The organism is Lentzea sp. NPDC037011 (genome assembly GCF_055607425.1).
The window spans coordinates 1-56,824 of sequence record NZ_JBVJRT010000022.1; the positions used below are offsets into that span (position 1 = coordinate 1).

General features: G+C 71.9%; 53 protein-coding genes (1 of these 53 cut by a window edge). 36 read left to right on the top strand and 17 right to left on the bottom strand.

Annotation, left to right across the window (positions count from 1 at the left end; translation table 11 throughout):
• Positions 1-96 precede the first annotated feature (96 nt).
• Positions 97-558 carry a MarR family winged helix-turn-helix transcriptional regulator gene (locus ACZ7CH_RS38855; RefSeq protein WP_470376229.1) on the bottom strand — a complete coding sequence of 154 codons (462 nt, stop codon included), beginning with the start codon at positions 556-558 and terminating at the stop codon, positions 97-99.
• 57 nt (positions 559-615) lie between these two features.
• Between ACZ7CH_RS38855 and ACZ7CH_RS38860 the strand changes: the two genes are divergently transcribed.
• From ACZ7CH_RS38860 to ACZ7CH_RS38900, 9 genes are all read left to right on the top strand, one after another.
• The gene (locus ACZ7CH_RS38860; protein WP_458433119.1) at positions 616-2,598 is read left to right on the top strand and encodes an MMPL family transporter; all 1,983 of its coding nucleotides are present in this window, start codon (positions 616-618) and stop codon (positions 2,596-2,598) included.
• A complete protein-coding gene (locus ACZ7CH_RS38865; RefSeq protein WP_470376230.1) occupies positions 2,599-3,717 on the top strand; it encodes a winged helix DNA-binding domain-containing protein in 1,119 nt (372 codons plus the stop codon).
• A 431-nt stretch (positions 3,718-4,148) separates the two neighbouring features.
• Positions 4,149-4,247: a K(+)-transporting ATPase subunit F gene (gene kdpF / locus ACZ7CH_RS38870; protein ID WP_065920105.1), complete on the top strand. Its 99-nt coding sequence runs from the start codon at positions 4,149-4,151 to the stop codon at positions 4,245-4,247.
• A complete protein-coding gene (gene kdpA, locus ACZ7CH_RS38875; protein WP_470368434.1) occupies positions 4,247-5,869 on the top strand; it encodes a potassium-transporting ATPase subunit KdpA in 1,623 nt (540 codons plus the stop codon). The genes kdpF and kdpA overlap by 1 nt, the downstream gene beginning before the upstream one ends.
• The gene (kdpB, locus tag ACZ7CH_RS38880; protein ID WP_470376231.1) at positions 5,866-7,815 is read left to right on the top strand and encodes a potassium-transporting ATPase subunit KdpB; all 1,950 of its coding nucleotides are present in this window, start codon (positions 5,866-5,868) and stop codon (positions 7,813-7,815) included. Before kdpA ends, kdpB begins: the two co-directional genes overlap by 4 nt.
• A gap of 2 nt (positions 7,816-7,817) precedes the next feature.
• Positions 7,818-8,348: a potassium-transporting ATPase subunit C gene (locus ACZ7CH_RS38885; protein ID WP_470376232.1), complete on the top strand. Its 531-nt coding sequence runs from the start codon at positions 7,818-7,820 to the stop codon at positions 8,346-8,348.
• Positions 8,323-10,821 carry a DUF4118 domain-containing protein gene (locus ACZ7CH_RS38890; protein ID WP_470376233.1) on the top strand — a complete coding sequence of 833 codons (2,499 nt, stop codon included), beginning with the start codon at positions 8,323-8,325 and terminating at the stop codon, positions 10,819-10,821. The genes ACZ7CH_RS38885 and ACZ7CH_RS38890 overlap by 26 nt, the downstream gene beginning before the upstream one ends.
• Positions 10,818-11,495, top strand: a complete 678-nt coding sequence (locus tag ACZ7CH_RS38895; protein WP_360387972.1) for a response regulator — start codon at positions 10,818-10,820, stop codon at positions 11,493-11,495. The genes ACZ7CH_RS38890 and ACZ7CH_RS38895 overlap by 4 nt, the downstream gene beginning before the upstream one ends.
• Positions 11,496-11,655: 160 nt before the next feature.
• Positions 11,656-11,979 carry a hypothetical protein gene (locus ACZ7CH_RS38900; RefSeq protein ID WP_470376234.1) on the top strand — a complete coding sequence of 108 codons (324 nt, stop codon included), beginning with the start codon at positions 11,656-11,658 and terminating at the stop codon, positions 11,977-11,979.
• A 9-nt stretch (positions 11,980-11,988) separates the two neighbouring features.
• Here the strand turns inward: ACZ7CH_RS38900 and ACZ7CH_RS38905 are convergent, their stop codons facing one another.
• A complete protein-coding gene (locus tag ACZ7CH_RS38905) occupies positions 11,989-12,525 on the bottom strand; it encodes a TetR/AcrR family transcriptional regulator (RefSeq protein WP_470376235.1) in 537 nt (178 codons plus the stop codon).
• A gap of 107 nt (positions 12,526-12,632) precedes the next feature.
• Here ACZ7CH_RS38905 and ACZ7CH_RS38910 point away from each other — a divergent pair, with 107 nt between their 5' ends.
• Genes ACZ7CH_RS38910 through ACZ7CH_RS38930 form a run of 5 tightly spaced genes read left to right on the top strand, consistent with a single transcriptional unit; the run spans position 12,633 to position 16,955 of the window.
• Positions 12,633-13,427 carry an ABC transporter permease gene (locus ACZ7CH_RS38910; protein WP_458433111.1) on the top strand — a complete coding sequence of 265 codons (795 nt, stop codon included), beginning with the start codon at positions 12,633-12,635 and terminating at the stop codon, positions 13,425-13,427.
• 15 nt (positions 13,428-13,442) lie between these two features.
• On the top strand, positions 13,443-14,462 hold the full coding sequence (locus tag ACZ7CH_RS38915; protein ID WP_470376236.1) for a taurine ABC transporter substrate-binding protein: 1,020 nt from the start codon (positions 13,443-13,445) through the stop codon (positions 14,460-14,462).
• The gene (locus ACZ7CH_RS38920; protein WP_470376237.1) at positions 14,455-15,249 is read left to right on the top strand and encodes an ABC transporter ATP-binding protein; all 795 of its coding nucleotides are present in this window, start codon (positions 14,455-14,457) and stop codon (positions 15,247-15,249) included. The genes ACZ7CH_RS38915 and ACZ7CH_RS38920 overlap by 8 nt, the downstream gene beginning before the upstream one ends.
• Positions 15,246-16,100 carry a TauD/TfdA dioxygenase family protein gene (locus ACZ7CH_RS38925; protein ID WP_360387988.1) on the top strand — a complete coding sequence of 285 codons (855 nt, stop codon included), beginning with the start codon at positions 15,246-15,248 and terminating at the stop codon, positions 16,098-16,100. The genes ACZ7CH_RS38920 and ACZ7CH_RS38925 overlap by 4 nt, the downstream gene beginning before the upstream one ends.
• Before the next feature lie 54 nt (positions 16,101-16,154).
• Positions 16,155-16,955, top strand: a complete 801-nt coding sequence (locus ACZ7CH_RS38930) for an NAD(P)H-dependent oxidoreductase (protein ID WP_470368427.1) — start codon at positions 16,155-16,157, stop codon at positions 16,953-16,955.
• Here the strand turns inward: ACZ7CH_RS38930 and ACZ7CH_RS38935 are convergent.
• Complete coding sequence (locus ACZ7CH_RS38935) at positions 16,934-17,458, bottom strand: mycothiol transferase (protein ID WP_458434429.1); 525 nt, start codon at positions 17,456-17,458, stop codon at positions 16,934-16,936. The two genes, ACZ7CH_RS38930 and ACZ7CH_RS38935, sit on opposite strands and share 22 nt — an antisense overlap.
• A gap of 145 nt (positions 17,459-17,603) precedes the next feature.
• On the opposite strand from ACZ7CH_RS38935, the gene ACZ7CH_RS38940 reads away from it, so the two are divergent.
• Together ACZ7CH_RS38940 and ACZ7CH_RS38945 are read left to right on the top strand one after the other, a co-directional pair.
• Entirely contained in the window at positions 17,604-19,691 is a 2,088-nt protein-coding gene (locus ACZ7CH_RS38940; protein ID WP_470376238.1) for a putative bifunctional diguanylate cyclase/phosphodiesterase, read from the top strand.
• A gap of 91 nt (positions 19,692-19,782) precedes the next feature.
• A complete protein-coding gene (locus ACZ7CH_RS38945) occupies positions 19,783-21,510 on the top strand; it encodes an alpha/beta fold hydrolase (protein WP_470376239.1) in 1,728 nt (575 codons plus the stop codon).
• A 47-nt stretch (positions 21,511-21,557) separates the two neighbouring features.
• On the opposite strand, the gene ACZ7CH_RS38950 is transcribed toward ACZ7CH_RS38945, so the two are convergent.
• Positions 21,558-22,247, bottom strand: coding sequence for a TetR/AcrR family transcriptional regulator (locus tag ACZ7CH_RS38950; RefSeq protein WP_360387999.1), 690 nt, complete (start codon positions 22,245-22,247; stop codon positions 21,558-21,560).
• A 148-nt stretch (positions 22,248-22,395) separates the two neighbouring features.
• Between ACZ7CH_RS38950 and ACZ7CH_RS38955 the strand changes: the two genes are divergently transcribed.
• Positions 22,396-23,760 (top strand): MFS transporter, encoded by a 1,365-nt coding sequence (locus tag ACZ7CH_RS38955; RefSeq protein WP_470376240.1) that lies wholly within the window; start codon positions 22,396-22,398, stop codon positions 23,758-23,760.
• 23 nt (positions 23,761-23,783) lie between these two features.
• Positions 23,784-24,422 carry an NAD(P)-dependent oxidoreductase gene (locus ACZ7CH_RS38960; RefSeq protein ID WP_470376241.1) on the top strand — a complete coding sequence of 213 codons (639 nt, stop codon included), beginning with the start codon at positions 23,784-23,786 and terminating at the stop codon, positions 24,420-24,422.
• Positions 24,423-24,433: 11 nt separating this feature from the next.
• On the opposite strand, the gene ACZ7CH_RS38965 is transcribed toward ACZ7CH_RS38960, so the two are convergent.
• Complete coding sequence (locus tag ACZ7CH_RS38965) at positions 24,434-25,078, bottom strand: WD40 repeat domain-containing protein (RefSeq protein ID WP_470376242.1); 645 nt, start codon at positions 25,076-25,078, stop codon at positions 24,434-24,436.
• A gap of 86 nt (positions 25,079-25,164) precedes the next feature.
• Here ACZ7CH_RS38965 and ACZ7CH_RS38970 point away from each other — a divergent pair, with 86 nt between their 5' ends.
• Positions 25,165-27,036 carry a DUF1996 domain-containing protein gene (locus ACZ7CH_RS38970; protein WP_470376243.1) on the top strand — a complete coding sequence of 624 codons (1,872 nt, stop codon included), beginning with the start codon at positions 25,165-25,167 and terminating at the stop codon, positions 27,034-27,036.
• An 81-nt stretch (positions 27,037-27,117) separates the two neighbouring features.
• Here ACZ7CH_RS38970 and ACZ7CH_RS38975 read toward each other — a convergent pair whose 3' ends face one another.
• Both ACZ7CH_RS38975 and ACZ7CH_RS38980 read right to left on the bottom strand, forming a co-directional pair.
• A complete protein-coding gene (locus tag ACZ7CH_RS38975; RefSeq protein WP_470376244.1) occupies positions 27,118-28,077 on the bottom strand; it encodes a hypothetical protein in 960 nt (319 codons plus the stop codon).
• Between the two features lies 1 nt (position 28,078).
• Positions 28,079-29,029 (bottom strand): threonine ammonia-lyase, encoded by a 951-nt coding sequence (locus ACZ7CH_RS38980; RefSeq protein ID WP_360388013.1) that lies wholly within the window; start codon positions 29,027-29,029, stop codon positions 28,079-28,081.
• A 159-nt stretch (positions 29,030-29,188) separates the two neighbouring features.
• Here ACZ7CH_RS38980 and ACZ7CH_RS38985 point away from each other — a divergent pair, with 159 nt between their 5' ends.
• Positions 29,189-30,769, top strand: coding sequence for a GTP-binding protein (locus ACZ7CH_RS38985; protein ID WP_470376245.1), 1,581 nt, complete (start codon positions 29,189-29,191; stop codon positions 30,767-30,769).
• Here ACZ7CH_RS38985 and ACZ7CH_RS38990 read toward each other — a convergent pair.
• Positions 30,760-31,344: a hypothetical protein gene (locus ACZ7CH_RS38990; RefSeq protein WP_458433090.1), complete on the bottom strand. Its 585-nt coding sequence runs from the start codon at positions 31,342-31,344 to the stop codon at positions 30,760-30,762. The two genes, ACZ7CH_RS38985 and ACZ7CH_RS38990, sit on opposite strands and share 10 nt — an antisense overlap.
• Before the next feature lie 22 nt (positions 31,345-31,366).
• Positions 31,367-32,065: a hypothetical protein gene (locus ACZ7CH_RS38995; protein WP_470376246.1), complete on the bottom strand. Its 699-nt coding sequence runs from the start codon at positions 32,063-32,065 to the stop codon at positions 31,367-31,369.
• A gap of 79 nt (positions 32,066-32,144) precedes the next feature.
• On the opposite strand from ACZ7CH_RS38995, the gene ACZ7CH_RS39000 reads away from it, so the two are divergent.
• A complete protein-coding gene (locus ACZ7CH_RS39000) occupies positions 32,145-33,563 on the top strand; it encodes an amidase (RefSeq protein WP_470376247.1) in 1,419 nt (472 codons plus the stop codon).
• A gap of 111 nt (positions 33,564-33,674) precedes the next feature.
• Here the strand turns inward: ACZ7CH_RS39000 and ACZ7CH_RS39005 are convergent, their stop codons facing one another.
• The 5 genes from ACZ7CH_RS39005 to ACZ7CH_RS39025 form a co-directional block, all read right to left on the bottom strand.
• The gene (locus tag ACZ7CH_RS39005; RefSeq protein ID WP_470376248.1) at positions 33,675-35,360 is read right to left on the bottom strand and encodes an RICIN domain-containing protein; all 1,686 of its coding nucleotides are present in this window, start codon (positions 35,358-35,360) and stop codon (positions 33,675-33,677) included.
• Between the two features lie 286 nt (positions 35,361-35,646).
• Positions 35,647-36,741: an alpha/beta hydrolase fold domain-containing protein gene (locus tag ACZ7CH_RS39010; protein WP_470376249.1), complete on the bottom strand. Its 1,095-nt coding sequence runs from the start codon at positions 36,739-36,741 to the stop codon at positions 35,647-35,649.
• Between the two features lie 82 nt (positions 36,742-36,823).
• A complete protein-coding gene (locus ACZ7CH_RS39015; RefSeq protein WP_360388041.1) occupies positions 36,824-36,994 on the bottom strand; it encodes a CsbD family protein in 171 nt (56 codons plus the stop codon).
• Between the two features lie 295 nt (positions 36,995-37,289).
• Positions 37,290-37,874 (bottom strand): DUF4232 domain-containing protein, encoded by a 585-nt coding sequence (locus ACZ7CH_RS39020; RefSeq protein WP_470376250.1) that lies wholly within the window; start codon positions 37,872-37,874, stop codon positions 37,290-37,292.
• A 134-nt stretch (positions 37,875-38,008) separates the two neighbouring features.
• Positions 38,009-38,866, bottom strand: a complete 858-nt coding sequence (locus tag ACZ7CH_RS39025) for a LysR family transcriptional regulator (RefSeq protein ID WP_360388048.1) — start codon at positions 38,864-38,866, stop codon at positions 38,009-38,011.
• 70 nt (positions 38,867-38,936) lie between these two features.
• Between ACZ7CH_RS39025 and ACZ7CH_RS39030 the strand changes: the two genes are divergently transcribed.
• Positions 38,937-39,833, top strand: a complete 897-nt coding sequence (locus ACZ7CH_RS39030) for a DMT family transporter (protein WP_470376251.1) — start codon at positions 38,937-38,939, stop codon at positions 39,831-39,833.
• A 15-nt stretch (positions 39,834-39,848) separates the two neighbouring features.
• Here the strand turns inward: ACZ7CH_RS39030 and ACZ7CH_RS39035 are convergent, their stop codons facing one another.
• Positions 39,849-40,577 (bottom strand): hypothetical protein, encoded by a 729-nt coding sequence (locus ACZ7CH_RS39035; RefSeq protein WP_470376252.1) that lies wholly within the window; start codon positions 40,575-40,577, stop codon positions 39,849-39,851.
• A gap of 163 nt (positions 40,578-40,740) precedes the next feature.
• Here ACZ7CH_RS39035 and tatA point away from each other — a divergent pair, with 163 nt between their 5' ends.
• From tatA to ACZ7CH_RS39075, 8 genes are all read left to right on the top strand, one after another.
• Positions 40,741-41,040: a Sec-independent protein translocase subunit TatA gene (gene tatA / locus ACZ7CH_RS39040; protein ID WP_470368410.1), complete on the top strand. Its 300-nt coding sequence runs from the start codon at positions 40,741-40,743 to the stop codon at positions 41,038-41,040.
• Positions 41,041-41,147: 107 nt separating this feature from the next.
• On the top strand, positions 41,148-41,750 hold the full coding sequence (locus ACZ7CH_RS39045; protein WP_360388059.1) for a flavodoxin family protein: 603 nt from the start codon (positions 41,148-41,150) through the stop codon (positions 41,748-41,750).
• A 20-nt stretch (positions 41,751-41,770) separates the two neighbouring features.
• Complete coding sequence (locus tag ACZ7CH_RS39050; RefSeq protein WP_360388061.1) at positions 41,771-42,553, top strand: isocitrate lyase/PEP mutase family protein; 783 nt, start codon at positions 41,771-41,773, stop codon at positions 42,551-42,553.
• Between the two features lie 498 nt (positions 42,554-43,051).
• Complete coding sequence (locus ACZ7CH_RS39055) at positions 43,052-44,035, top strand: aminotransferase class I/II-fold pyridoxal phosphate-dependent enzyme (protein ID WP_470376253.1); 984 nt, start codon at positions 43,052-43,054, stop codon at positions 44,033-44,035.
• On the top strand, positions 44,032-45,033 hold the full coding sequence (locus ACZ7CH_RS39060; RefSeq protein WP_470368408.1) for a polyprenyl synthetase family protein: 1,002 nt from the start codon (positions 44,032-44,034) through the stop codon (positions 45,031-45,033). Before ACZ7CH_RS39055 ends, ACZ7CH_RS39060 begins: the two co-directional genes overlap by 4 nt.
• Positions 45,023-46,027, top strand: a complete 1,005-nt coding sequence (locus tag ACZ7CH_RS39065; RefSeq protein WP_458433077.1) for a UbiA family prenyltransferase — start codon at positions 45,023-45,025, stop codon at positions 46,025-46,027. The genes ACZ7CH_RS39060 and ACZ7CH_RS39065 overlap by 11 nt, the downstream gene beginning before the upstream one ends.
• Positions 46,024-47,691, top strand: coding sequence for a prenyltransferase/squalene oxidase repeat-containing protein (locus ACZ7CH_RS39070; protein ID WP_470376254.1), 1,668 nt, complete (start codon positions 46,024-46,026; stop codon positions 47,689-47,691). Before ACZ7CH_RS39065 ends, ACZ7CH_RS39070 begins: the two co-directional genes overlap by 4 nt.
• Positions 47,688-48,953 (top strand): FAD-dependent oxidoreductase, encoded by a 1,266-nt coding sequence (locus ACZ7CH_RS39075; RefSeq protein ID WP_360388072.1) that lies wholly within the window; start codon positions 47,688-47,690, stop codon positions 48,951-48,953. Before ACZ7CH_RS39070 ends, ACZ7CH_RS39075 begins: the two co-directional genes overlap by 4 nt.
• Before the next feature lie 2 nt (positions 48,954-48,955).
• Here ACZ7CH_RS39075 and ACZ7CH_RS39080 read toward each other — a convergent pair whose 3' ends face one another.
• Positions 48,956-49,960, bottom strand: a complete 1,005-nt coding sequence (locus tag ACZ7CH_RS39080; protein WP_470376255.1) for a methyltransferase — start codon at positions 49,958-49,960, stop codon at positions 48,956-48,958.
• Between the two features lie 139 nt (positions 49,961-50,099).
• Between ACZ7CH_RS39080 and ACZ7CH_RS39085 the strand changes: the two genes are divergently transcribed.
• Together ACZ7CH_RS39085 and ACZ7CH_RS39090 are read left to right on the top strand one after the other, a co-directional pair.
• Positions 50,100-50,930, top strand: a complete 831-nt coding sequence (locus ACZ7CH_RS39085) for a TauD/TfdA dioxygenase family protein (RefSeq protein ID WP_360388078.1) — start codon at positions 50,100-50,102, stop codon at positions 50,928-50,930.
• A 5-nt stretch (positions 50,931-50,935) separates the two neighbouring features.
• A complete protein-coding gene (locus ACZ7CH_RS39090; RefSeq protein WP_360388081.1) occupies positions 50,936-52,129 on the top strand; it encodes a cytochrome P450 family protein in 1,194 nt (397 codons plus the stop codon).
• Between the two features lie 103 nt (positions 52,130-52,232).
• Here the strand turns inward: ACZ7CH_RS39090 and ACZ7CH_RS39095 are convergent, their stop codons facing one another.
• Complete coding sequence (locus tag ACZ7CH_RS39095) at positions 52,233-52,622, bottom strand: hypothetical protein (protein ID WP_360388084.1); 390 nt, start codon at positions 52,620-52,622, stop codon at positions 52,233-52,235.
• Positions 52,623-52,937: 315 nt separating this feature from the next.
• Here ACZ7CH_RS39095 and ACZ7CH_RS39100 point away from each other — a divergent pair, with 315 nt between their 5' ends.
• The 4 genes from ACZ7CH_RS39100 to ACZ7CH_RS39115 all read left to right on the top strand — a co-directional run.
• Complete coding sequence (locus tag ACZ7CH_RS39100) at positions 52,938-53,906, top strand: thiamine pyrophosphate-dependent dehydrogenase E1 component subunit alpha (protein ID WP_360388087.1); 969 nt, start codon at positions 52,938-52,940, stop codon at positions 53,904-53,906.
• Positions 53,903-54,916: an alpha-ketoacid dehydrogenase subunit beta gene (locus tag ACZ7CH_RS39105; RefSeq protein WP_470376256.1), complete on the top strand. Its 1,014-nt coding sequence runs from the start codon at positions 53,903-53,905 to the stop codon at positions 54,914-54,916. Before ACZ7CH_RS39100 ends, ACZ7CH_RS39105 begins: the two co-directional genes overlap by 4 nt.
• On the top strand, positions 54,913-56,049 hold the full coding sequence (locus ACZ7CH_RS39110; protein WP_470376257.1) for a 2-oxo acid dehydrogenase subunit E2: 1,137 nt from the start codon (positions 54,913-54,915) through the stop codon (positions 56,047-56,049). Before ACZ7CH_RS39105 ends, ACZ7CH_RS39110 begins: the two co-directional genes overlap by 4 nt.
• A gap of 85 nt (positions 56,050-56,134) precedes the next feature.
• Positions 56,135-56,824, top strand: the 5' portion of a protein-coding gene (locus tag ACZ7CH_RS39115; RefSeq protein ID WP_470376258.1) for a GRAS family protein. The gene runs 399 nt beyond the window's last position; only the first 690 of its 1,089 coding nucleotides appear in the window; it begins with the start codon at positions 56,135-56,137; its stop codon lies off the right edge, out of view.

Genomic DNA, 56,824 nt, shown 5'->3' on the forward strand with positions numbered 1-56,824 from the left:
GTGTGCCGATGGGATGCGTCAGACACATCCACTCCGCCCGGAGGTCCTCCCATGTTCAACCCGACACGCCGTCAACAACCTGATTAGTCACTACATCTAGGCGGGCGGGGTGAGGACCTCCGCGCGCACCCGTGCCGTCGCCGCCGTCGTGGACGCGAGGAAGTCGGCCACCACCCGCCGGTCCTCGGGGGTCATGGCGCCCCACGTCGCCGCGAACTCGCGGGCGAGCGGCTGGAAGAACGTCGAGGCCAGTGCCTCCGCCGGCGCGTGCACGCGCAGTTCCACGCGGCGGCGGTCACCGGGGCTGCGGTCGCGGCTCACGTGGCCGGCGCGTTCCAGGCGGTCCAGCACCGACGTCGTGGCGGAGGCGCTGAGGTTCAGGGCGCGGGCGAGTGTGCCCGGTGTCATGGGGGAGTGGGCGGTCATGAGCAGGTTCAGCGCTGTCATGTCGGTGGAGTGCAGCTCGTGGGCCGCGCTGAAGATCTCCAGGAACCGGTTCGACTCCATCACCAGCGCCCGCACCAGCATGCTGAGTTCGTAGTCGCTTGCGTCGCTCACCCCGCCAGCATACTGTTTCGGTCATCGAAACTTTCGACGATCGAAGGACATAGGCTCATGAGGGTGCTCGCCGGGTTGCTTCTCGTCGTGTGGCTGGCGGTGGGAGGGTTCACCGGGCCGTACGCGGGCAAACTGTCCGAGGTCGCCGAGAACGACAGCAGCGCGTTCCTGCCGAACTCGGCGGAGTCCACACAGGTCGCGGAGCTGCAGAAGAAGTTCCAGCAGACCAACGCCATCCCCGCGATCGTGGTGGCCGAACGCCAGGGCGGGCTCACCGCGGAGGACACGCGGTTCCTCGCCGATCGGGGCAAGGGGTTCCAGGCCTCGCCGGTCATCCCGTCCCAGGAGGACGGGGACGCGGCGCAGATCGTCGTCCTGCTCGACCCGGCCAAGGACGTCAAGGACGGTGTCGCGGAGCTGCGGGACGGCTCGCGCAGCGCGCCGCAGGGGCTGACGGTGCTGGTCACCGGGCCGGCCGCGCAGGTCGCCGACCTGGTCGAGGCGTTCGGCGGGATCGACGGGTTGCTGCTGCTGGTCGCCGGCGCGGTGGTCGCGCTCATCCTGCTCGTCGTCTACCGCAGCCCGCTGCTGCCGCTCGTGGTGCTCGTCTCCGCCGTGTTCGCGCTCGGGCTGGCCAGCTTCGTCGTCTACCTGCTCGCGAAGTACGACGTGCTCGCGTTGAACGGCCAGAGCCAGGGCATCCTCTCCATCCTGGTCTTCGGCGCCGCCACGGACTACGCACTGCTGCTGGTGTCCCGCTTCCGCGAGGAGCTGCGGGACGAGGAGAACAGGTTCACCGCCATCCGCTCCGCCTGGCGCGGCACGGTCGAACCCATCGCCGCTTCCGCGGGCACGGTCATCCTCGGCGTGCTGTGCCTGCTGTTCAGCGACCTCGACTCCAACAAGGGCCTCGGCCCGGTCGCCGCGATCGGCATCGGTGCCGCGCTGCTCACGGCCATGACGTTCCTGCCGGCGGTGCTCGCCCTGCTGGGACGGGCCGCGTTCTGGCCGTTCGCGCCGAAGCTGGGCTCCCCGCACCCGGAGACCAGCGGGCTGTGGGGGCGCGTGGCCGCCCTGGTGCGCCGCAAGCCGCGGGCCATCTGGATCGTCACCGCGCTGGTGCTGCTGGCGGGAGCGGCGTTCCTGCCGCAGCTCAAGGCCTCCGGCACGGCGCAGTCCGACGTGTTCCTCACCGAGGTCGAGTCCGTGGCCGGCCAGGAGGTGCTGTCACGGCACTTCCCCGGCGGCACCGGCTCGCCGACCGTCATCATCGCCAACGAGGGCAAGACCGCCGACGTCGTCGCGAAGGCCGCTGTGGACGGTGTGGCGAACGTCCGGCCCAGCGGGACCGCCGACGGCCTGGTGCGGATCGAGGCCACGCTCGCCGACGCGCCGGACTCCGACGCGGCGGTCGCCACGGTCGAACGCATCCGTGCGGCGGTGCACGGCGTCGAGGGCGCGGACGCGAAGGTCGGCGGGCAGACGGCGACGTTGCTCGACACCAGGACGACCTCAGAACGCGACCGGCTGCTGATCATCCCGATCGTGCTCGTCGTGATCTTCCTGGTGCTGGCGCTGCTGCTGCGGTCGGTGCTGGCGCCGTTGCTGCTGATCGGGACGGTCGTGCTGTCGTTCGCGGCCACCATGGGCGTGTCGGCGCTGGTGTTCAACCACCTGTTCGACTTCCCCGGCGCGGACCCGGTGGTGCCGCTGTTCGGGTTCGTGTTCCTGGTGGCGCTGGGCATCGACTACAACATCTTCCTCATGACCCGCGTCCGCGAGGAGACGCAGCAGCTCGGCACGGTCGAGGGCACCATCAGGGGCCTCAGCCTGACCGGTGGCGTGATCACGTCTGCGGGGGTGGTGCTGGCGGCCACGTTCGCGGCGCTCGCGGTGCTGCCGATCCTGTTCCTCACCCAGATCGCGTTCATCGTGGCGTTCGGCGTCCTGCTCGACACGCTGCTGGTGCGGTCGCTGCTGGTGCCCGCGCTGTCGGTGGACATCGGCGGCCGGATCTGGTGGCCCTCGAAGCTGAGGTAGGTGAGGATCACCCGCATGACCCCGACGCCACGACAGCTCAACCGCGCGACGCTCGACCGCCAGCTGCTGCTGCGGCGGGAACCGGTGGACGTGCCCAGCGCGGTCGAGCGGGTCGTGGCGATCCAGGCCCAGGAACCGGCCTCGCCCTACCTGGCCCTGTGGAACCGCGTCGCCGGCTTCGACCCGGCCGACCTGGACGCCGCGTTCGCCGGCGGCACGGTCCGCAAGGCCACGCTGATGCGGATCACCCTGCACGCGGTCACCGCCGCCGACCACGAGGTGTTCCACCACGCGATGCTGCCCGCACTGCGCGCGTCACGGTTGTACGACAAGCGGTTCAAGGCCATGGGCATCACCGTGGACCAGGCCGACGCACTGCTGGAGCACGTGCTCGCGTTCGCCTCGGTGCCGCGGGCGAAGGCGGAGATCGAGGAGTTGCTGCACTCGCACGCCGGTGACGTCGGCCAGCCCGGTGTCTGGTGGGCGCTGCGCACCTACGGCGGGCTCGTGCACGCACCGACCGGCGGACCGTGGTCGTTCGGGCCGCGCCCGTCCTACCTGGCCGCGCGCACCGGGAGCAGGGAGCAGCTGGAGTGCGTGGCCGAGCTCGTCCGCCGCTACCTCACCGGCTTCGGGCCCGCCACCGTCGCCGACGTCAACCAGTTCACGATGCTGCCGCGCGGCACGATCCGCGCCGCCCTGGAGCTGCTGGACCTGGAACGGCACGGCGAGCACCTCGACGTGCCGAACCGGACGGTCCCGGACGAGGACACGCCCGCCCCCGCGCGGCTGATGGCGATGTGGGACAGCACTTTGCTCGCCTATGCCGACCGCAGCCGGATCATCCCGCCCGAGTACCGCAAGGTCGTCATCGGCAACAACGGCGACACGCTGCCCACCCTGCTCGTGGACGGGTACGTGGCGGGCGTGTGGCGCCCGCTTGCCGACGGAGCTATTGAGATGACCGCCTTCCACGCCCTGAAAGAGGACGACTGGGCGGCGCTGGCCGTGGAAGCGTCGGCGGTGCGCGAGTTCCTCGGTGACCGCGAACCCCAGGTCTACAAGCGCTACGGCAGGTGGTGGAGCGGCCTTCCGGCCCACGACGTTCGCACTGTGTGAAACGGCAACCTCTACAAAGGACTTCCACTGGGTCAGAACACCCGCGTGCAGAACGCCTGGACGGCGTACCGCAGCGGTCGCTGACCCTGCTGACACCGGGCCGCGTCCACCCTGGGCGCGGCCCGGTTCCGTTCAACGCCGGCCGCGCCGTGACGCCTCCCGCGCGAGAACCTCACGCACCGTGACCCCTGAGGGCCCTGACGGGTGAGACCCACGTCTCCCCGGCCTCAAGAACGCGTAAAGGTCGGCCCCCACCCCGTAAGGACGCTGTCAGGCCTCCCCTGAACAGGTGTTTCCTCGTGCACGCTTCCGCTCGTCATGGAAAAACCTGTCGTTGAAGGGAGCGGCGTCATGGCCGACCTGGCCTACGCGTTGCTGCTGATCGGGAGTTTCGTCGTGCTGGGACTGACGGTGCGCGGACTGGAGAAGCTGTGAGCACGGGACTCGTCGCGAACGCCGTCGCCGGCGTCCTCGCGCTCGCTCTGATCGTCTACCTGTTCGTCGCGCTCGTGAGGCCGGAGAAGTTCTGATGTCACCTCTCGTGGCCGGCCTGGCCCAGGTCGGCATCCTGTTCGCGGCACTGGCGGTCGTGTACCGGCCCCTCGGCGACCACATGGCCCGCGTCTTCCAGCGCGAAGGCCATTCCAGGGCCGAGGCGGCGATCTACCGCTTCGCGCGGATCGACCCGGACGCCGAGCAGAGGTGGAGCACCTACGCCTACGGCGTGCTGGGCTTCTCGTTCGTCGGCATCGTGTTCCTCTACGTGCTCCAGCGCGTGCAGTCCCTGCTGCCGTTCGACTTCGGCCGCGGCAACGTCGGACCGGGCATGGCGTTCAACACCGCCATCAGCTTCGTGGCCAACACGAACTGGCAGTCGTACGTGCCGGAAGCGGTTATGGGCCACACGGTCCAGATGATCGGCCTGACCGTGCAGAACTTCGTGTCCGCCGCGGTCGGCCTCGCGGTCGCCGTCGCGCTGGTCCGCGGGTTCGTCCGCAGCCGGACCGACCGGCTCGGCAACTTCTGGGTCGACCTCGTGCGCGGCACGCTCCGCATCCTGTTGCCGATCGCGTTCCTGTTCGCCGTCGTGCTGATCGCCTTCGGTGTCACGATGAGCTTCAAGTCCGGAGTGGATGTTGACGGTCAGCTGGTCGCCAACGCTCCCGTTGCCGGTCAGGAGGCCATCAAGGAGCTCGGCACCAACGGTGGCGGCATCCTCAACGCCAACTCCGCGCACCCGTTCGAGAACCCGAACGAGTGGTCGAACCTGATCGAGGTCTTCCTCATCCTGGTGGTCCCGGTCGCGCTGACCCGCACGTTCGGCGTGCTGGTGGGGGAGAAGAAGCAGGGGTACGTGCTGCTGGGCGTCATGGGCGGCATCTGGACCGCGATGCTCGCGGTCATCTGGGGTGCCGAGGCGAACGGCGTCCGGCCGTTGGAGGGCAAGGAGCTGCGGTTCGGCATCCCCGGCAGCGCGATCTTCGCCGACGCCACCACCGGCACCTCGACCGGTGCGGTGAACTCGTTGCACGACAGCTACACCGGGCTCGGCGGCGGCGGGGCGCTGCTGAACATGCTGTTCGGCGAGATGACGCCGGGCGGTGTCGGCACCGGTCTCTACAGCATCCTCGTCATGGCGGTCATCGCGATGTTCCTCGCGGGCCTGATGGTCGGCCGCACGCCCGAGTACCTCGGCAAGAAGCTGGGGCGCAGGGAGGTCACAGCCGCGGCGGTCTCGATCCTCGCGATGCCCACGGTGCTGCTCGTCGGCGCCGGCATCGCCGCGGTCCTGCCCAGCACGCGGGCAGCGCTCAACAACCCCGGCTCGCACGGGTTGTCGGAGATCCTCTACGCCTACGCGTCGGCCTCCAACAACAACGGCAGCGCGTTCGGCGGCATCACGGTCACCAGCGACTGGTTCCAGTCGTCGCTGGGCCTGTGCATGCTCTTCGGCCGGCTCGTCCCGATAGTCGCGGTGCTGGCACTGGCCGGATCGCTGGCGGCGCAGAAGAAGGTGCCGGTCACCGCGGGCACGCTGCCCACCACCGGCCCGCTGTTCGCGACCCTGCTGGCCGGGTCGATCGTCCTCGTCGCCGCGCTCACGTTCGTTCCCGCTCTCGCTCTCGGTCCCGTCGCGGAGGCACTGCTGTGACCACGAAACCCGGTCTCGCGGCCGCCCTGCCAGAGGCGTTGAAGAAGCTCCACCCGCGGCACCAGCTGCGCAGTCCCGTCATGTTCGTCGTGTGGGTGGGTTCGGTGCTGGTCACCGTGTTCGCGGTGACCGAGCCGCGCGTGTTCACCACCGCCGTCGCCGCGTGGCTGTGGTTCACCGTGCTGTTCGCGAACCTCGCGGAAGCCGTCGCGGAAGGCCGCGGCAAGGCGCAGGCGGACTCGCTCAGGAAGACGAAGGAAGACGCCGTCGCGAGGCTCGTCAGCGGCGGCGTCGTGCCCGGCACCGAACTGGAGGTCGGCGACCTGGTCGTCGTCGAGGCCGGTGAGGTCATCCCCGGCGACGGTGACGTGGTCGAGGGCATCGCGACCGTGGACGAGTCGGCGATCACCGGCGAGTCCGCACCCGTCATCCGCGAGTCCGGCGGCGACCGGTGCGCGGTCACCGGTGGCACGACGGTGCTGTCGGACCGGATCGTCGTGCGGATCACGACCAGGCCGGGCGAGTCCTTCGTGGACCGGATGATCGCACTCGTCGAAGGCGCGGAACGGCAGAAGACGCCGAACGAGGTCGCGCTGACGATCCTGCTGTCGACGCTGACGATCATCTTCCTGCTGGCCGTCGTCGCGCTGCAGCCGTTCGCGATCCACTCCGGCGGCGAGCAGTCGGTGGTCGTGCTGACCGCGTTGCTGGTCTGCCTGATCCCGACGACGATCGGCGCACTGCTGTCCGCGATCGGCATCGCCGGCATGGACCGGCTGGTGCAGCGCAACGTCCTGGCCACGTCGGGCAAGGCCGTGGAGGCCGCCGGTGACATCGACACGTTGCTGCTCGACAAGACCGGCACGATCACGTGGGGCAACCGGCGCGCGACCGAGTTCATCCCGGTCGGCCCGACGTCCGAGGAGGAACTGGTCGCGGCCGCACGGCTGGCGAGCCTCGCCGACGACACCCCGGAGGGCCGCAGCATCCTCCAGCTCGCCGGCGGTGCACCGGCGAGCGACCACGAGAAGACCGGCGAGTTCGTCGCGTTCACGGCGCAGACCAGGATGTCCGGCATCGACCTGGGCGACCGCAGCATCCGCAAGGGCGCCGCGTCCGCGTTCGAGCTGACCGACACCGCACGCGAGATCGTGGACGAGATCAGTGCCCAGGGCGGAACCCCGCTCGTCGTGGCCGAGAACGGCCGGGTGCTGGGGATCGTCCGCCTGTCCGACGTCGTGAAGCCCGGCATGAAGGAGCGCTTCGCCGAGCTGCGGGCGATGGGCATCCGCACGGTCATGGTCACCGGCGACAACCCGTTGACGGCCAAGGCCATCGCCGAACAGGCGGGCGTGGACGACTTCCTCGCCGAGGCCAAGCCCGAGGACAAGATGGCCCTGATCCGCCAGGAGCAGGAGGGCGGCCGGCTGGTCGCGATGACCGGTGACGGCACCAACGACGCACCGGCGCTGGCCCAGGCCGACGTCGGCGTCGCGATGAACACCGGCACGTCGGCCGCGAAGGAGGCCGGCAACATGGTCGACCTCGACTCGGACCCGACCAAGCTGATCGAGATCGTGGAGATCGGCAAGCAGCTGCTGATCACGCGGGGGGCGCTGACGACGTTCTCCGTCGCCAACGACCTGGCGAAGTACTTCGCGATCCTGCCCGCGATGTTCGCGGCGATCTACCCGGCGCTGGGGCAGCTCAACGTCATGCGCCTCGCGACACCGCAGTCGGCCATCCTGTCCGCGGTGATCTTCAACGCGGTGGTCATCGTGGCGCTGATCCCGCTGGCCCTGCGGGGCGTCCGCTACCGGCCGTCCAGCGCCTCCGCGCTGCTGCGGCGCAACCTGCTGGTCTACGGCCTCGGCGGCATCGTGACGCCGTTCGCCGGGATCTGGCTGATCGACCTGCTCGTGCGACTCATCCCCGGGATCGGCTGACGATGACGAACTTCCTGAAGCAGTCGTGGGCGGGTCTGCGGATCCTGCTCGCGCTGACCGTGCTCCTCGGCGTGCTCTACCCGCTGGCGGTCTGGGGCGTCTCGCGCGTCCCCGGCCTGCACGCCAACGCCGAGGCCACCGGCACCACCCTGGTCGCCGTCGCACGCGAGGGCGACCGGTACTTCCAGCCGCGGCCCTCCGCGGCGACGCTGCCCGCCTCGGGCGGCTCGAACAAGGGCGAGCTGAACGAGGACTACACGAAGGTGGTCGACGAACGCCGCACGGCCGTGGCGCAGCGCGAAGGCGTGTCCGAGGACCGGGTGCCGCAGGACGCGGTGACCGCGTCGGCGTCCGGCCTCGACCCGCACATCAGCCCGGAGTACGCGGCGCTGCAGGTGCCTCGGGTGGCACGCGCGTCCGGGCTGTCCGAGGAGAGGGTGCGGGAGCTGGTGGCGGCCGGGACCTCCGGCACCTTCACCACCACGGTCAACGTGACGGCGCTCAACCGTGCCATCGACGCCGCCACCCGGTGACCGCCGCCGGGGCCAGCTGAGGATCCACCTCGGCGCCGCTCCCGGTGTCGGCAAGACCTTCGCCGTGCTCGGCGAGGCCCACCGGCGCCGGGGGCGGGGCACCGAGGTGGTCGTGGGACTCGTGGAGACCCACGGCCGGGAGAAGACCGCCGCCCTGCTCGACGGGCTGGAGGTGGTGCCGCGCACGCGGGTGCGGCACCGCGGCCTCGACGTCGAGGAGATGGACGTCGACGCGGTCCTCGCGCGCAGGCCCGAGGTCGCCGTCGTCGACGAGCTCGCCCACACCAACGCGCCCGGCTCCCGCAACGAGAAGCGCTGGCAGGACGTCGAGGAGCTGCTCGACGCGGGCATCGACGTGCTGTCCACGGTGAACGTGCAGCACCTGGAGTCGGTGAACGACGTCGTCGAACGCATCACCGGTGTGCGGCAACGGGAGACGGTACCCGACGAGGTGGTCCGCCGCGCGGACCAGGTCGAGCTCGTCGACCTCACCCCGGAGGCGCTGCGCCGCCGGCTCGCCCACGGCAACGTCTACCCGGCGCACCGCATCGACGCCGCGCTGGGCAACTACTTCCGGATCGGCAACCTCACGGCGTTGCGGGAGCTGGCCCTGCTGTGGGTGGCCGACCAGGTCGACGTGGCGTTGCAGCGCTACCGCAGCGAGAAGGACATCACCGACACCTGGGAGACCCGCGAACGCGTGGTCGCCGCGATCACCGGCGGACCGGAGAGCGAGACGCTGATCCGGCGCGCCCGCCGGATCGCGGTGCGGGCCGGTGCGGAGCTGCTGGTCGTGCACGTCCTGCGCGGCGACGGGCTGACCGGCGTGACGCACGGGCACATCGCCCGCTCCCGCAAGACCGCCGAGGACGTCGGCGCGACGTTCCACTCGGTGGTGGGCGACGACGTTCCGACGGCGTTGCTGGAGTTCGCCCGCGGTGTGAACGCCACCCAGCTGGTGCTGGGGACCTCACGGCGCTCGCGAGTCGCGCGGGCGTTCGACGAGGGCATCGGTGCCGCTGTCGTGCAGGAGTCCGGCGCGATCGACGTGCACATGGTCACCCACGACGAGGCCCGGCGCGGGCTGCGCTGGCAGGTCGGCACCGACCCGTTGCCGGTGCGGCGCAGGCTCACCGGCTGGGGCCTCGCCCTGGTGCTGCCCGCCGTCGTCACCGCCCTGGGCCTGCTGTGGCGCGACGAGCTGGACTTCTCCACCGACCTGGTGGCGTTCCTGCTCGCCGCCTGCGTCGTCGCCATCGCGGGCGGGCTGGGACCGGCGCTGTTCTGCGCGGTGCTCGGCGCCGGGCTGCTCAACTTCTTCTTCACCGAGCCCTGCCACAGCCTGGCCGTGCAGACGCCGGAGAACGTGATCACGCTGGCCGCCATGGTGATCGTCGCGACCGTCGTGGCGCTGACCGTCGACCGGGCGGCGCGGCTGGGGGAGCAGGGCGCGCGGGCGCGGACCGAGGCGGCGTTGCTGGCCTCGTACTCGCGGACCGTGCTGACCGCGCCGTTCCCGCTGGCGCGGCTGCTGGAGAAGATCCGGGAGAACTTCGGCCTGGACTCGGTGGCGCTGGTGGAGCGCAGAAACGGGGAGTGGTGCTGCGTCGACCGCGCCGGGCGGGACTCCGGTCCCGTGACCGACGTGACGGTCACCGGTGACGTGCGGTTGCGGCTGAGCGGACGGGTGCTGCCCGCGAGCGACCAGCGGGTGCTGGAGGCGGCGGCCGGGCAGACGTTCGTGGCGCTGCGGCACCAGCGGATGGCCGCTGACGCCCTGGAAGCACGGCGGAAAGCCGAGACGTCCGAGCTGCGCACGGCACTGCTGTCGGCGGTCGGCCACGACCTCCGCACGCCGTTGACGTCGATCAAGGCGGCGACCGCGAGCCTGCGGGACACCTCGCCGGCACTGTCCGAACAGGACACCGCCGACCTGGTGGAGACCGTGGCGGAGTCCGCCGACCGGTTGACCGGCCTGGTGGACGACCTGCTCGACTCGTCGCACCTCGCGACCGGCTCGGTCGAACCGGTGCTGCGGCCGGTCGGCTGCGACGAGGTCGTGGCACGGGCGCTCGCCGGCCTCGGCGGCGAGGTGTCGGTCGCGGTGGCGGAGGACCTGCCGCCCGTGCTGGCCGACCCGGGGCTGCTGGAACGCGTGGTGGTCAACGTCGTCGACAACGCGCTGCGGCACGGCAGCCCGTCGCCGGTGGCGGTCCGCGGCAGCCGCCACGGCTCCTCCGTCGAGCTGCGGGTCGTCGACCACGGTCCGGGACTGCCGAAGAACGCCGGGCACACGGTGTTCGCGCCGTTCCAGCGCCTCGGCGGCCGTGCCGCCACACCGGGCGCCGGCCTCGGCCTGAGCGTCGCCAAGGGCTTCACCGCCGCCATGGGCGGGGAGATCAGCGCGGAGGACACCCCGGGCGGAGGGCTCACGATCGTGATCTCCCTGCCCGTCCACGAGGAGGCGCCATGACGTCCGTTCTGGTGGTCGACGACGAACCGCAGATCGTGCGCGCGTTGAGGATCAACCTCAGCGCCCGCGGCTACGACGTGATGACCGCGTACGACGGCAAGTCCGCACTCGGCGTGGCCGTGGAGGGCAAACCCGACGTGGTCGTGCTGGACCTGGGCCTGCCCGACCTCGACGGCGTGGAGGTGATCGCGGGCCTGCGCGGCTGGTCCTCGGTCCCGATCATCGTCCTGTCCGCCCGTACCGACTCCGCCGCCAAGGTCGAGGCCCTCGACGCCGGCGCCGACGACTACGTGACCAAGCCGTTCGGCATGGACGAGCTCCTCGCCCGCCTGCGCGCGGCCGTCCGCCGCGGCCTCACCCGCGACGTCGCCGACCCGGTGGTCGAGACGTCGTCGTTCGTCGTGGACCTGGCCGCGAAGAAGGTCCGCCGCGACGGCCACGAGGTGCACCTGACGCCCACCGAGTGGGGCCTGGTCGAGGTCCTGGCCCGCAACCCCGGCCGGCTCGTGTCGCAGAAGCAGTTGCTGCGGGAGGTGTGGGGACCGAAGCACCTCACCGAGTCGCAGTACCTGCGCGTCTACTTCGCCCAGCTGCGCCGCAAGCTCGAAGCCGACCCCGCCCACCCCCGGCACCTGGTCACCGAACCCGGGATGGGCTACCGCTTCGAGCTCTGACGCGGTTGCGGGAGAATCGGCGGATGGTCACAGATCCGACGATGACCCGCATCGCCGAAGCCGTGGAGCTGCACCACCGCCGCGGTCAGCGGGAGCCGCCCGCGAGCTGTTCGCCCGGATCTGGGACGACATCGGCGGCACCGGGGGCGACCCGCTGCACGTGTGCGTCCTCGCCCACTCGATGGCCGACGTCCAGGACGACGTGCACGAGGAGCTGGTCTGGGACCTGCGGGCGCTGGCCGCCGCCGACTCGCTCACCGACGAGCGCACAGCGGAGGCCGGGGTGGCGCTGCCGGTGGCCGGGCTGTACCCGTCGCTGCACCTGAACCTGGCCGACTGCCACCGCAGGCTGGGCGACCTCGACCGCGCCCGCGACCACCTCCGGCAGGCGCGGGACACGATCGGCGTGCTCGGCGACGACGACTACGGGCGGCTCATCCGGGGCGGTCTGGACCGGCTGGAGCAGCGGCTGGCCGGTGGATGACCACCGGCGCTACCGCAGCAGGCGGCGCAGCACCTCTTCGAGGTCCGCGGGCTTCGGCGTTCCCGGCGACACCAGCGCCTGGTACAGCAACCCGCTGAACATCGCGGTGAGCGCCCGCGCGGTCGTCGAGTCCACTGTGGACTCGAAGACCTCGGTCAGCAGCCGGTCCCACGACGTGCTGGCCGCACGGAGCGCCGGCCGCCGCAGGGCACCGCCGTACAGCTCGTAGGCCAGCACGCTGGTCTGCCGGTGCTCGCTCGCCAGCAGGACGACGAAGCGCGCGAGCTCGGCGCTCAGGTCGGCATCGTCGGGCAGCGCGAGCGCCCACTCGCGCAGGCGTGCGACGTTGCGCTCGGCCACGGTGCGGACCGCGGCGTCGAGCAGCTCGTCGAGGCTCAGGAAGTGGTAGGTCGTGGAACCCAGCGGCACGTCGGCGCAGGCCGCGACGGCCCGGTGGGTCAGTGCCGGCAGGCCGCGCTCGGAGATCAGCTCGACCGCGGCCTCGATGATCCGCTCGCGGCGGTGGGGGTCGTGCCGCCGTGCCATCCTCGCTCCTACCGGTTCGCCGAGCCCGTGCGCAAGGGGCATTCTCGCGGAGGACCACGATACGGAACGGTCCTGACCGGCGATGTGTACGTCAGTACATTCACGGCGTGCCCAAGACCCGGACGTCGCAGTGGTTGCCGGTGCGGCTGATCGCCATCGCCGCGCTGTTCCTGGTGTGGCAGCTCGTCGCGCTGGCCCAGCTCTGGCCGGCGGCCGTGCTGCCGAGTCCCGTGCAGGTGTGGGACCAGCTTCTGTCCACTTCGGACTTCACGAACGGCCAGGGCGGCTACGCCGGTTCGACGCTGGCCGAACGGCTCGGCGTCAGCCTGCGCCGCGTCGGCTACGGGTGCTTCTACGGCGTGCTGCTCGGGCTCGTGCTCGGCCTGGCGATGGGGCTGGTCCCGGTCGTCCGAGCGCTGACCGAGCCCGCCGTGGCGTTCCTGCGCGCACTCCCGCCGCTCGCGTACCTGAGCCTGCTGGTGATCTGGTTCGGCATCGACGAGGAACCCAAGGTCTACCTGCTGATGATCGCCGCGTTCCCGCCGGTGGCCGTGGCCGCCGCGGCCGCGGTGAGCGGGGTCAACCGGCAGTACGTCGAGGCCGCGCAGGCGTTGGGCGCCAGCGCGTTCGACGTGGTCCGCGCGGTGGTCCTGCCCGCGTCGGGACCGGAGATCCTCACCGGTGTCCGGATCGCCGTCGGCATCGCCTACAGCTCCGTGGTGGCGGCGGAGACCGTGAACGGCGCGGACGGCATCGGCGGGATGGTGCTCAACGCCCAGCGCTTCAACCAGACCGCGGTGGTCGTCCTCGGTCTCTTCGTCATCGGCATCACCGGCCTGGTCATCGACTCGCTGATCGTGGCCGCCCAACGCGCGTTGTCCCCGTGGCGCGGACGCGCCTGAGACCGAGGAGTCCCGATGTCGATCTCGCGCAGGAGCGTGCTCGCCCTGCTCGCCGCCGCCCCGGTGCTGGCCTCGTGCGGTGTGGGCGGCTCGTCGCCCTCCGGCGGCAAGGGCGTGCGGGTGGCGTTCCAGAACTTCGCCGACAGCACGCTGCTGGTGAAGGACCGGCAGGCGCTGGAGAAGGCCTTGCCGGACCACCGGATCACCTGGACCGCGTTCGACTCCGGTGCGAGCATCAACACCGCGTTCCTGGGCGGTGCGATCGACCTCGCGGTGATCGGCAGCAGCCCCGCGGCCGCCGGTCTCTGCCCGCCGCTCAGCATCCCGTACCAGGTGATCGAGCTGCTGAACGTGATCGGCGACAGCGAAGCGCTCGTGGTGCGCAAGGCCACCGGCATAACGAAGATCTCCGAGCTGGCCGGCCGCAAGATCGCCGCACCGTTCAGCTCCACCGCCCACTACAGCCTGCTCGCCGCGCTGGAGCTGGCCGGGGTGGACGCGGGAACGGTCACGCTGGTCGACCTCGAACCGCAGAACATCCAGGCCGCGTGGCAGCGCGGTGACATCGACGGCGCCTACGTCTGGACACCGGTGCTGGGCGTGCTGCAACAGGACGGCGTGACGCTCACCGACAGCGCGAAGCTCGCGGCCGCCGGCAAGCCGACGCTCACGTTCACCGTGGCGCGCAAGGAGTTCCTCGACGCCAACCCCGACGTCGTCGACAGGTGGCTGGCCGCGACGAACGACGCGCTCAAGCAGGTCAAGACCGACCCGGCGGTGGTGGCGGCCGCGGTCAGCCGGCAGATCGGCATCGGGGAGGCCGACGCACTGGCCCAGCTCGAGCAGAACATCTACCTCGACCACGACGAGCAACGCGGACCCGACTACTTCGGCACCGCGCAGGCGCCGGGACAGCTGGCGAACCGCCTGCGCGACACGGCGGAGTTCCTGCGCGGGCAGAAGAAGGTCGAGCAGGTGCCGGACCTGGCGGCGTTCCAGGCCGCGCTGCGCGTGCCGGGAGGCGGACGTGCGTGACATCTGCGAACTGCGCGGGGTCGAGCACGCCTACCCGACCAAGGCCGGTCCCGTGCCGGCGCTCGGCCCGCTGGACCTGACGGTGGAACCAGGGGAGTTCCTGGTCGTCGTGGGCCCGTCCGGGTCGGGCAAGAGCACGTTGCTGCGCCTGCTGGCGGGCTTCGAACGCCCGTCCGCGGGGGACGTGGCACTGCTCGGCCACCCGCCGGTGCCCGGCAGGGACGTCGGGGTGGTGTTCCAGCAACCCCGGTTGTTCCCGTGGAGCACGGTCTCCGGCAACATCACCACGGCGCTGAAGTGGGCGAAGGTCCCGAAGCCCGACCGCAGGGCGAGGGCGGCGGAACTGCTGTCGCAGGTCGGGCTCGACGGCCTCGGCCCGCGCCGGACCTGGGAGATCTCCGGCGGCCAGCAGCAGCGCGTCGCCATCGCCCGCGCACTGGCCGCACGACCGCGGCTGCTGCTGATGGACGAGCCGTTCGCCGCGCTCGACGCCCTGACGAGGGAACGGCTGCAGGAGGACGTGCGCGCGCTCGCCGGTGACGGCAGGTCGGTCGTGTTCGTGACGCACAGCGTGGACGAGGCCGTGTTCCTCGGCAGCCGCGTCCTCGTCCTCACCGACCGGCCGGGCCGGATCGCCCTGAGCCTGCCCGTCGACCTGCCCCGCCACGGCGTGCCGGCCGACGACCTGCGCGGCTCACCCCGTTTCGCGGCACTGCGCGGTGAGGTGTCCGCCGCGGTGCGGGCGACCCTGTCCTCCCGGTCCGACCAGCTCGTGGAGAAGTCATGACGCTCTCGTTCGAACCGCTGACGATCGCCATCGGCGCGCAGGTGACCGGCGTGGACCTCGCGGACGAGCTCACCGCCGGGCAGGTGGCCGCGATCCGCCGGGCCCTGCTGGACCGCAAGGTCCTGGTGTTCCGCGGTCAGCGGCTGACCCCGTCCGCGCACCGCGCGTTCGCGGCGTCGCTGGGCGAGCTGACCCCGGCCCACCCCGTGGTCCCCGGCCTCGACGACGAGCACCCCGAGATCTACGTGCTCGACAGCGGTGACGGCGGCAAGGCCCCGGAGTGGCACACCGACGTCACGTTCACCCGCACCCCGCCGCTGGGCTCCGTCCTGCGCGCCGTGGACCTGCCGCCCACCGGCGGCGACACCTGCTGGACGGACCTGGAAGCCGCTTACCTCCGGCTGTCACCACCGGTGCGCGAGCTGGCCGACCGGCTCGAAGCGGTCCACGACGGCCGCAAGGACTTCGAGGAGCTCCTGCACGTCCGGCAGTCCGGCGAGGGCAACGTGTGGGAGGGCGAGCGGGTCCGTTCGCTCGACCCCGTCACCCACCCGGTCGTGCGCGTGCACCCGGAGACCGGCCGCCGCAGCCTCTTCGTGAACCCCGGCTTCACCACGCACCTCAAGGACGTGTCGGAGGCGGAGAGCCGGGCCCTGCTCGACCTGTTCTTCGCCGTGATCGGCCGCCAGGAGTACAGCGTCCGCCACCGCTGGGCGCCCGGCGACGTCGTGGTGTGGGACAACCGCAGCACCGCCCATCTCGCCGTGGACGACTACGGCGACCAGCACCGCGTCATGCACCGCATCACTCTCCGCGGCGACCGGCCCGCCGGGGTGAACGCGCACGCATGAGCGCCGGACGCCCGCCTATTCCGCGTCCCGTCGTCCGCGGCTTCACTGGCTGTCATGACCATCGCTCACCCGCCGACGCCGAACACCGCCCTGTGGCTGTACGCCCACCCGCGCCGCGACTCGCTGAACGACCACCTCCTGCAGGCCGGGACCAAGGCGTTGTCCCAGCGGTACGACGTGACCGTCTCCGACCTCTACGCCCAGGGCTTCGACCCGGTGCTGTCCCGCCGCGACCTCGGCGACCTGGCCGACCGGCCGGGCAACATCTCCGAGCTGGTCGGCCAGGTCTACGCCGACGGCGGGCTGCCCGCGGACGTCCTGGAGGAACAGGCCAAGGTCGCGGCGGCCGAACTGCTCGTCGTGCAGTTCCCGCTGTGGTGGTACGGCCCGCCGGCGATCCTCAAGGGCTGGTTCGACCGCGTGCTCACCAGCGGCTTCGCCTACGGCGACCTCGATCCCGAGCTCGGCGTGCCCCGCAGGTACGGCGACGGCGGCCTGGGCGGGCGCAAGGCGCTGGTCGTGGTCACCGCCGGGGAGGACGAACGCTCCATCGGGCCGCGCGGGATCAGCGGCGACCTCGACTCCCTGCTGTTCCCGATCACCCACGGGGTGCTCTGGTACATCGGGATCGAGGCACTGGACCTGCACGTGGTGCACGACGCCGACTCGTTCGGCGCCGAGCAGGTGGAACGCGAGGTCGAGCGGTTGGTGACCAGGCTCGGCGGAGTGCAGGACGAACGGCCGCGGCTGTTCCGGCGGCTGCGGGACGGGGAGTACGCGGGCACCCGCGCGTTGCGCGAGGACCTGGCGCCTGGTCGCACCGACCTCGGGATTCACCTGGCCGATCGCGACTGACCACCGGCCAGCAGCCCGCGCACGAAGGCCGCCTGACCGACGTGCTGCAGGTCGTCCTCGACCACGCTGACCAACCGCACCGCACGGGTCACCGGCGGGTCCCACGACTCGTCGACCACCGCGGACAGCTCCGCCGGCTCCAGCTCGCGCAGGTAGGCCCGCGTCCGCTCGTGCACGGCCCGGTGGTACCCGAGCAGCAGCTCCGCCGTCGCGACCACCGCGGCGACCTGGCCGGCGTCGTGGCCGTAGCCGGTGTCCTCCTCCGGCAGCGGGAGGCCGAACCGCTCCACCCAGCCGTCCGCGGTCCACACCTGCTCGGTGCCCGCGAGATCGGCGACGTGGTCGTCCTGCACGCGCGTCAGGTGCCAGACGAGCCAGGCGATCGAGTTGGCGGAGCCGCCGAGGCGGTGCGCGAGGTCTTCGGTGGACAGATCTTCCAGGACACGCGCCACCGCCTGCTCGACGCGGTCGAACCCGTCCAGCAGCACGTCCATCGGGCTGATCTCGGTCATGGCCCCGAATACCCGCGGTGGCACCCGATTCCACCTGTCCCCGGTTACCCGAACGGCGGTTGCACCGTAAGCTTTTTCCCGCCGATAGTGCACATTCCGCTGGGACTGGGCAGTCGAACCCCTGGGGGCATCAAGCGTGACAGATCCGTTGCGCGCGGTTCGACTCCTCACCACCGCGTTCGCGTGGCTGGGTGGCGCCGCGCTGGCCGGCAACCTGCTGTTCGCCGGTGACGGAGCCGTGCGCTTCCCCCTGGCCGCGCTGGTCGTGCTGGTGCTGGGCTCGTGGTGGCTGCGACCGCACCGCGACGGCTGGGTGGTCGCGGTCGTGGAAGGGGTCGTCACGGCGGGTGCGGCCGTGGTCCTCCCCGCCCCGCAGCCCGTTCTCGCGTTCCTCTTCGGCACGACGACACGGCGCGCGTTGCACGGCGGTCCGTGGCGCTACCCGGTGAGGTCGCTGCTGGGGCTCGGCGGGTACGTGGGCGGGGTGTGCGTGTCGTTCGCCGGGCCCGGCCGGGCCGAGCCGGGTGTCGTGCTGGCCGCGGTGTTGCCGTTGCTGGGGCTGGTGATCGGGGCGTTCGCCCTGCACGAGACCGTTCGCGCCGTCCGGGCGCAGGAAGCCGCCAACCGCACCGTGGACGCGCTGCTCCAGGCCACCCCGATCGGGCTGGCCCTCCTCGACGAGCACGGAACACCGCGGCTGCACAACGACAGCGCCCGCCGGCTGTTCGGCTGGGACGATGGCGGCAGCACGGTGCCCTGCCCGCACGGTGCCGGCATCACCCGGTGCGCGGACGGGTGCGCGACCGCGGCCGGACCGGTCGAGGTCGAGACGGCCGGCGGGCTGGTGCTCGCCGTGCACACCGGACCGGTCGAGCAGGAGAACGGAGCCGAGCACACCGTCGTGGCCGCCGTGGACGTGAGCAAACGCCGGCTGTGGGAACGGGCGTTGCGCGACAGGGCCGAGCGCGACGAGCTCACCGGCCTGGCCAGCCGAGCGCACTTCCTGCACCTCGTGGGCGAGGCGGTGCGGGCCAACGCCCTCGTCGGGCTCCTCGTCGTGGACCTGGACAGGTTCAAGGACGTCAACGACGCCGACGGGCACGAGGTGGGCGACCGGTACCTCAAGGCGGCGGCCGCGCGGATACGCGCCGCCCTGCCCGCCAAGGCCGTCGCTGGACGGCTCGGCGGCGACGAGTTCGCCGTGGTCGCGCCGGGGTTCGGCGTGCGCGACACCGTGCGGCTCGCGAAAGCCGTGCTGACCGGTCTGAACGGCGCCCCGGAACCGTTCGGGGCGAGCGTGGGCGTCGCGGTGTCGCAGGCCGGTGCGGACGAGCTGCTGCGGGACGCCGACACCGCCATGTACGTCGCGAAACGGGAGGGCGGGAACCGGGTCCGCCTCTTCCGGCGGGAGATGGGGGAGCAGGCGCTCGCCCGCCAACGCGACAAGGCCGACCTGCGCACCGCGGTGGACGAGGACCAGCTGGTCGTGCACTACCAGCCGATCGTCGACCTCGCGACGAACGCGGTGACGAGCGCGGAGGCGCTGGTCCGGTGGCAGCGTCCCGGACAGGGGCTCCTCGGGCCGGACGCGTTCATCGGGCTGGCCGAGGAGACCGGGCTCATCGTGCCGCTCGGCCAGAAGGTCCTCGAAGCCGCGTGCGCCCAGGCCGTGCGGTGGAACGCCGAGGGACGCGCGCTGGGCGTGACGGTCAACGTCTCGACGCGCGAGCTGTCGAGCCCCGGGTTCCTGCCGCGGCTGCACCGGGTGGTCGCCACGACGGGGCTGGTGCCGGACCGGCTGACCATCGAGGTGACCGAGAGCGTCTGGGCCGACGAACCGGCCATGCGCAGCCTGGTCGCGGTGCGCGAGGCGGGCATCCGGGTGGCGCTGGACGACTTCGGCACCGGCTACTCGTCGCTGAGCTACCTGCAGCGCTACCCGTTCGACGTCGTGAAGATCGACCGGACGTTCACCAGGGAGCTGGGCGACAACGGCCGCACCGAGGGCGTGATCCGGTGCATCATCGCGCTGGCCGGCGTGCTGGACGCGAAGACCGTCGCCGAGGGGATCGAGACGCCGGAGCAGGCGGACTGGCTGCGCGACGCCGGGTGCTCCTACGCGCAGGGCTACCTGTTCGGCCGGCCGGCCGACGTGGCCGACTGGGACGCTCGGACGTCCGCCGCGCACAGCGGACCTGGTGCGGCACCGGGTCCGGCGCGCTGAGCCCGGCCGAAAGTACGAGGTGCCGTAGACGCCGCGTCGCGGGAACTGGTCGGATGGGTGGCGCCCGAATCCCCGTCGCGAAAGGACTGCCGTGCGCAGCAGCTCGACCGCCGCCGTGGTGCCCGCCGTCGTCACCACCCTCGTCCTCACCCTCACGACCGCGCCCGCCGACGCCGCACCCGACCCGTTCTCCCGGTACGCCGGACAACAACTGAGCTGGGGACAATGCGCGTTCACCGCGCAACCCGACGCGTTACCCGCCGAGTGCGCGCACATGACCGTGCCCAGGGACTGGGCGGCGCCGGACACCGGCCGGGACCTGGTCGTCTCGATCAGCCGGGTCGCCGCGTCCGGGGAACACCTCGGATCACTGCTGCTCAACCCCGGTGGTCCCGGCGCGCAGGGCACGTCGCTGCCCGGTTCGCTGGCGGCCCTGCAACCCCGGCTGCACGAGCGCTACGCGCTGATCGGCATGGACCCGCGCGGGACCGGAAGGGAGGGCGGCACCGCGCCGGACGAGCTGCCCGAGACGTGCGACGTGCCGATCGGACGGTTGTCGCCGCGCACGGACCTCGACGCGCGTGACCGTTCGGCGGACAGCACCACCGAGCACCTGAAGCAGCCGCGTGCCGTCGCGGAGGCCTGCCAGAGCGAGGCGATCACGCCGTTCATCACGACCTGGCAGACCGCGCACGACGTCGAACTGCTCCGCATGCTGCTCGGTGAGTCCAAGATGGACTACCTGGGCTACTCCTACGGCACGTGGCTCGGAGCCAAGTACGCGTCGCTGTTCCCGAAGAGCGCGGGCAAGGTCGTGCTCGACTCCAGCACCGACTTCCAGGGCCGCCTGCAGGCCGCGTTCGAGGCGTGGCCGCGGATCAACCAGCGGATGTTCGAGGGTTCGTTCCTGCCGTGGATGACGCGGCAGTTCCCGGAGGCCGGCACCACACCCGCGGAAGCCGCGGCCAACTGGGAGCGCGCCCGCCGGTTCTACGCCGGCGCCGGCACCAGCCCCGACCAGTTCGACGCGATCTTCACGGGCATGGGCTCGACGCTGCGCTGGGTCCTGGGCGCGCTGGTGTTCGTGCTGGGCGTGCGGGGAGCGAACGGCGAGACCACGCCGGCGGCGACCGGTTCCGCTCTTGCGCCGCAGCTGGACGCGCAGTCCCGCGCGGTGTTCGGCACGCCACTGGAGGCGCTGACCCCGGCGGTGGTGGCAGCGGCACTCGCCGACGACCCGTCCGACTACCTGCACGTCCCGGCGACCCGCTACGCCGTGGCGTGCGGTGACCAGCCGACCCGCTCGGCGGCCTGGTACCGGCGCCTGTCCGACCGGCAGGGACCGCGGTACCCGCTCTTCGGCTGGCAGTACGGCCTGGGCGAACCGTGCGCCTTCTGGTCCGACGCGCCGCGGCAGCAGCTGCCGGTGCTCCCGGCGGAGGTGGCCGGCCGGGTGCTGGTCGTGCAGGGTGAGCTCGACCCGCAGACCGGCTACGAGCAGGCCAGGTCCGCGGTGCGCGCGGCACCCGGCGTGAGCCTGGTGTCCGTGGCGGACAGCCCGTTCCACGGCCAGTACGGCTTCGAGGACGACCCCTGCGTCGACGGCGCGGTGAACGTGTTCCTGCTGCGCGGCTCCCGGCCGGGGAACATCACCTGCCCCGGCGTGCCGCTGCCGAACGAGACCGAGGTCCACCCGGTTCCCGGCCCGGTCGGCTCCGCACCGGCCGTCACCGCGGCGACAGCTCCCCGGCCGTCGCTCCCGGCGCTGCGCGCGTCCGTGCGCGCGATGATCAGCGACGTCAACAGGCCGTTGCGCTGACCGCGGTGAGCGCGTGGCGCGACGGTGCCGAGGCGGCCCTGCCCGGCCTACCGCGCGGGCCGGTCAGCCCCTTGCGACGCGAGAATCCCGTCCAACATGGTGTCGACGATCCACGCGCTGCGCTCCTCGTTGCTGCCGCGCACGAAGATCGCCGAACCGAGCGCGGCGAGCATCGGGTGCCGTTCCCGGTCGGCTGACTCGAGCGTGCTCACGAGGTCGCTGAGGTCCTGCCCGCCGTTCTCCCGGCGGCCGTCCCACTCCGCGGCCGCCGCGGTGGCCTGCTGCAGCAGCAGGTCGGTCGCCCGAGCCGCCGGTTCCGGCTCGACGCCCGCCGCCGTGAGCAGGCGCATCAGCAGTTCGATCAGGTCGAGGTAGTGCGGTCCGTCCGGCCACACGAACAACGCCGACCGCGCGATGCCCGCGTGGCTCGCCAGCATCGTCGAGTAGTCGGCGAGCACGCGGTGCAGCCGCCCGCGCCACGGCTCGGTCCCGTCCCAGGTCAGGTCGAGTGCCGCGATCAGCCGGTCGATCAGCAGGGAGCTCAGCTCGGTGGCGTTCCGCACGTACACGTAGAGCGATGCCGGACCGGTGTCGAGCGCTCCCGCGACCTTGCGCATCGTCACGGCCTGGGCGCCTTCGGCCGCGAGGATCGCCATCGCGGCGTCCACGATGCCGTCACGGGTCAACGCGGGTTTCGCCGGCCGCTCACGGCGGCTGACCGGCATCTCTCGGGCCATGTGACCAGCATAGCAACCGCCGAACTGGATCGTGACGAACATGTTCGTTACGATCGCGTTCGTCAGTACCGCTGCGAACGAGAGTTGCGCGCCGATGTCTGTTTCCGCAGTCCCACCGCCCGTCAGGGCGTCGAGGCGAACGCTCGCGATGACGCTCCTCGTCGTCCTGCTCGCCGACGCCATGGACCTGATCGACGCGACCATCGCCAACGTCGCGGCGCCGTCCGTGGTCGCGGACCTCGGTGCCGGGCCGAGCCTGATCAAGTGGCTCGGCGCGTCCTACGCCCTCGCGCTGGGCGCCCTCCTGGTCGTCGGGGGCCGCATCGGCGACCGCTTCGGGCAGCGCCGGACGTTCCTGGTCGGCCTGACCGGGTTCGTCCTGGCCTCGGCGGTGGCGGGGCTCGCCGTCGGTCCCGGCATGCTCATCGGCGCACGGGTCGCCCAGGGCGTCTTCGGCGCGCTGCTCATCCCGCAGGGCATGGCGATCATCACCGCGACCTTCCCGAAGGACGCGCTGCGCAAGGCCTTCGGCCTCTTCGCGCCGATGCTCGGCGTCTTCGCGGTCGCCGGCCCGTTGCTCGGCGGCGTCCTCATCGACGCCGACCTGTTCGGCCTGCGGTGGCGGCCCATCTTCCTGATCAACATCGTGGTCGGCGGCGTGGCGCTCGTGCTGGCGTTCCGCTTCCTGCCGGCCGTCGAGGCCGACCGCACCGCCCGGGTCGACCCGGCCGCGAGCGGGCTGCTCGCCGTCTCGCTCTTCGCCTTCCTCTTCGGCCTGATCACCGGGTCCGAGGACGGCTGGAGCGCCCTCGCGATCGGCACCACCGCCGCGGGCGTCGTCCTCTTCGCCGTCTTCTGCCGCCTGCAAGCCCGCGGTGAGCAGCCGCTCCTGGCCCGCTCGTTGCTGCGCAACCGCGGTTTCACCTCGGGACTGGTGATGGGACTGCTGGTGTTCGCGGCGTTCAGCGGCCTGATGTACGTCATCTCGCTGTTCTTCCAGCTGGCCCTGGGCTTCTCGCCGACCGCGACGTCGGTCAACCTGATCCCGCTCACCGCGGGCATCATGGGCGGCTCCGGGATCAGCACCGCGCTGCTGCCCAAGCTGGGCCGCAAGCTCGTCTTCGGCGGACTGCTCACCACCCTCGCCGGCACGGGAATCCTGCTGCTGGTGGTGAACGTGGCCGACGGCAACGCGACGTGGTGGCACAACGCCATCGCGACCGCCGTGATCGGCCTCGGCGCCGGCATCTGCTTCAGCACCATCTTCACCTTCGCCCTCGGGGACGTGGCAGCACAGGACGCCGGTGCCGCCAGCGGCTCGCTCAGCGCCGTCCAGCAGGTCGCCAACGGCATCGGCTCCGCGACGGTCACCAGCGTCTTCCTCGCGCTGATCACCACCAGCGGCAGCACCTCCGCCATGACCACGACGCTCCTCGTCGTCGGCGGCGTCATCGTCGCCTGCCTGGCCGCCGTGCCGCTGCTGCCCCGCACCGCTGCCGACACCGAGCACTGACCCGACCACCGCGAGGAAACGCCATGAGCAAGATCGTCGTCTTCGGCGCCAACGGCGCCACCGGACGTGCCATCGTCGAACAAGCCCGTCACGCCGGCCACAGCGTCCGGTGCGTCGTGCGCGATCCCGGCGCCTTTCGCCTCGCGCTGGGAGGAACGGCGTCAGAACTGGAGATCGTCAGGGGTGACGTGCGCAAGTACGACGACGTGCACGCCGCGATCTCCGGTCAGGAGGCCGTCGTCTCCGCGATCGGACCGTCCGGGCACCGGGCCAACGGCCTGTACTCCGCCGGTGCACGTCACTTCGTGGCCGCGATGACCGCGCACGACGTCGACCGGATCGTTGTGCTCTCCTCCAGCGGTGTGCGCCACGACGACCCCCACCACCCGCTGTGGTACCGCGCGGTCGCACGCACCGTCATGCGCGAGCTCTACGGTGACATGCAAGCGATGGAGACCGTTCTGGAACGCAGCACGGTGAGGTGGACCGCTGTGCGCCCCGCGCGGATCGTCGACACACCGCTCGCCGGGGACCACCGAGTCGGCGACGCCGAGAACCCCAGGGGTGGCACCACCATCAACCGTGACGACCTCGCCCGGTTCGTCGTGCGAGCGGCCACCGAGGACCGGTGGTCGCGGCGGTGGCCCACCCTGGCGCACTGAGGGGCGTTCTCTCAGCACGTCTCCTGGAACTCCAGGTCCGGCACGTACCGGCTCCACAGCTCACGATCGAGCCCACCGCCCGTGACGGCACACGCGGTCTCGTCCACCCTGCCGCGCAACTCGAACGTCGGCGCGAGGTCCCACAGCACGAACGCGCCGTTGTGACCGGCCGTCGCCAGCAGGTCGCCGGACGCCGAGAACTCCAGGTGGTGCACGGCACCACCGTTGTCCGTCAGCGCCGGGCCCAGCTGCTGGGGCAGGATGCGGTTGCCGAGGTCCCAGAGGAACACGCCGCCGGAGATGCCGGTCACCATGATGTCGGCGGACGGCGCGAACTGCGCCGTGACGGAGCTCAGGGTGCTGTGCGGTACGAGCGGGTCGCCGAGCCGGCGGGGGTGCGCGGGGTCGGTGACGTCCCACAGGCGGGTGCCGTTCGGGTCGCCTGGTCCGTGCTCCCACCTGCCGGCCGAGTCGCCGGAACCCACGGCCTGGCCCGCGCTCGTCGTCGTCGTGGTCGGTGCGGCGACGGCGGTCGTGGTCACGGGTGCTGCGCCGGTGCCGCGCACGACCGCGAGCACGCGGCCGTCGCGCACCTGCTTGACCGTCAGGACGCCTTCGCCGTCGAGCAGCTGGGCCGAGGTGCCGGTGCGGGTCACCGGCTTGTGGAAGTTCAATCACGGTTGAGCCAAGACGGGCCACCGTACGTATGCCTGGTCATGCACCGCATGATCGAGGAGGACGCATGACGCACCGTGAAGCCGACAGACGGAAGTTCCGCCTGATCGCGTCTTTGTCAGCGGTCGCGGTGGTCGCTGCGGGCACCGCGACCGTGGCACTGGCCGCGAAGGACGGTGACCCGGCGCCGCGCAGTGCGTTCGTGCCCATCGAGCAGGTCAACAAGAACGTGGTGAACCCCAAGGTCGGCCAGAACGGTGCCGCGGGTGTGTTCACGGTGGACTGCGGCACGAACGAGAACGGCAAGTTCAGTGCCGACAACCCGGTCGCCCAGCCGGGTCTGCAGCACGGTGCGCAGCACGTCCACGACTTCGTGGGCAACCTGTCCATCAGCGCCGACTCGTCCGACGAGAGCCTGGAGGACGCGGAGACCACCTGTCGCAACGGTGACCGCTCGTCCTACTTCTGGCCGGTCGTGCGCATCAACCCCAAGGCCAACCCGGGTTCGTCCGGCTCCAGCCCGGACAAGATCAAGGAAACGGGTCCCGGCGAGGTCGCCTGCCCCGGTGTCGCCGACCGCCTGCCCGCTGTGCCGCAGCGGGTCCGCGACGAGGTGACCAAGAACCTCCAGCTGCTCGAACAGCAGCTCAAGGAGGCCAACGACCGCGTCGCGCGCACCGACAACCCCGGCGACCCGAACTTCGTCAACAACGCGATCCTCGGCCCGCTGCGCAGCAAGCGCGTGGCCACCCTCGACCGCATCGCCATCGCCATCGGCCGGTCCGCGCGCAAGCCCAACCTGGTCAACCTCGCCGACTGCGACGTGCGCTTCGGCCACGGCAACCACGGTGGCGGCGGCCACAACGGGCACTCGACCGCGCCGCGCAAGTTCTCCGGCCAGGGAATGTCCCAGCAGCAACAACAGCAGGAGCAGGACGCCGCCACGCCGACGATCAAGTGCCCGTCGGTCCGCGGTGCGCTGCCCGGCGTGCCCGACCAGGCGATCGAGGAGGTGGACCGCAACCTCGCGCTGCTGGACAAGCAGATCGCCGAGGCCAACCAGCGGATCGTGACCACCAAGGGCCAGGGCGGCCCGAACTTCGTCGACAACGCCATCCTGGGGCCGTTGAAGGACAAGCGCGTCGCCACGCTCGACCGGATCGCGATCGCGATCGGGCGCAACGGCGAACGCCCGCAGGGGCTCGACCGCCTCGCCCGGTGCGGCCTGAACGGCGGCGACCAGGGCGGTAACAACGGCGGCAACAACAACGGTGGCAACAACGGCAACGGGAACAACGGCAACGGCAACGGCAACAACAACGGGGGCAACAACGGTGGTGCCACCACCACGACCGCCCCGCCCCTCGCCGCTCCCACCGGCCGCAACCTGGAGCTCGTCGGCAACGTCGGCAAGATCGTCCGCCCGGCCCAGGTGAAGATCGAGTACCGCGGCAACGCCACCAGCAAGGTCACCGGCATGCCGAAGTTCCTGAAGATGGTCACCGGTGACGCCAAGCCGACCAGCCGCGGCCCGGCCAACGCGCGCGCGACGTGGACCTGCAGCGGCTTCGAGGACCGGCTGTCCGACAAGTACGTGGTCTGCCCGCAGGGCAGCAAGGTCATGCGCGTGCACGACTTCGCGGGCTGCTGGGACGGTCAGAACGCCGACAGCGCCAACCACCGCGACCACGTCCGGTTCGCCGACAAGCAGACCGGTGCCTGCCCGCAGGGGTTCAAGGCCATCCCGCAGCTGCGGATCAGCATCTCCTACGACATCTCCCGCGACGTCCAGCAGAAGGGCCAGTACCAGCTCGACGCGTTCCCCGAGGAGAACCACAACCCGTTCTCCGACCACAACGACTTCGCCAACGTCAACTCCGAGCAGACGATGAACAAGATCGTGAAGTGCGTCAACGACGGCCGCAAGTGCCGGGAGTGACCTCCGGCTGAGCTCGCCCACGCGCGGGTGGTGCTCCGCGGACTTCACGTCCGCGGAGCACCACCCGCCTCGCAGGTGCTGTCAGCGCAACACGAAGACCCGCACCAGCCCCCACACCACGGTCAGCAGGAGGGTCAGGCCCGCCAGGCGGAGCGCAAGCCACCGCAGGTCGCGCTGCCGCCGTAATCGCATCGGCGCGCGTTCGTCCTCCAGGTGCGCGAAAACGGGCGCGAGGTGGTGCAGGAGCGCGATTTCGAGACTGGTGGCCCGGTCGATCCCGAGCAGCACCGGTGCCGCGGTCCAGTCCTCGCCGAAGACCAGCGCCGCCCTGATCGCCTGGTCGTCCGCCTCCGACAGGGGCGGGAGGTCCGGCAACGGGTGCGGGAACACCTCGGCCACCCCGGAGCGGAAGTGGTCGTACTGCCAGTTGTCGAACGGCAGCAGGACCACCAAGCGGCGCGGATCGGCCGTCGCCACCACCTGTTCCAGCTCCCACCGCAGCCCCGCGCCCCGTCCCGCGCCGACGAGCACCAGCCGGGCGCGGTCGAGGAGCTCGCGCACCGTCTGCTGCCACTCGTCCCCGACGTGGACGCGGGGCGCGCCGGCCGGCGGGAGGACCTCGCCTGGCCGCCCGATCGCCACCAGCGGCCCGACCGGCGCGAAGGCGCGCGCGAGCCGTTCCTCCTCGGTGCGGAAGTAGTCGAGCGCCGTGTCGCCGGTGCGCGCCAGCACGTCGTCGACCGCGAACGAGCGCAGGTAGAGCACGGGTGGCCGGGAGTCCGCGCTGAGCGCCGACCACCCGTCCGCCGCGATGGTCCGCTTGTAGCCGGTCCAGCACCTGACGACGACGTGCCTGCCGATCGGCTGGGCGATCAGCTGGGCCGCGACGAGGCCGGCGAAGTACAGCACGCCGCCGCCGAGCCGGTCGCTCGTGAGCGCGATCGCCACCACCACCGCGACGATGAGCAGGCAACCGGCCACCGCGCCGCAGAAGTACGCCACGGCGCGCAGCACCGAGCGGGCCGGCTCCGGCTCTCCCACGTCAGCCCACCCAGCCCCGGTAGGCGTCAGGGTCGACGTTGCTGCCGCAGATCACCATGACGACGTGACGGCCCGCGAACCGCTCGCGGTCCTCCAGCACGGCCGCCACACCGAGCGCCGCTGACGGCTCCACGACCAGGCCCGCGTGCTCCAGGAGCAGTCGCATGCCCTCGATGATCGGGGGTTCCCGGACGAGGACGGCGTCGTCAGCCACCTGGAGGAGGTCGTCGAGGACCTCGGGGATGGGGAACCGGCCCGCGACGCCGTCGGCGATCGTGTCGGCCGAGCCGGTCGTGACGACCCGGCGTTCGTGCCACGACCGGGTCAGCGCCGGGGCGCCCGCGGGCTGCACGCAGACCACCTCGGCAGCGGGCGCCTGCGTCTTCACGACGTGGCCTACGCCCGTGGCCAGCGCACCACCGCCCAGGGCGAGCAGGACGGCGTCGAACTCCCGGCCCAGTTCGAGACCGATCGTCGCGGCGCCCTCGCACGTCTCGACGTCCAGGCTGTCCTCGAGCAGCCGGATGCCGCGTTCGCCCGCGATGTGCGCGGCGCGTTCGCGGGCCAGCTCGAAGTCACCGTCCACCAGCTCCAGCTCCGCACCCAGCGCGCGGATGCGGTCGAGCTTGGCGGCAGGTGCCCGCACGGACGCCACGACCGTCACGGCGAGGCCGCGGCGGCGACCGGACCAGGCCAGCGCCTGGCCGAGGTTGCCCGCGCTGGCGCACACCACGGCCGTGCGCCCCTGTTCGGCGAGCAGGCCGGTGACGAGCTCGGTGCCGCGGCCCTTGAAGCTGCGCACCGGGTTCGCCGTCTCCAGCTTGATGCTCACCGCGCAGCCGAGCCGGCGCCCCAGCGCTTCGCACCGGTACAGCGGCGTGTCGAGGTAGACCGGGTCGATCCTGCGGCGGGCCGCCCGGATCCGGTCGAGGTCGAGCCGCGTCTTGAGCACACCGGGATCGTATCGAGCAGGACTGACAAATTCCGTTGCGCAGCGAGCCGCTGACTGGTCCACTGCGCGTGGCCAGTCGTCCGGACGAGGAGAGGCACATGCGCGAGGCGTTCGTGTTCACCCAGAAGGTATTCGTTGCCTATCTAGAGGACATGACGCTTGTCTCGCACCCTGAACCTCGGAGTTCTGGCCCACGTCGACGCCGGTAAGACCAGCCTAACCGAGCGGTTGCTGCACACCGCCGGTGTCATCGACGCACTCGGCAGCGTGGACGCCGGCAACACGCAGACCGACTCGCTCGCGCTCGAACGGCAGCGCGGCATCACGATCAAGTCCGCCGTCGCCTCGTTCGCCGTCGGCGACGTCGTGGTCAACCTGATCGACACGCCCGGCCACCCGGACTTCATCGCCGAGGTGGAGCGGGTGCTCGACGTGCTCGACCGCGCCGTGCTGGTGGTGTCCGCGGTGGAAGGCGTGCAGGCGCAGACCCGCGTGCTCATGCGCACGTTGCAGCGCCTGGAGATCCCGACCGTCGTGTTCGTGAACAAGATGGACCGCCGCGGCGCCGACGGCGACCGCGTGGCGCGCGAGGTGGCGCAGGAGCTGGCCACCGACGCGCCGGTCTTCTTCGGGTCCGCGATCACCGGTGACGGCGTGGCCGAGCTGGTCGCCGCCGTCACGTCGTCGGTGCCGGACGACGACGCGGCCGGCGGTCCGTTGTCCGGCACGGTGTTCAAGGTCGAACGCGGCCAGGCGGGGGAGAAGGTCGCGTTCGTGCGGCTGTTCTCCGGGACCGTGCGCGTGCGTGAGCGGGTGCGGATCGGTGACCGCGAAGGGAAAGTCACGTCGATCGCGGTGTTCGACAAGGGATCGGCGCCGCGCCGCGCCACCGCCGTGGCGGGGCAGATCGCGAAGCTGTGGGGCCTCGACGTCCGCATCGGTGACACGATCGGCACGGCTCACCGCGACCGCGTCCGGCACTTCGCGCCGCCGACGCTGGAAACCGTCGTGGAGGCGGACGACCGGGTGGCCCTGCACTCCGCGCTGCGCCAGCTCGCCGAGCAGGACCCGTTGATCAACCTGCGGCTCGACGGCGACGACGTCGTGGTGTCGTTGTACGGCGAGGTGCAGAAGGAGGTCATCGAGGCCACGCTCGCCCTGGAGCACGGCGTCGCAGTCCGGTTCCGCGACACGAGGACGATCCGCGTGGAACGTCCTCGCGGCACGGGGGAGGCGGTGCGGGTGCTCGGTGAGAGCCCGTACGCGGCCACCATCGGGTTCCGGGTTGCGCCGGGGCCGGAGGAGTTCCGGCTGGAGGTGGAGCTGGGCTCGTTGCCGCTCGCCTTCTTCAGGGCCACCGAAGAGGCCGTGCGGGACGCGTTGCGCGCCGACCGCGTCCACGGCTGCACGGTCACGATGACGCACTCCGGGTACTGCTCACCGGTGAGCGTGGCGGGCGACTTCCGCAGCCTCGCGCCGATCGTGCTGCGGGAGGCGTTGGAGCGCGCGGGAACCGTGACGTGCGAACCGGTGCACCGCTTCCGGCTGGAGGTCCCGCCGGACGCGCTCGCCGCCGTGCTCGTCGCGCTGGGCAAGGTCGGCGGAGTTCCGCTGACGACGACCGCGACCGTCCTCGAAGGACACCTCCCGGCGGCGAGGGTGCACGAGCTGCAACGCCGGCTGCCCGCGCTGACCCGTGGGGAGGGTGTGCTGGAGAGCGAGTTCGACCACTACGCCTGAGGAGTCCTGGTCCACAGGCTGATGTCGCTGCTCGTCGCCACCACCAGCGTCGCGCCGGAGGGCGAGAAACCGGCCGCGCGCAGCTCGGAGTAGTTCGCGTGGAAGACCTGCCACCACGACTCGCCGTGCGCCCCGCTGAAGAAGGGGCTCCCGGTGGACAGCAGCACCCGGTGGCTTGGCCAGTCCGGGCTGACGACGTCGACCGCCCACCCCGGAGCACCGGTGTGCAGGCCGCCGCCGTCCAGCCCGGCCATCGGCACGCGGAGGTGCGCGACCGGCCCGATCCCCTGGCACGTCAGGTCGTCCTCGACCCACCCCGACTCGTCGTCGCGGTCACGGGCCAGCCGTTCGCCGGTGGTGGTGTCGAACAGACCGAGCCCGGTCGAGGACGCCACCAGCAGCAGATCGCGGCCGTTGCCGGGGTGGGTGGCGAACCCCACGGCGAGCAGCCCGCCGATGGCGACCATGTGGTCGTCCGCCGGTCGCCACGGTGCGGGCGCGGGTACGGTCGGCGCGGCCAGGACCCTCGCCCGCAGGTCCAACTGGTAGTCGCTGAGCGCAAGCTCTTCCGGCATTGCGCGAGTGTGCCGCAGCGCGTCAGCCACGACGTGTCGCACGCCGGTACTCGTGGTGCAGCTGAGCGAACCGCACGGGGTCGACCGCTGCCGGGTCGTCCAGCAACCTGACCAGCGCTGCTCCACCGCGCATCTCCAGCACGTCGGCGCCCAGCCGGTCCAGGACGGGCGCCAGCACCCGGCGGCGTTCGGCGCCGAGGTAGGTGAACCAGCTCAGCCATTGCGGCACCGGGGTGGTGTCGTCGAGCGGCTTCCGCAGCTCTGACCAGATCTGCTCCAGCGACCACTCGTCCTCGACGCGCCCGAACCGCCCACCGAACTCGGCCGCGACGGCGAGCCACAGCTCGGTGAGCGCCCGGTGCAGCGCGCGGAACGGGTCGGCGTCGGCGACCGGGGTCCGCCGGCAGTGCACCGAGTCCAACGACATCGACATGGAGTCGTCTCCACCACCCGGCCCGGTGGACAGCCAGACGTCCACTTCGGACGCCGTCCACAGGTTGGTGGCGAATGATCCCGAGACGAGGCCCTGCACGAGCTGTGCCCGGTCCACGACGCGGTGGTCACCCTCGCGACCCGGCGACTTGTCGAAGCCGTTGATCCCTCCGCCCGGCCGCAGCGGCGACAGCCCGAACCCGTCGGCGAGGGCCAGCAGCCGTTCCACTGCCGCCTCGTCCCACGTCCCTTCAGGCAGAACCAAAGTCCACGACCAGTTCGATCCCATGTGAACACTTTGTCATGGCCGACCCGTTGCGCGAAAACCGGTTTTATGGCTTTCCCGGCGGAGGGTTAGCGTCGAATTCATGGATTGGAACCTGCGATCGGCCGAAGAAATGCTCGCCGCCCTGCGCGCCGGTGACGTGACCTCCGCGCACCTGACCGACGAGGCGATCACCCGCATCGAGCGGCACGACGCGGCGATCAACGCGATCTGCGCACCGGACTTCGACCGCGCCCGCGCCGCCGCTCACGCCGCGGACCAGGCCCGTGCCCGCGGCGAGGACCGGCCACTGCTCGGTGTGCCGGTGACGGTCAAGGAGTGCTTCAACGTCGCCGGTCTGCCCACGACGTGGGGGATGCCCGAGCACCGGGACCACGTGCCCGCGGAGGACGCGGTGCAGGTGTCGCGGTTGAAGGCGGCGGGGGCGGTGGTGCTCGGCAAGACCAACGTCCCGCTGGGACTGCAGGACATCCAGAGCTTCAACGCCATCCACGGCACCACCAACAACCCCTGGGACCACACCCGCACCTCGGGCGGTTCCTCCGGCGGTTCGGCTGCCGCGCTGGCGTGCGGGTTCGGTGCGCTGTCCATCGGTTCCGACCTCGCCGGCTCCCTGCGCACCCCCGCGCACTTCTGCGGTGTGTACGCGCACAAGCCGACCGTGGGGCTGGTGGCCAGTCGCGGCATGGTCGCGCCCGGCGAGCCGGCGTTGCCGGTCGAGCTCGACCTCGCCGTGGTGGGGCCGATGGCGCGCACCGCCGGCGACCTGGGGCTGTTGCTCGACGTGATGGCCGGGCCGGACCCGCTGACCTCCGGCAAGGCGCACACCGTGAACCTGCCTCCTGCGCGGCACGAACGGCTCTGCGACTTCCGGGTGCTGGTGCTCGACGAGCATCCGCTCATCCCGACCGGTGTGGCCGTGCGGGCTGGTGTCGGCCGTGTCGCTGACGCGCTTGTCGCTGGTGGCGCTCGGGTTTCGCGGCACAGTGCGTTGCTGCCGGATCTGGTGGAGGGCGCGCGGCTCTACACGGAGTTGATGTTCTCGAGTGCGGTGGCGCGGTTTCCCGTGGAGCAGCTGAGGGCGCGCGTTGCCGGGTTGAGTGCGGACGACCACGGGCTTGACGCCACTCGACTGCGTGCCATGGTGTTCAGCCACCACGACTGGCTGGCGGCACACAACCGCCGGGAACGGCATCGGCACCTGTGGCGGCAGTTGTTCGGTGAGTTCGACGTCGTGGTGTGCCCGGTGACGCCGACTCCCGCGTTCCCGCACGACCACAACCCTGACATGTTGGGGCGGCGCATCGAGATCGACGGGGTGTCGCACCCGTACTTCGACCAGCTGGTGTGGGCGGGGGTGGCGACGATGCCCGGGTTGCCTGCCACGGCCGTGCCAGCGGGGCGGTCTGATGAGGGGTTGCCGGTCGGGGTGCAGCTCATCGGGCCGGCGTTCGAGGACCGCACGCCGTTGCGGTTGGCCGAACTCCTTGAGCAGAACTGACCAGCCCCAGGGTGGACCGCGCGTTCCGGTTCAAGGGCAAGCACGCCGGGCCGCGCACCGCAGGGAGCTGGATCGTCCCGTCCGCGGTGCGCGGCCCGGCTGAGTGGTGCGTCAGAGGACGACGGGCCTGCCGCCGAGGGTGACGACGAGCCTGCCGTCGGAGGCGAACGACCAGCCGAGGCTCCCGCTGTAGGCGGAGCACCGGGAACCGTTGCTGCCCGACCAGAACTGGTTGGAGGAGTCGGCGTTGCCGACGACCTTGTCGTTGCTCCCGCTGCCGCTGCGGCAGGAGGTGTTGGAGCGGAACACCGAGCTGCCCGCGTCGAACGAGAAGTTGCGCTCGTCGTTGTCGATGCTGAGGTTGCTCGACACGGCCATGGAGCCGGTGTTGCGGTTGTAGGTGAAGCCGTGCTTGCCGTTGTCGTAGGCGATCGTGCGGCTGATGGTGTGGTTGACGCCGATGTCCTCGCCGCCGAGCTTGAAGCCGTTGCGGTCGCCGTTGCCGGCCTGGCCGCCGTTGCTCAGCGTGCCGTTCTTGAACGCCAGCGAGTCCTCGATGGTGACCGCGCCGATCGGGCCGGTGTCGGACTTGGTGTAGAGGTCCCAGCCGTCGTCGATGTTGTTGTGCGCCACGGAGTAGCGGAACACGTTGCCGGGCCCGGAGGTGAGCTTGGCCGCGAACCCGTCCGCGTCCTCGCCGTCGGAGTCGGCGTTGTCGTGCGACTCGGCGCTGAGGATCAGGTTGTGGGACGGCCACTGGTCCTTCGGCGTGGTCGACAGCATCCGGGACAGCTGCAGGCCGGTGTCGCGGTTGAAGCGGGTGACCGTGCGCTCGAAGATGTTGTAGCTGCCGCCGATGAAGATGCCGTTGTCGCCGGCGCGTTCCACGACGACGCCGTACACGTGCCAGTACGAGCCGTTCACCGCCAGGCCGCGGTTGGCCGGGTCCTCGGTCTGCGCCGAGAAGTTCAGCACCGGCGTCTCGCCCTGGTAGGCCGTCAGCTTCTTGCGGGCACCGGCGGTGCCGTTGTTGGTGGGCGGGATGGTCACCGTCTGCGCGAAGTTGTACGTGCCGCCGCGCAGGAAGATCGTGCCGCCCGCGGCCACGCGGGGGAGCGCGGAGGTCAGCGTGGTCGGGTCGGAGATCGTGCCGGACGCGCCGTCACGGCCGGTCGGTGACACGTACAGCGCGTTGGCCGGTGGTGTCCCGGTGGTGGTGGTGGTCGTCGTGGTTGTGGTCGTGGTGGTGCTGGTGGGGCCGCCGCTGGTCGGGGAGAGCGTCCACTGCTTGGTCGTGGCGCCGTCGCACGAGTTCGTCTGGATCAACGCACCCGGTGCCGTGGCGTTGTCCTTGACGTTCAGGCACTTGCCGCCGTTGGCGTTGACCAGGCGGTGATCGGTGCCGTTCGGCGTCAGCGCCCACGTCTGGCTCGCCGCACCGGTGCACGTCTCCAGCTGGACGGGCTTGCCCGCGCTGGTCGAGGCGTCGCGCACGCCCACACACAGGCCGCCTGCGGTGATGCGGACGCCGCCGCTGACCTCGGTCAGCACCCACTCCTGACCGGCGCAGGCCTGTTGGCGCAGCTGCGTTCCGCTCGCCGGGCTCGTGCCGGCGTCGAGGCACTGACCGCTGCCTGCGTTCTTCAGCACATAGGTGCCCGCGGCGTTCGCGTTCGCCGCGATGGTGGGCCACGCCGCAAGCGCGGTCACCAGCGCGACGACGGCGCCACCCGACACCAGTCCGGCACGGACCCGGCGTTGCCGCGCCAAGCGCGCGGGCTGTTCCGAAATTCCCACGGGAACTCCACTTCTCAACGGTGAGAGGAAGATTTTTCGGTCGAATGCGCGGCGGGTTTCCCGTCGGATGCTAGGAGCGTTCTCCGTGCGCGGTCAACGGCAAAAATGCGTGGTCAGGTCGATGTGTCCCAGTCGAATGCGTCGAATGGCCAGGTCATCGGCGTTCGAATGGATCATCTTTGTTCGCCGGGTGGATATGCGCTGGTCACACTCGTGAACAGAATGGTTGATTCCTCGGTTCACCACCGTGAATCTTGCGTGCTTTCGTTGTTCTTTTCTCGCGGCGTCACGGCCGGAGACCGGCGGCGAAGCGGTGCACGCTTCCGACGACCTCCGCGTACAGCTCCGGAACCGCCTCGCGGAACAGCAGCTCACCCGCGTGGCACAGACCCGCCACCGTCCGCACCGCCGACTCCACCCCCGCCGCGACCAGGGTGCGGTGGTAGGCCAGCCCCTCGTCACGCAGCGGATCGAGCTCGTTGACGACGACGGCGTGCGGCGGCAGCCCGGCCAGATCGCCGGCGGTCGCGCGGTAGGGCCAGCACAGGGGATCGGTGCTGTGCCGGGCGCCGGGGTCGTACACCTCGGCGAGGATCGCGGCGCCCTCGCAGGAGATGAGGTACCCGTCGTTCTCGACGAGCGACGGCAGCTCCGCCTCGCGTTCCTGCGCGGGGGCGCCGTACCTGCCCGAGATGAACGGCACCATCGCGCAGACGCCGTCGACCGCGGCCAGCCGCCCTTCCCGCTTGGCGCGGATCGCGGTGGCCAGCGCGAGGTTGCCGCCGCCCGACTCGCCCGCCACGGTGAGCGCGGAGACACCCAGCTCCGCGCGGTGCCCGTGCACCCAGTCGAGCGCCGCGGCGCAGTCGTCGAGCCCGGCCGGGAACGGGTGCGCACCGAGCTCACCGCCGCCGTTGCGGAACTCGACGGCGACGACGACGAGTCCGGTGGCGGCCAGGTCGTCGTAGAACGTGGTGTAGACGGGCCACGAGCCCTGCAGCATCACCATGGCGCCGCCGTGCAGGTACAGGACACCGGGCAGCGGACCGGAGGAGTGCGCGGGCCGCGTCACGTACAGCCGGAGCTCGTCGCCCGCCGGACCGGTGATCGTCTCGGTGTGGTGTTCCAGCCCCGGCACCGGTTGCCCGTCACCGAACAGCACGGCGTGGAACCGCTCGTTGTCCGCCTCCGCGGCCGCGACGAACGCCAGCAGCTGCTCCCGCGGGGCGTCGGGGCCGAACGGCGCAGGGCCGGCGTTCCTGCCCATGCCGTGCGACGTCAGCGCTCGGACGAGCCGCGGGTCGGTGCGGGGGTCGGTGAGCAGGTTCCGTGCGGGATCGCCCAGGCGGCCGGGCCGTTCCGCTGTGCTGTCCGAGGTCATCGGCACGCCTTCCTGCGCCGTCGCCCGAAAACGACTGTGTCCCCCGCACGTGCGTGCGGGGGACACAGTCGAGCACATCGGCCTACTTGAAGGCGTCCTTGACCTTCTCCACCGCTTCCTTCAGGTGGCCCTTGGTCTGGTCCGCCTTGCCCTCGGCGCGCAGACCTTCGTCGTCGGTGACGTTGCCGACGCCTTCCTTCACCTTGCCGGTGAGCTCGTCGCCCTTGGCTTCCAGCTTGTCATCGGCGCCCATGAGGTCCCTCTTTCCGTTGCCTGAGCTCACGTCTGAACGTCTCTCCGGGGATACCCGCACCGCGGGACTTGAAACACCTGCGGTTCGGGTCGAGTGTCCCCAGTGGACCGGTCAGAGGCTCATCAGCAGGTAGTACAGCGTGCTCAGCACGAGGGCTGCGGCGATGACGACGGCGGTGATCCTGATCCAGCGCTGGTTCATGGTCGCTTCCGTGCTCGGCGGCGGGACTGCACGCCAGCCTGACGGACGCGGTCCCGACTGGCAAGGACCACCGTCGAGTCAGGACTGGACCGGGTCAGGACTGGACCGGGCCGACGGACATGGTGGCCTTGTCCGCGGCGGAACAGGCCTGCTGCTCCTTCGGCACGAACAGGGCCGCGGTCTCACCCGGCGGGTAGATCCGCAGACCGCGCACGTCGGTGGGCGCGCACTCGGCCGGGTCGTAGACGCCGGCGTTCGTGATCGTCACGAGGCTCGACGCGCTCGCGCCGGGTTGCAGCGTCACGGCCGCCGGTTCAGCGCCCTCGCGGGTCGCAGGTGCGCCGACCTGAGTACCCGTGTCACCGGTCACGAACGAGACGCCGGGAAAACCTTGCAGGGTGCACGCGGCGGCGCCCTTGTTCGTGAACGCCAGGAGGTAGCGCATCTTGTTCATGCCACCACCGCCCTGGTCCGGGTTCAGGGCGAGGCCGAGGTCGGCTGACCGGCACGCGGCCGGGCCGGTGGAGACGGCCTGCCGGGTGGTCTGCGGGGCCGGGGCGTCCGGTGAGGGCGTGCCGGACGTGGTGGGGGCGGGTTCTGCCGAGCCGCCGCTCTGTCCGGTGCAGCCGGCCAGCAGGGCGGCGGTCGCGGTGAGGGTGGCGAAAGCGATGGTGCGCACGGTGGGCTCCTCCCGGTTTCGTGCATCGGCCGGGGCATGCCCTGCCTGCCATCGGCCGCACACATTTGTTGAAGCTCGTCACAACCACACCGGTCGTCCGGGGAGGAGCAGGCCGGAAACGGACACCGCTCGTCTCAGGTGGCGTGGTCGCGGACGGAGTCCACCAGGGCCGTGACGGCGGGGTGCCACTCGCGACCGGCCGGGCCGCTGAGGACGAGGGTGCGCACGACGGGCTCCCGCAGCGGCAGCATGACCAGGTCCGCCGGCAGCATCGACGCCACCAGGCCCGGCACCAGCGACACGCCGACGCCCGCGCGGACCATCGCGAGCAGCGTGCCCAGCTCCCGCACCCGGTGCCGCGGGGTGAACGGGTGGCCGGTGTGCGCCTGCCGCACGTGCCGTTCGCAGCCACCGCGGGAGAGCAGGAACGGGTCGTCGGCCAGGTCCGCGACGCTGACGTGCGACTGGCCCGCCAACGGGTGGTCGGTGCGCAGCAGGGCGTGGAAGGTGTCCTCGCCGACCTGCGCGCCGTGGCCGGGTGGCGGGTCCACGAGCACCGCCGCCTCGACCGTGCCGCCGGCGAGCCACTCCGCCACCTCGTCGTCCTCCCCCTCGAACACCCGCACGGCGACCTGCGGGAACTCCGCCCGCCACCGCGTCAGCAGGTCCGGCAGCAGGCCCTGGCAGACGGTCGGCGGCGCCGCCAGCCGGACCGTGCCGCGCACCCCGCCGCGACGGCGTTCGGCCAGGTCGGTGATCGCGGTCGACGCCGTCACCGCGGCACGGGCGTGGGCCAAGACCTCCTGGCCGAACGCGGTGGGCTTGGTCCCTCCGCGCCGGGACAGGACCGGGTGGCCCAGCGAGCGCTCCAGGGAGGCGACCGCGTGCGAGACCGCCGACTGCGTGATGCCCAGCGCGTCAGCGGCCGCACCGAACCCGCCCTCGTCGGCCACCGCGAGGAACGCCCGGAGCTGGGCGAAGTTCAGGGTCATGAGCCTCTCTCATGCTCGGCTGATCGTCACTTGTTGGACTCATGATGCCCCGCCGGGTGATGCTCCCGCTGTGGGATCGACTGGGAAGTTCGTGCTGCTGTCGGCGATCTGGGGCAGCAGCTTCGCCTTGATCAAGGTCGCGGTGGACGCGGGGGTGCCGCCGGTCCAGGTCGCGCTGGCGCGCTGTCTGTTCGGCGCGCTGGCGCTGTGGCTGATCTGCGCGGTGCAGAAGGCGGCGGTACCGCGTGACGCGCGCACCTGGGGACATGCGGCCGTGGTCGCGGTCCTGCTCAACTCGGTGCCGTTCACGCTGCTCGCCCTCGGTGAGTCCACAGTGGACTCGGTGCTGGCGGGGGTGCTGAACGCGACGACACCGTTGACGACGCTGGCCTTCGCGTTGCTCGTCGTACCGGGGGAGCAGGTGACGAGGACGCGGCTCGCGGGGCTGCTGCTCGGTTTCGCGGGTGTGCTGGTGCTGCTCGGGGTGTGGCGCGGGCTGGACGGCGACGTGCTGGCCGGCGGCCTCGCCTGCCTGGGAGCCACCACCTGCTACGGCGCCGGGTTCGCCTGCACCCGGCGGTTCCTGTCCGGCGTGCCGCACCGGGCGAGCGCCCTGTCCGCCGTGCAGATCACCTGCGCCACCGCCCAGCTGGGACTGGCCGCGCCGCTGCTGTCGGGGCCGCCGTCCTGGCCCGGCTGGTCCGCGCTGCTCGCACTGCTGGTGCTGGGCGCGGCCGGCACGGGCTACGCGTACGTGCTCAACCTCGACCTGATCCGGGCGGCCGGTCCCACGGTCGCGGCCTCGGTCACCTACGTGACGCCGCTGTGGTCCACCGCGCTCGGTGCGGTGCTGCTGGCCGAACCGGTGGGGTGGCACACCGTCGTGGGCGGGGCGGTGGTGATCGGCGCGATCCTGCTCACCCGGCAACCGGCGCGGCGGCCCCGTGCGGCGACCACGGCCGGATGACCGGCACCGGTCGGATCACTTCTCCGGCGAAACGGCCCCCGCGTGCCGAGCTGTCCCGCGGTGCGCGGTCAGCCAGGTCAGCGCGCGCTTGCGGATGGTGCGGGTACCGGCCCGTTCGGCGAGGTAGTGACCGGCGAAGCCCAGCAGCGGCAGGGAGCCCAGCACGCCGAGGAACCGGCCCCCGGTGGGCCGGCTGCCCAGCAGCGAGTCGATGCCGCGCAGCTCCTGGGCGAGCCGCCACAGGGCGCCGCCGAGTCCCGCCTTGCCGCGGCTGGGCGGAGCCGTGGTGGTCTCCGCGCTCGTGAGCTGCGCGGGGAGCGTGCGGTCGAACAGGACCGCGGCGAGCAGGCGCGTGCGGGTGTCGGTGTCGGTGACGCCGCACTCTCCCGCGATGGCGCAGAGGATCAGGCCCTGGGCCGCGCTGCCGAGCAGGTCCTGCACGGGCAACCGGCTGGCGAGCACACCGCCCAGGCCGGGGATGGCGGTGACGGCGGCGGTGAGCCTGCCGAACGGGCCGGTCCACCAGCGGACGCGCCGCGCGGTGTCCATCCGAGCCCAGGCCGCGGTGCCGGGGACGCGCAGCACGACGACCCGGCGCAGCACCCGCCTGGGCAGGCTGAGCGGTGTGTCGGCCACGACCTCGCGCGGCCCGGACCTGCGCACGGCGTCCAGGGCCGGCGAGGCGGTGCGGACGAAGGTGCGCAGCACCGCTGTCAGGTGCTCGTCGGAAACCGTTGCCGGCATGGTCACTCCCGCGATCGTCACATGGTGTGCGCTGAGGGGTACCCACACCTGCGCGGCTCATCACGTGCCGCGCGAGGGGAGGACGCGCCGGTTTTCCGCGCTACCCGCGGAATGTCTGTTTTGGACTGTGTGACGGTGGTCGCCGAACGCAGATGCTCCTGCGGTGCAACGTACTCTCGACAACGGGTCCGACGAGAGGGAGCAGAAGCGCATGGGAAACCTGGGAGCAACCGAGCTGCTGATCATCGGTGCGGTCGTCCTGCTGTTGTTCGGCAGCAAGAAACTGCCGGAGATGGCACGCTCGCTCGGGCGTTCCGCGAAGATCCTCAAGGCCGAGTCCACCGGTCTGCGGCACGAGGAGCCGACGCCGGACCCCCACCAGGTCGCCCGGCTCCAGCAGCAGGTCGACGACCTCCAGCAGCAGTTGAAGAACGCACGAAGGAGTGCCGACCCGACCGGCTGATCGTGCGCGCGGGGGTGTGGGCGGACGTTTCGGACCGGTGTCCCACGGGGACTCAGCGGGCACGCGCCGGTCGTCGGTGACCAGGTGCGCCAACGTGGAGGTTCTCGATGCGTGCACTGGCCCTCGTCTGCAGCCTGAAGCCCTCGCCCGCCCCGTCGAGCAGTGAGCTCATAGCGAACCAGCTGCTGGCGGAGCTGCGGGCGCACGACGTGACCGGCGAGGTGGTCCGGGTGGTCGACCACGACGTCAAGCCGGGTGTCGAGGCCGACATGGGCGACGGGGACGCGTGGCCCGCGCTGCGGGAGAAGATCGGCGCGGCGGACGTGCTGATCCTCGCCACCCCGACCTGGATGGGGCATGCTTCCAGCGTGGCGCACCGCGTGCTGGAACGGCTCGACGCCGCGTTGTCGGAGACCGACGACGAAGGGCGGCCCGCGATGTTCGGCAAGGTCGCGCTGGTCGCGGTCGTCGGCAACGAGGACGGTGCGCACAAGATCGTCGCCGACCTGTTCCAGGCGCTCAACGACGTCGGGTTCTCGATCCCGGCCCAGGGGTGCACCTACTGGAACGGCCAGGCCATGCAGACCGTCGACTACAACGACCTGGACGAGACGCCGGACGAGGTGAAGTCGACCAACGCCACGGCCGCGCGCAACGCCGCGCACCTGGCCAGGCTGCTGCGCGCCGACGGTTACCCGGCCGTGTCCTGACCGTCCTCCGAGAGGAACCCGTGCCCGCCGACCCGTCCGAGCTCGCCACCCGCCTGCTGCGCCTGCACACCGACCCCGAACTGCTCACCGTGGTCAACGTGTGGGACGTCATCACCGCCGAGGTCGTCGCCGGCGTCCCCGGCACGAAGGCGCTGGCGACCGCGAGCCACTCGATCGCCGCGAGCCGCGGCTACCCCGACGGCGAGCAGATCCCGGTCGAGGAGATGATCGCCGAGGTCGGGCGCATCACCGCCGCGACGGAGCTGCCGGTGACCGCCGACCTGGAGGCCGGCTACGGCGACCCCGGTGACACCGTGCGCCGCGCCATCGCCGCCGGCGCGGTGGGCGCGAACCTGGAGGACCAGCTCAAGCCGCTGCCCGAGGCCGTGGCGGCCGTCGAGGCCGCGATCAGGGCGGCGAACGCGGAGGGCGTTCCCGACTTCGTGCTCAACGCGCGCACGGACGCGTTCGTGAAGGCGGGTGACCGCGACCCCGCCGAGGTGCTCGCCGACGCCGTCGAACGCGGGCGGGCGTTCCTCGACGCCGGCGCACCGGTGGTCTTCGTGCCCGGCAAGCTGGACGAGGACCAGATCGGCACGCTCGTCGAGGCGTTCGGCCCCCGGCGGCTCACCCTGATCGGCCTGCCCGGCCTCCCGGCCCTCGCGCGGCTGCAGGAGCTGGGCGTGGCCCGCGTGTCCTACGGGCCGCTGTCCCAGCGGGTCGCCCTGACCGCGCTGGCGAAGCTGGTCGAGGCGGTGCACCAGGGCGGTGGTGTGCCGGAGGACACCCGGCCGCTCAACTGAGCGCCCGCACCGGGACGAACAGCCATCGAATGCTGCCCGGCAGCGCCCCGGCCGGGTGACGGACCGGGACGAGAACCGGAACGGAAGTCATTCGGACGGCGGTATCCAGCCGCTACCCGCGCATGGACCGGCCGGTACCGTAGTCGCCCCGCTCCCGCATCCGGGTAGTCCGCGAAATCTCGATAGGCGGCCATTCGGCTCCCCTTCCGACGTCAGGCGTGTCCGCGCAGCCACCGCATGGTGCCCGCGCGGGCACGCCTGACCGCGTTTCGGCACGTCGCCGGAATCCCAATTGAGAAATGCGCAGCCGGCCGGATGCATTTTCTGCACTTGACTCGGCAGGAAGCGGAGTTCTAAGCGCGTGCGCGCGTAAAGGTTTCACCGGCGTTAAGCGGACGTTTGTCCCGGTGGTGGTGTTGACGTGCCAGGAGGGCGATTGTAGGTTCGAAATCACGCCCTCTCCGGGAGGTTTGCGAATTGAGTCGAATCATTCACCAATTGGCGTTGAACGAAAATCATTGGCCTGCGCTGCCGGGTGTGCGCGAGGCGCTGGTGAACTCGCTCGCCGACGTCAACCTGACCGGTGACGCGCTCGCCGCGGGACTGGAGCGCAGGCTGGCCGCCGACCTCGGCACGACGCCGGACCGGGTCGTCGCCGGTGCGGGCTCCGGGGCGCTGCTGCAGCAGTTCCTGACCGCGCACTGCGCCCCCGGCACCTCCGTGGTGCACGCGTGGCCGTCCTTCGACCTCTACCCGCTGCTGATCCGCAACGCGGGTGCCGAACCGGTTGCGGTGCCCGGCGAACAGCAGGACTTCCGCGCGGTCGCGGCCGCCGTCACCGACGACACCCGTGTGGTGCTGGTCTGCAACCCCAACAACCCCACCGGCGAGGTGCTCGGCGAGGAGTGGCTGCGCTCGCTGCTCGCCGCCCTGCCGCAGCACGTGCTCGTCCTGGTCGACGAGGCCTACCGCGAGTTCGCGGACCAGGCCGAGATCGCCGACGCGACAACGTTGTCAGCCGATCCGCGGCTCGCGGTGGTGCGCACGTTCTCCAAGTCGCACGGCCTGATCGGCCTGCGGGTCGGTTACCTCGTCGGCGCGCAGGAGGTGGTGGGACCGCTGCGGAGGGTGGCGCCGTTCCACCGGGTACCCACCGTCGCCCAGGCCGCCGCGCTGGCCGCGCTCGACGCCGGGGCCCGCATGCGCGAGCAGTGCCGTGCGGTGGCCGCGGAACGGGACCGGGTCCGCGCGGGGCTGCGGGAGCTCGGCTACGACGTCCCGCCCAGCGGCGGGAACTACCTGTGGGTGCGGCTCGGGCCGCGCAACCAGGAGTTCATCGCCCACCTCGCCGAGCACGGGATCGCGGTGCGGGAGGTCGCGGGCGGCGTGCGCGTGAGCACCGGGGTGCCGGAGGCCAACGACGCCGTGCTCACGGCGGCCCGCGCGTTCAGCGGACGGCCGGTCGAGGGGGCCGTGCGATGACGGGCACGGTGAGCGAGGCGCTGCGCACCGACGACCCCGCCGAGGCGATCCGCGCCGCCCTCGCGCGCCGCCGTCCCCGCTCCGGTGACCGGTTCGGCGAGCTCACCCACTACGCCATGGCCGTGCCGGGGAAGCTGTTGCGGCCGTTGATGCTCGTCGCGTCGGCGGAGGCGGTCGGCGGCACCGCCGAGACCGCGCTGCCCGCCGCCGTGGCCGTCGAGCACCTGCACGTGGCGTCACTGGTGCACGACGACATCATCGACGGCGACGACCTGCGCCGCGGCCGGCCTTCCGTGCACGCGCGCTACGGCGTCGCGGACGCCATCGTGACCGGTGACGCCTTGTTGTTCGACCTGTTCGCCTCGGTCGCCGAATGCGCCGCGCCGCCGCGGGTGGTGATGGCGGTCGTCGCCGAGTTCGCCCACGCGGGCGGTGACCTGTGCCGCGGGCAGGTGCTGGAGTCCACGATGGTGTCGCCCGGCGCCACCCGGCCCGGCAGCGCGCTGGAGGACTACCTCGACGTCGCCGCCGCCAAGACGGGGGCGCTGTTCCGGGCCGCGTGCCGGGCGGGCGCGCTGCTCGGCGGCGGCTCCGCGGGGCAGGTCGACCAGCTCGGCGACTACGGCCACCACACGGGCGTGGCCTTCCAGATGCACGACGACCTGCTGCCGTACCTCGGGGCGGGCACGTCGGGCAAACCCGACGCGAGCGACGCGGCCAACCTCCGTCCCACGTGGCCGGTGCTGCTCGCGCACCGCGAGGGCCGGCCGGAGCACCGCGCGGCCGTGGAGACCGCGCTGTCGGGTGCGCTCGAACCGGAGGAGACGCTGGAGCTGTTGCGGTTCGCGGTGACCGACAGCGGTGCGCTGGACGAGGCCCGCCGCGGCGCACACGACCGGTCCCGGCTCGCGCTCGCCTGCCTGCGGGGGCTGCCGGGCGCGGCCGCCACCGACCGGCTCGCGGCCATCGCCGAGATCGCGGTCGACCGTGACCGCTGAGGTGCGCGCGCTCCAGGCCACCGGGCACGCGGTGCGGGAGCGGGCACTGGCGCACTGGCAGACCTGGCGGCCCTACACGACGTGCTACCCGGCCCTGCTCGGCCTCGCGGGCGTGCTGGTCGCGGGCGGTGACCGGCCGGCGGAGATCGCCGCCGCAGTGCTGGCCCCCGTGCTGGGCTGGCTCGCCGGTCACTACCTCGGCGACCACTTCGACCGGCACCTCGACGCCATCGCGAAACCGCAGCGGCCCATCCCGTCCGGGCGGCTGTCACCCGCCGCGGCTCTGGCCACCGGCATCGGCTGCGCGGTCGTCTCGCTGGCCGTGGTCGTCGGGTTCAACTGGCGCGTGCTGCCGTTCTTCGCGCTGGCGGTCGGCGGGATCGTCGCCTACAGCGCCGTGTTCAAACGCCTCGGGTTCAGCGGGAACCTCAGCCGCGGCGTGCTGTCGGCGCTCGCACTGGTGATCGGCGCGATGGTCGCGGTGCCCTGGCCACCACCGCAGCTGCTGCCCGTGGCGCTCGGGTTCCTGTTGCACGACACCGCGTCCAACCTCATCGGCACGGTGCGCGACGTCGACGGGGACCGCGCGGGCGGCTACCGGTCGGTGCCGGTGCGCCACGGCGTGCCCGCGGCGGTGCGGCTCGCCACCGTGCTGTGGGCGGCCGGAACCGCGGCGGTCGGCCTCGGCGCGCTGGTCGCCGCACGGCCCGGCGCCCAGCTCGCCCTGTTCGGTGTCGCCGTCGTGCTCGGCGGGTGCGCGCTGTGGGTGGCCCGGCCCGCGGCGCTGACCCCGAGGCGCGCGCTGCGTTCGCACGAGCTGCTCGTCGCGGAACGGCTGGTGCTCGCCGCCGCCGTGGTGGCGGGTGCGGCCGGCCCGTGGACCGCGGTGCTGGTCGTGGCACCGGCGCTCGCGTTCTCGCTCGTCCTGCAGGCCCGGATGCGCTCACGACACGAGTTCCCCGACGGGGCGGACAACAGAGGGGAGAGGTCATGACCTCGGTCGACACCGGCACCGCTGAGGAGCTGGAGACCGCCATCGCCGACGGTGCGCGGGTGCTGTTCGCCGCCCAGCGCCAGGACGGGGTGTTCGACTACGGGGCGAGCAGCCTGCGCTCCACGCTCGCGACCGCCGGCGCGATCACCGCGCTGCACTTCGCCGACCCCGGCGGTGCCGCCGACCTGATCGCGGCGGGCGCCGACCGGTTGCGCCGCACGCGCAACGACGACGGCGGCTGGGCGATGGTGCCGGGCCTGCCGAGCGAACCGGGGCCGACGGCGGTGTCGGCGGCGGCGCTGCACCTCGTCGACCCGGTCTCCAACACGGCGGAGGTCGCCGCAGGACGGCGCTGGATGGCCGACTACGGGGGACTGGAGGCGATCCCGCACCCGGAGGTCGTGCTGTGGTGCCGCCAGTTCTACGGGTTCGCCGGCTGGCTCGCCCCGCACGAGATGCGGCGGTTCCCGCTGGAGCTCGCGCTGCTGCCCGGCCTGTACCGGCGGTTGTTCGACCTGCGGCTGCCGATGGCCTCCGCGCTCGGGCTCGCCCAGACCCGGCACCGGCCGCTGACCCGCCTGCAGCGGCTGCTGGCCCGCAGGGCCGAACCGAACGCGCTGCGGGTGGTCCGGCAGGCCTTCGAGCACGAGGGGTCGGCCGGGTCGTGGTCGGAGGACGCGTGGGTGACCGGTCTCGTCTGCACCGGCCTGGCCCGCGCGGGGCTCGGCCAGGACATGGTCGACGCCGCCGTGGGGTGGTTCCGGCGCACGATGCACGCTGACGGGTCTTGGGCGACGACACCGCTGGACGCCGCCTGGACGATGTACGCGGTGCGCGGCCTGGTCGAGGCGGGCTACCGCGACGACCCCAGGCTCGCGGCGTCGCGGGACCTGTTCGTCGCCCTGCAACAGCACCGGCCGTTCCTCGCCTTCGGCTGCCCGCCGGGGTTCTGGGGCTGGTCCGGCGCGCACGGCTGGCCCGCGGTCCTCGAGACCAGCGAGATCGTGTCCGTGCTGGCGAAGCTCCCTGGCAGCGGGCAGGCCGGTGCGGTGCGCACCGCGGCGGGCTGGCTGCGCGACCGCCAGGACAGCCGCGGCTCGTGGGGACTGTGCGTGCGCAACACCAGGGTCGCCAACAGCGGCCCGTGCCCGATGACGACAGCGCAGGCCGTCGACGCGCTGCTCGACGCCGGGGTGCCCGCCGGCGACACCCGCGTCCGCAGGGCGCTGCGGTGGCTCGGCCGGGCCCAGCTGCCGGACGGGAGCTTCGAGTCGGTCTGGTACCGGGAGCACACGATGGGCACCGCCGCGGTGCTGGAGGCCTTCGCCCGCAGCGGCCGCACCGGTGACGAGACGGCGGTCCGCGCGCGGTCGTGGCTGCTCGGGACGCGCAACGCCGACGGATCGTGGGGTGACGGCCACGGCGCCCCCGGCACGGTCGAGGAGACCGGCTGGGCGGTGTCGTCGCTGCTCGCGGCAGGGGAGGAGCCGGCCGCCGTCGCGACGGGGGTGCGCTGGCTGCTCGACGCCCGCACCGCCGAGGGCGGGTGGACGCCGGAACCCGTGCACGAGTACGTGCGGCGGGTGAGCCGGTACGCCAACCCCGGCTTCACGCACGGCATGGCGTTGCGCGCGCTGGGCCGCTACCGGACGGCCGCCCGATGAGCGGGCCGGACGTCGTCGTCTGCGGAGCCGGGGTGGCCGGCCTCGCCACCGCCTGCGCCCTGGGGCGGCTGGGCCGCCGCGTGCTCGTGCTGGAGAAGCGGCCCACGCCCGCGCCCGTGGCGAAGGGCGAGGTGCTGCAACCGGGATCACTCGCGGTCCTGGCGGCCTGGGGCGTGACCGACCGGCTCGACCGCGCGGGCGCCACCCGGTTGTCGCGCCTGGTCGCCCGCTCCTCCGACGGCACGCCGCGGATGGTGCTCGACTACGGCCGGCTCCCGGCCGCGCACCCGTGGCTGCTGGCCCACGACTACCAGGCCATCCTCGACGCGCTCACCGACGCGCTGCCGGCCGCGGTGGAGGTGCGGCGGGGCGTGCACGTCCGCGACCTGCTGCGCACCGGTGGCCGGGTGAGCGGCGTGCGGTGCGACGACGGGGACGTCCCCGCCGCGCTCGTCGTGGCAGCCGACGGGATCTCCTCACGGCTGCGCGCCGCCGCCGGGCTCACCGCCGCGCGGCACGACTACCCGCACCGCCTGGCGGCGTTCGAGCTGCACGACGTCGACGACGTGGAACCGGACTTCTCCGCCTACGTCACCGACGGCGGGTTGCGGCTGCACTACCCGTTGCCCGGCCGGCGGGTCCGGCTCTACGTCCAGGTCGCGCCGGACGAGCTGCGCGGGCTCGACCGGGACGGGCTCGCCGGGTGGGCGGACCGGGTGCTGGCCGGATGTTCCGGGCTCGCGCCGCTGGCAGGGCCGTTCCGCGCCGGTCTCGACCGCAGGCAGGTGCTGCCGGTGTCCCGGTCGACGGCGCCCGCCCTCGTCGCGCCGGGCTTCGCGCTGGTCGGGGAGAGCGGCCACTCGGTGCACCCGATGGCCGCGCAGGGCATGAACAGCTCGATCGCCGACGCGCACGAGCTGGCGACGGTGCTGCGCCAGGGCGGGACGCTGGCGCCCGACGTGGTCGACCACGCGTTGCGCCGCTACGACGCCGCCCGCAGGGAGAACCTCGCCCACATCGGCCGGACCAGCCACAACGCCGCACGGATGATCACGACCCGGTCGTGGGTCGGTGCCCGCGCGCTCACCGGCACCGGCCGCAACGACCGCATCCGCCACGAGGTCATGCACACCATGTCCGGGCTGGGGGTGCGCCGGCTCACGCCGCTCGACCGGCTGCACCAGGTGGAGCTGCTGCCCGACCCGCGCGCGTCCCGGCTGCCGGACTGGGTGCGTGCCGCCTCCGCGGAGGCGGCACGGTGAGCTCACCCGCGGGCGTACTCCAGCACCACCAGGCCGTTCGGCCCGTCGATCCGCGCTCGCCGCACGAGACCGGCGGGCGCGGCGAGCGCGTCGAAGTCCTCCGGCCGGCGTTCCCGCCCGCCGAGCAGGGTCAGCGACTGCAGGTCGAACGACGAGTTGTTCTTCGCGTGCTCCTCGCCGGCGAGGACCTCGACCACGAGCACGCGCCCCTCGTCCGGGACGGCCTCGGCGCACCGGCGCAGGATGCGGGTGGCGTCCTCGTCGGGCCAGTCGGTCAGCACGCGGGACACGATCAGCACGTCGTAGCCGGTGGGCAGCGGGTCGAGGAAGCTGCCGCCGACGAACTTCGCCCTGCCGCCGAGGCCGGCGAGGAACTCCTCGGCCTCCGGCCTGACCTCGGGCAGGTCCAGCACCGCACCGGTCAGGTGCGGGTGCTCGGTCAGCACGGCGCCCAGCAGCGCGCCGGTGCCGCCGCCGACGTCGACCACGCTCGACACGGAGCTCCAGTCGTAGCGGGCGGCGACCTCCGGGCCGGTCTGCCAGGCGAACCCGGCCATCGTCGCCCCGAAGAACACGCGCAGCGCCTCGTCGTCGCGGTAGTCCGACCAGAAGTCCTTGCCGTGCACGACGCCGTAGGCCGACCGGCCGGTGCGCACGGCGTGCAGCATCCCGCTGTAGGCCAGGTCCATCTTCAGCCCGGGTCCTCCCGCGTCGAGCCACGACCGCAGCAGCGCGTTGCTCTCGTCGAGCAGCGCCCGCGACACCGGCGTGAGCGCGTGCTCACCGGGCGCCTGCTCGGCGAACAGGCCGACCGCCACGAGGTGGCGCAGCAGGCGGGCCAGCGCGTCCCGGTCGGCGCCGCACGCCTGCGCCAGGGCGGCCGTGGTGGTGTGCCCGTCGCGCACCAGCTCGGGCAGCCTCAGCGCGACTGCCGTCCGCACGGCGAACGGGGTGGCGAGGTCCACGAGGGCGGCGAGAGCGGCGGTACCGGAGCTGTCACTGGTCACGGCGATCCTTTCGGGAATTCCCTGGAGGTTCTGTGCTGATCTGAAGATTGCCGCTGAAAAGCGTTGGAAGCAAGCATTCAGAAGATTTTTTGCACATCCGTTCCGTGTGTGCGGAATGGTTATCAGGAATGGGTGGAAAATGACCTCTCTCGACGTGCGTCCGCTCACCTGCGCACTCGGTGCCGAAATCCGCGGCATCGCGCTCGCCGACGTCGACGACGCCCTGTTCGACCGGATCCACCGGCTGCTGCTCGAACACCTGGTGCTGTTCTTCCCCGACGCCGCCGGGCTCACGCCGGAGGACCACAAGGCGTTCGGCAGGCGGTTCGGGCAGCTGGAGGTGCACCAGCTCCTGCCGAAGCTGCCCGAGCACGAGGAGGTCGTCGTGCTCGACTCCGAGCAGGGCGCCAAGGCCGACGTCTGGCACACCGACGTCACCTACGCCCAGTCGCCGCCCATCGCCTCGGTCCTGCAGATCGCGCAGTCGCCCGCCGTCGGCGGCGACACGATGTGGAGCAACCAGTACCTGGCCTACGAGGCGTTGTCGGCGCCGATCCGGGAGCTGTGCGACGGCCTCACCGCCGTCCACGTGCTGGAGTTCGGCTCCTTCCGCAGCGAGGCGGAGCACCCGGTCGTGCGCGTGCACCCGGAGACCGGCCGGCGCTCCCTGTACGTCAACCGCATGTTCACCAAGCGCATCCCGCAGCTCACCGCCGAGGAGAGCGCGGTGCTGCTGCCGCACCTGTTCACCGTGTCGGAGAGCCCGCAGCGGGTGTGCCGCTACCGGTGGACCGAGGGCGCGGTCGCGGTCTGGGACAACCGCGCGACCCAGCACCACGCCGTCAACGACTACACCGGGCGCAGGGTCGGGTACCGCGTCACCGTCCTCGGTGACGAGCCCAAGGGCGATGGGGCGCGCTGGCCGGACCACCAGGTCACCGGCATGAGCGCGACCGCGGTGAAGGACTGAGCGCCGTGGACGACACCGAGTTCATGGACCTGTACTGGCGCGACCCGCACGCCGCGCTGCGCCACGCCCGCGACCACACCCCGGTGCGCGAGCTGACCTTCGAGACGGGACCGACCTGGCTCGTCACCCGGTACGCCGACGTGCGCGAAGGACTCGCCGACCCGCGGCTGGCCAAGGACTACCGCGCCGCGCTGCCCGCCGACGAACGCGCCACCGCGCCACCGGGTCTGCCCGCGCCCATGTCGCACATGCTCACCTCGCTCGACCCGCCCGACCACACCCGGTTGCGCAGGCTCGTCACCCAGGCGTTCACCGCCCGCCGCATCGCCGAGCTCCGCCCCCGCGTGCAGACCCTCGCCGACGACCTGCTGTCCGCGCTGCCCACCGACGAGCCGGTGGACCTCGTCGCGCGCTTCGCGATCCCGTTGCCGATGGAGGTGATCTGCGAGCTGATCGGCGTGCCCGAGCTGGACCGCGAGGACTTCGCGCACTGGTCGACCGTGCTGATCGACGAGTGCCCGGAACCCGAGCTGGTCCGCGCCTCGGCCCAGCTCGCCGACTACCTCGGCGGTCTGGTCGCGCTGCGCCGCGCCGACCCGGACGACGCCCTGCTCTCCGGCCTCATCGCCGCCTCCGAGAACGGCGAACGCCTCTCCGACCTGGAAATCGTCGCCATGGCGATGCTCCTGCTGATGGCCGGCCACGAGACCACCGCGGTGTTCGTCACCAACAGCGTGCGCGCCCTGCTCGCCGACCCCGCGGCACTGGAGCGGCTGAAGCCGGACACGGCGCCCGAGCTGGTCGAGGAACTGCTCCGGTGGGTCTCACCCGCCCTCAACGCCTCGCTGCGGTTCGCCACCGAGGACCTGGAGATCGCCGGGACCACCATCCCGCGCGGCGCCTCCGTCATGCTCTCCACGGGGGCGGCCAACCGCGACACCACCCGCTTCCCCGACGCGGCCCGCCTCGACCCGGACCGCGACACCACCGGCCACGTCGCGTTCGGCCACGGCATCCACCGCTGCCTGGGAGCCGCCCTCGTGCGGCTGGAGGCGGAGGTCGCGCTGACCGCGCTGTTCGGCCGCTTCCCGAAGCTGCGGGCCGCCGCCGTGGAGGAGGAGCTGACGTTCCGGCGCAGTGTCCACGTGCACGCGCCGAGGACGTTCCCGGTGGTGCTCGGGCCGTCCTCGGGAGCCTGACGGCCGGTGACCGTCCACAGCCGAGGCTGTGGACGGTCACCGGCCTGTCGTGACCACGCCCATCGGTTGCACGGTCATCCGCAACCGGTGGCGCGGCGGTGGGTCAGGCCTTGTCGTACTGCGTGGGTCCTACGACCGCGGTGCAGCACCCCGGGTTCGCCCACCCCTGCGCCGTGAGGTTCCACGTGACCCGCACGCCTTCGGTGAAGTCGTAGTTGCAGGTCTTGGACGTGTTGTCGCCCTTGCTGTTCACGCACTCACCGGTCCTCGCCCCCGCCTGCCAGAACACCACGGCGGCCCGGCCGTCGGCCTCGTCGTCCCAGACCGTGAACGAGTCGCCGTAGCTCGTGAATGTCGCGTGCGCGAGCCGGTTCGGCCATGTTCCGTACACGTTGCTGCTGGAATCGGCCATCGCGGGCGTTGCCATGCCGGCGGCAACCGCCACCGCGACGACAGCGGACACCCCGAACTTCTGCGACAGACGCAAGGTCATCACTCCTCAGTGGACTCCGTTTGACTGAACAACTATGTATTCGACGTCACCGGTCATCGAGCTGATAGCCCGGATGTATGCACCGCAACGGCCATCAGGGTGAAATTGGACTGCGCGCAGTGGACGCTCCGTACATGCGGATGCTGTTCAGAAAAGCTTGTCCCACGGGTTGGAATGATGGCTTCTGTGGAATTGGGTCGACCTGCCAGACTTTGCGGGGAAAGGCCCGACTCGCATTGAAAAAATGAGTCAAAATGAGGTCGCCGCACTTTTGTTCGAATGCTGTTGTTCGTTGAATCGCACTGGGAGACGAATGTGGCCAGCACAGCACCCCCGCTCGTCGGCGGCAGCACCACCGTGCTGCCTCAGCCCCGGGCGGGCGCGGAACCCCTGTCGCGGCTGGCGGCCGAGGACCTCGACACCCTGCTGATGATCCGGCACTTCGAACTGGCCCTGCTGGAGCTGTTCTCGCAGGGTCTGCTGCACGGCACCACGCACACCTGCCTGGGGCAGGAGTACATCCCCGTCGCGCTCTACGCACTGCTGGACGAGGGCGACCACGTCTTCAGCAACCACCGCGGCCACGGCCACTACCTGGCCCGCTTCCGCGACCCGCACGGCCTGCTGGCGGAGATCATGGGACGCGAGGGCGCTGTGTGCAACGGGGTGGGCGGCAGCCAGCACATCCTCCGCGACCGCTACCTGTCCACCGGCGTGCAGGGCGAGAGCCTGCCGGTGGCCGCGGGCGTCGCCCTGCACCTGCGGCGGACCGAGCCAGGACGGATCGCGGTGGTGCACGTCGGCGACGGCACGTGGGGCGAAGGCGCGGTGTACGAGGCGCTGAACATGGCCCAGTTGTGGGGGCTGCCCCTGCTGGTCGTGGTCGAGAACAACAGGATCGCCCAGTCCACCCCGACCGAGCAGCAGATGGCCGGCACCATCCAGGCGCGTGCGGCGGCCTTCGGCATCCGCCACCACCACGTCACCTCTCACGACGTCGCCGTGGTGCGCCGGGAGCTGTCCGGCCTGGTCGACGACGTCCGCACCCGGCACCAGCCCCTGGTGGTGGAGTTCAGCACGAACCGGGTGGGCCCGCACAGCAAGGGAGACGACTCCCGCCCCGCCGAGGTGATGCGGCACGCGGCCGAGCACGACTGGTACCGCCGGTACGAAGCGCAGCACCCGGAGCAGTTCGCCGTGGCCGACCGGAACCAGCGACAGGCGATCGCCGAGGTCGTGCGCGAGGTCCAGGCCCGCCCCGCGTCCCGCTGGGAGCACTCGTGACCAGGCCGGAACGGGTGATCGGCAACCTCAACCGGGCCCTGCACGCGCTCCTCGACGACGACCCCCGCGCCTACGTCATCGGCGAGGACGTCGCCGACCCGTACGGCGGCGCCTTCAAGGCCACCCGCGGCCTGTCGGACCGCCACCCGGAACGCGTGATCTCCTCGCCGATCAGCGAGGGCGGCATCGTGGGCGTCGCCGCGGGGCTCGCGCTGACCGGCAACCACCCGGTCGTGGAGATGATGTTCTCCGACTTCGCCGCGCTCGCCTTCGACCAGCTCCTGAACTTCGCCAGCAAGTCCGTGTCGATGTACGGGCGCACCGTTCCGATGAGCATGGTGGTCCGCTGTCCCACCGGCGGCAACCGCGGCTACGGGCCAACCCACAGCCAGAGCCTGCAGAAGCACTTCATCGGCATCCCCGCGCTCAGCCTGCACGAGATGTCGCCGTTCCACGACAACGCGGACGTCCTCACCGCCATGCTCTCCAGCGAGCAGCCCTGCATGTTGTTCGAGGACAAGACGCTCTACGCCCGCACGATGCACCAGGGCGGGATCGTCGACGACCTGTTCCGGTACGAGCTGCTCGACGACCCGAGCCGGACCGCGCGCGTGTTCCCCGTGGACTGCGCCGACCCGGACTGGATCATCCTGGCCCCCGGCGGCCTGACCGAGCGAGCCGTCGCCGCCATGCGCACCCTGCTGCTGGAGGAAGAGGTCACCTGCGAGCTGCTGGTGCCCTCCCGGCTCCACCCGTTCACCGTCGAACCGCTGCTGGAGACGTTGTCCCGCGCCCGCCGCATCTGCGTCGCCGAGGACAGCGCAGCCGGTGGCACCTGGGGCGAGATGCTCGCCCAGCAGCTGCACCAGCACCTGTGGCACCGGCTGGCCCAGCCCGCGCTGCTGCTCAGCGCCCGGCCGAGCGTCATCCCCACCGCCGCCCACCTGGAGCACACCGTCCTGCTCCAGGCGCCCGCACTGCGCCGCGCCCTCACGGAGGCCTCCCAGTGATCAGCGTCAAGCTGCCCACCCTCAACACCAACGACGCGGGCTACGTCCTGGTCGAGTGGCTCGCCGAGCACGGCGCACGCGTCGAGAAGGGGCAGCCGCTGGTGGTGGTCGAGACCTCCAAGGCCCAGGAGGAGATCGACAGCACCGCAGACGGCATCCTCCACACCCTCGTCGCGGACGGCGCGGACTGCCGCCCCGGTCAGACCGTCGCCCACCTCTTCGCCTCCGCGGACGAGCACCGCGCCTACCTCTCCGCACCGGCCGCCGCCCCCGCGGCACCGCCGGAGCCGGCCACCGGTGCCGGTCTGACGCTCACCAAGGCGGCGCGCGCCCTCGCGGACCAGCACGGCCTGACCGACGACGACCTGCGCGGACTGGGCCGCACCGTGATCCGCGCAGCCGACGTCGAAGCGCTGCTGCCCAGCCCCGCACAAGCCGATGCCCCCACCGGCCAACGGCTGTCGGCGCAGCAACGGGCGGTGAGCGCCGTGGTCACCGAGTCGATGCGCACCATCCCGGCCGCCGCCGCCTACGCCAAGGTCGACGTCGGCCAGGCCCAGGACCTCGCCCGGCAACTGCGCCAGCGCACCGGCAGCGTCGTCTCCCTGGTCGGCCTGCTCGTCAAGGCGGTGGCGGACCAGCTCCCGGCACACCCGAGCCTGTTCACCCGGCTCCTCGACGACGGCACCGTCCAGCCCGCCGCCAGCGCGCACGTCGCGGTGGCCGTGGACGCCGGAAAGGGCCTGTACACCCCGGTCGTGCACAACACCGCCGCGTTGAGCGTCACCCGGATCGCCGACCTGATCACCGAGTTCCGCGACAAGGCCGCCCGCGGCACCTTCCGGGCCGACGAGCTCACCGGCGCCAACATCCTGATCGCCCCGCACACCACCGACGGCGTGGTCTTCGCCACCCCCATCGTCTTCCCCGGCCAGACCTGCGCGCTCTCCCTGGGCGGCATCGACGAACAGCTCGTCCTCGACCAGCAGGGCAGGCCGGAAGCCCGCCGGTTCGCCCACCTCGGTCTGGTCTACGACCACCGCGTGGTCAACGGCCGTGACGCGATGGTCTTCCTCGGTGACCTCAAACGAGCCCTGGAGGCACCGGCCGCCCTCGCGGCCGCCACCCCGTGAAGAAGCCCGTCGGCGGCATTCGGATGCCGCCGGTGATGACAGCCATGCCGAGAAGTTCTGGTCAGTCCCGAGGAGCTGCTGCCCGATGGAGAAGTTCGCCCTGCTGTGCGACGCCGTCGCCCACGTCCACGCCGGCCGCTCCGCGCAGGCCCGTCCTGCGCTGGAGACCCTGCAGAAGTTGCTCGGGCCCGAGGTGCAGCCGCAGGACGCGGCGTACGAGTTCTACCGGGCCGCACTGGTCAACCGGGTCGAGGAGCACGGCAGCCCCTCGGAGACCAACCTGTACCGGCAGGACTACGACCAGCCGCAGATCGACCTGTACTACCTGCTCACCACCCACCTGCCGTTCATGGACACGAGCCGGGTCGTCAACGAGCTGCTCGCCGGGCAGGTGGGCACCGCCGAGGACTTCGCCCTGATGTCGGTCGGCATCGGGCACGGCCGCCAGGAGAGCGCGCTGCTGCGAGGTCTCGCGACCGGCAACCCGGGACTGTGCCGCTGCACGGTCATCGGTGTCGACCCCGACCGGGAGAGCCTGGCCACGGCCGAGCGCACCCTGCGGCAGGTCGCGGCCGAGCACGGTGTCGAGCTGGACTTCCGTCCCGTGGCGAAGGTGGCGGAGGACCTCGACGACGCCGACTGGATGGGCCTGTCCCACATCGACGTCCCGCTGGTGGTCAACGCTTCTCTCGCGCTGCACCACATGCAGGACCCGAGCCCGGGTCACGACGCCAGGGACGAGTTCTTCCAGCGGTTGCGCGAGCTGAACCCGTGC

What these genes read in the sequence shown, in the direction of transcription:
- ACZ7CH_RS39025 (WP_360388048.1), bottom strand. Translation starts at nt 38,866, where the DNA reads ATGACCCTGAACTTCGCCCAGCTCCGGGCGTTCCTCGCGGTGGCCGAC.
- ACZ7CH_RS39095 (WP_360388084.1), bottom strand. Translation starts at nt 52,622, where the DNA reads ATGACCTTGCGTCTGTCGCAGAAGTTCGGGGTGTCCGCTGTCGTCGCG.
- ACZ7CH_RS38990 (WP_458433090.1), bottom strand. Translation starts at nt 31,344, where the DNA reads ATGCCGGAAGAGCTTGCGCTCAGCGACTACCAGTTGGACCTGCGGGCG.
- ACZ7CH_RS39015 (WP_360388041.1), bottom strand. Translation starts at nt 36,994, where the DNA reads ATGGGCGCCGATGACAAGCTGGAAGCCAAGGGCGACGAGCTCACCGGC.
- kdpA (WP_470368434.1), top strand. Translation starts at nt 4,247, where the DNA reads ATGTCACCTCTCGTGGCCGGCCTGGCCCAGGTCGGCATCCTGTTCGCG.
- ACZ7CH_RS38955 (WP_470376240.1), top strand. Translation starts at nt 22,396, where the DNA reads ATGACGCTCCTCGTCGTCCTGCTCGCCGACGCCATGGACCTGATCGAC.
- ACZ7CH_RS38925 (WP_360387988.1), top strand. Translation starts at nt 15,246, where the DNA reads ATGACGCTCTCGTTCGAACCGCTGACGATCGCCATCGGCGCGCAGGTG.
- ACZ7CH_RS39045 (WP_360388059.1), top strand. Translation starts at nt 41,148, where the DNA reads ATGCGTGCACTGGCCCTCGTCTGCAGCCTGAAGCCCTCGCCCGCCCCG.
- ACZ7CH_RS39070 (WP_470376254.1), top strand. Translation starts at nt 46,024, where the DNA reads ATGACCTCGGTCGACACCGGCACCGCTGAGGAGCTGGAGACCGCCATC.
- ACZ7CH_RS38895 (WP_360387972.1), top strand. Translation starts at nt 10,818, where the DNA reads ATGACGTCCGTTCTGGTGGTCGACGACGAACCGCAGATCGTGCGCGCG.
- ACZ7CH_RS39085 (WP_360388078.1), top strand. Translation starts at nt 50,100, where the DNA reads ATGACCTCTCTCGACGTGCGTCCGCTCACCTGCGCACTCGGTGCCGAA.
- ACZ7CH_RS38915 (WP_470376236.1), top strand. Translation starts at nt 13,443, where the DNA reads ATGTCGATCTCGCGCAGGAGCGTGCTCGCCCTGCTCGCCGCCGCCCCG.
- ACZ7CH_RS38950 (WP_360387999.1), bottom strand. Translation starts at nt 22,247, where the DNA reads ATGGCCCGAGAGATGCCGGTCAGCCGCCGTGAGCGGCCGGCGAAACCC.
- ACZ7CH_RS38905 (WP_470376235.1), bottom strand. Translation starts at nt 12,525, where the DNA reads ATGGCACGGCGGCACGACCCCCACCGCCGCGAGCGGATCATCGAGGCC.
- ACZ7CH_RS38930 (WP_470368427.1), top strand. Translation starts at nt 16,155, where the DNA reads ATGACCATCGCTCACCCGCCGACGCCGAACACCGCCCTGTGGCTGTAC.
- ACZ7CH_RS39075 (WP_360388072.1), top strand. Translation starts at nt 47,688, where the DNA reads ATGAGCGGGCCGGACGTCGTCGTCTGCGGAGCCGGGGTGGCCGGCCTC.
- ACZ7CH_RS39035 (WP_470376252.1), bottom strand. Translation starts at nt 40,577, where the DNA reads ATGCCGGCAACGGTTTCCGACGAGCACCTGACAGCGGTGCTGCGCACC.
- ACZ7CH_RS38970 (WP_470376243.1), top strand. Translation starts at nt 25,165, where the DNA reads ATGACGCACCGTGAAGCCGACAGACGGAAGTTCCGCCTGATCGCGTCT.
- ACZ7CH_RS38960 (WP_470376241.1), top strand. Translation starts at nt 23,784, where the DNA reads ATGAGCAAGATCGTCGTCTTCGGCGCCAACGGCGCCACCGGACGTGCC.
- ACZ7CH_RS38860 (WP_458433119.1), top strand. Translation starts at nt 616, where the DNA reads ATGAGGGTGCTCGCCGGGTTGCTTCTCGTCGTGTGGCTGGCGGTGGGA.
- ACZ7CH_RS39000 (WP_470376247.1), top strand. Translation starts at nt 32,145, where the DNA reads ATGGATTGGAACCTGCGATCGGCCGAAGAAATGCTCGCCGCCCTGCGC.
- ACZ7CH_RS38885 (WP_470376232.1), top strand. Translation starts at nt 7,818, where the DNA reads ATGACGAACTTCCTGAAGCAGTCGTGGGCGGGTCTGCGGATCCTGCTC.
- ACZ7CH_RS39060 (WP_470368408.1), top strand. Translation starts at nt 44,032, where the DNA reads ATGACGGGCACGGTGAGCGAGGCGCTGCGCACCGACGACCCCGCCGAG.
- ACZ7CH_RS39010 (WP_470376249.1), bottom strand. Translation starts at nt 36,741, where the DNA reads ATGACCTCGGACAGCACAGCGGAACGGCCCGGCCGCCTGGGCGATCCC.
- ACZ7CH_RS38995 (WP_470376246.1), bottom strand. Translation starts at nt 32,065, where the DNA reads ATGGGATCGAACTGGTCGTGGACTTTGGTTCTGCCTGAAGGGACGTGG.